Here is a 57005-nt window from a genome sequence, read left to right as displayed (position 1 = left end):
TATGAGCTGGCCAGCAAGCTTACGGCACGGCAAGTGCAAAAGGCTCTCTTTGCCAATAATATGCAAATTGCCAAGGCACCAGTAAATACCAAAAAGACGGAACAGGTTGCCCAGACGGAAAGTGTCATTCCAAAATTGCCTTTGAAAACGCCTTACCGCTTCGGTGCAGGTTACCAGATCGAGGGCAACGGCCAGGGTAAAACAGTACTGGGAGAGGTGATTATCAAAAAGAAATTCTCGATCGCGGCAGGCATTACCTGGTTGAAAGTAAAACCGGCTGAATTCTTCACCGAAACGGTGTTCAGAACCAAGGCCCGCGCTGATTTCAAGGAGACACACCCGGGACAGGTCCCGCTCATTTTTCAATTGTATAATATCAAAATTGACCAGAATGTGGTTCAGATACCACTTACACTGGCATTCCGCAATACGATCAAGGACGATTGGGCCTATTATGCAAGTGTCGGGACAAACTTCAAAGTGTCGTCCAAAGAGACAATTTCATACGATTGCCGCGGGCCCAAAAATGAATTTTTCAGTCAGAGCTTCACCAAAAAAGGAGACGTTTCCCCTATTACTTCGATGAATTTCGCCGTGGGAATCGAGAAATCGTGGCACCCGATCGTGGTGCAGGCCGAAGGTTACTGGGTCAACTATTTCAAACCGCTTTCACCACTCAGGCAGAGCGCGGGTCCCGGGGTGAAAGTGAAGCTATTGTACCAGATAGGCCGTCAAATGTAGCTTTTCCCTATGAAGTTTCGCGGGCAGGATATTGAAACTTGTCCGCGAAATTTTATTTTTGGCCTTTATTAACTCCCCTACTAGACGAGCTTTTGAAATTCGCAGCCATAGATATCGGTTCCAATGGTGCCCGTATGCAGATCTCATCCGTCTTGCATGACGAAGGCATTTCCCGTTTCAAGAAGGTCGAATATGTCCGGTTCCCGCTTCGCCTCGGACACGACGTTTTTACCCAGGGACGCATTACCCCGCAAAGCGAAGACCGCATGATGAAGCTCATGCTGGCTTACCAGTTGCTGATGGAACTCCACGAGGTCGATGACTTTATGGCCTGCTCCACATCCGCCATGCGCGAAGCAGCCAATGGGCAGGAAGTCCGTGACCACATCGAGACCCGCACCGGCATCCATATCCAGATCATCGACGGACAAAAAGAAGCCGAATTGGTGAACAATGTCGTGGTGCAATCGCTGGGAGACGGCCAATACATCCACATTGATGTAGGCGGCGGCAGTACCGAGTTGAACTTGTATCAGGATAGGCAGAAGATTAAGGCCAAATCGTTCAAGCTGGGTTCTGTTCGCCTTTTGGAAGGAAAAGAATCCAAAAATGCCTGGCTGAAAATCAAGGAATGGATCAACCAGAATGTCGATTACAGCCAGCCTATTCAAGCGGTGGGAACGGGAGGTAATATCAATAAGCTCTTCGATCTCTCTTCCAAACTCACCGAAAGCTCCACCAGCCTCGAAGAAATCCAGCGGATGCGGGATTACATCGATCAGTTCTCTCTCGCCGACCGCATTAATAAACTGCAACTGAACCCCGACCGCGCGGACGTAATCGTACCTGCGGGCGACATTTATACTTCCGCAATGCGCTGGGCAGGCGCAGACGTCATTCACGTACCCGACCTGGGCCTGAAAGACGGTATGCTTCAACTGCTCTACGAACGCGCATGCCGCAAAAAAAAGGCCTGATAACAGGCCTTTTTTTTGCATTTAAATATTTCACTTTCCGGCATTACCAGACCTGTTCCAGGTCCTTCGCCGAGTATTTGTGGTTTCTTTCCGTAAACACGCTATCCGTATCTTCTTTCTTCAAATGAAGCGGGTTTTTCTTGGTAAGCTTGGCAATGACCGCAACAGGGAACAAAACGACGAAGAATACCAGCGACAAAAGGATTTTACCGTTAATCGCACCCAGTACTTCCGCGATCTTGTACCAGCCTTTCACCACCAGATCACCAAAAACCGGGATAGCCAGACTGCATACGCCTATCACAGCGGCAGCGATCAGGAAATAGGGATATTGCGATTTAAAAATGAAGTATAGCACCACAAGCCCGGTGACGATCACCAGCTGCGCTTTAATTTTTTCTGATTCACTCATTTTAATAAAGTAGTATGTTATAGGCAGCAATGCGTTCTGCATTGCTGCCGGGCGAAGTTTCAGACAAGAACCGGATTGATCTGCGTTGTGCTGAAAGAAATCAGAACAAAGTGTAGATGAAAGGCGCAACAGCCGAACCACCACCAATCACGATCAATACGCCGATCAGAAGCAGAACGATGATCACAGGAGCGAGCCACCATTTCTTACGCTCCTTCATAAATGCAAATAAATCAGTTAAGAAATCCATCTTATAGAGTGTTTAAAAATTCAAATTTAGAACTTAATTACTTTTCTGCACACTTCTAACCCGTTAATTCTGAGTTATCGTTTGCCCATTGCCTGGTAAAGCCTGTCGGCTATCAGCTGGTTGAGGGTTGCGCTGCCGTGGCCGTCGTTCTTGCCCACAACACGCTCTTTTTCCGGAATTTTAACCACCCCGTCGTTGATCCCCACTACCGTCACATTATTGGCTTTCAGGTAGTCTTCCACCGGCTTGGTATACCCCGCACTTTTATCGACCTGAAACAGGAACGGAATGAAAACGGCGTACATCTGCGCTTTCGTACTGTCGCGGTAAGCGAGCATTCCGGAAAGGTCCCGCAAATGCGCATTTAGTACTGTGGTGTCGGTGTAGGCGGTTTGCACAAATTTCTCAAAAGTGCTGAAACCGGTGTGCGGTAGTTGCCAGTAAATGAAATTCGGCAAATAGAAGCGTTTTACAATCGTCGCCATCGGGCCTTTCAGGTCGGCATAAGGTTCTGCACCAGTCAGGGTGAGACCTTTTTCGCGACCTACCTTTTCGATATCATTCGGAAAATATTCCAGAATAATGATATCGGGTTTTACAGGAAAATCCTGCAACCGTTTCACCTCGTCACGCGTGTCCGCGCCCGACATTCCAAGGTTGTAAATCGTGTATTTATCCGGCCCAAGTTTAGCTTCGAGCATATTCGAAAAACGCTCATTCACATCTTTCAAACCATGCCCTGCCGCAAATGAATCACCGATGACGAGAACTTTCTTCTTGCCCGGCTCATTCTGGACTTCCTTATCGTGATAACCGAGCGCATTCACCGGGTGCCAGTATTTTTCCCACCAGATCTGCGATGCTTTCGAAAGCACGCCCTCATGGCTTTGCGGCACGTACATGAACACGATTTCAAGGAAAATCAACACGACGACCAGCGGCGTAATGATCGTTACGATATTGGCAACCAGCCCCTTGGCCTTGCTTTTTACTACGCCATAATAGAAAATGCGCAGGATCTCGATGATCAGTAAAAACCAGAATGCAAATTTGGCCAGACGTACGTGCCAGCTATCGCTCTGAGGGTAACCCGGATAATCGAATTTGATGTGAAACTTGTCCGGGTAGAACAGGAACATAAACAGCAATCCCAGAAAAAGGATGCGGATAATGCTGGTAACAATTTTAGATGCCATCAGTTTGGGTGCGCTATAAATAATGGATTAGTCAAGAACGAATTCTTCCTTCCAGTTATCTTTTTCCAGCCATTCGGGCTGCTGCTTTTTGTCAAAAATATAGTTCCCTACTACGAGATAATCCATTTCCGTGCGCATGAAGCAGCGATATGCATCATTCGGCGTGCACACGATCGGCTCCCCGCGTACGTTGAAACTCGTATTCACGATCACCGCGTAGCCCGTCAATGCCTTGAACGAGTCGATCAGGTCGTAGTAACGCGGATTGGTTTCCTTGTGTACCGTCTGGATACGTGCCGAGTAATCGATGTGGGTGATCGAAGGCAGGTCGGAGCGCTCGAAGTAGAGTTTTTCGCGCAAATCCAGCGAGCCGTAATTCGCCGGTACCGGCTTTCTGCGGCTTTCCGCCACCGGATGCACCAGGAGCATATAAGGTGAAATACCGTCGTAATCGAAATAATCCTGGCAATCCTCCGCCAGTACCGAAGGCGCAAACGGCCGGAACGATTCGCGGTACTTGATCTTCAAATTGAGTTTTTTCTGCATTTCGGCATTCCGGGGATCGCCCAAAATGCTTCGACCACCCAATGCACGCGGCCCGAACTCCATCCGACCCTGCACCCAGCCTACCACATTGCCTTCCGACAACAGCCTTGCAGCTTCTTGCGTGAGGTCTTTGAAGTTCTCGTAATGCGTATAAACAGCCTTGTACTTCTTCGCCGTGAGCGCCACGTCGAGGTCGGAGAATGTAGGCCCCAGGTAGGATCCGCGCATGGCGTCGGCCGTCCAGGTGATCTTCCTGTCCTGACCAAAATAAATATGGTATGCAGCTTGTGCCGCACCCAGCGCACCTCCCGCATCACCGGCAGCCGGCTGGATGAAGATGTCTTTAAAAATGTTCGCTTTTTGCAGCTTACCGTTGGATACGCAGTTCAATGCCACACCGCCGGCCATACACAGGTAATCGGCACCGGTGAGGCGTTTGGCTTCTTTGGCCATTCTCACCACTGCTTCTTCCGTGATATTCTGGATCGCGAGGCCGAGGTTACAATGCACCGCCTCGAGCGCATCCTCGGGCCTCCGGGTTTTGAATCCGAACAAGGCCTCCCACTTATGCTCATTCACCATTTTCAGGCCGGTAGCATAGTCGAAATACTCCTGGTTAAGCCAAACCGAACCGTCTTCTTTCAGGTCAATGAGGTCTTTCAGGATAATTTCTTCGTAACGCTTAATGTCCGGCGACGAAGGATCACCGTACGGCGCGAGGCCCATCAGCTTGTATTCTCCCGAGTTTACGCGGAAACCCAGGAAGTAGGTAAATGCGGAATAAAGCAACCCGAGCGAATGCGGGAAGCGCAGTTCTTTGAGAATGCTGATATCTTTTCCTTCGCCGAGACAAATCGACGCCGTCGCCCATTCTCCCACTCCATCGATCGTCAGGATCGCCGATTTTTCGTAAGGCGAAGGATAATATGCGCTGGCAGCGTGTGAGAGGTGGTGCTCGGGGAAGAGCATTTTCACCTTTTTCTTCTTTTTATCGTAGCCCAGCTTTTCCAGCTCTTCGTTGATGAGCCGTTTCAGGAACATCTTTTCCTTGATCCACACGGGCATCGCAGTCAGGAACGACCGTACGCCCTTGGGCGCAAATGCGTAGTAGGTTTCGAGGAGTCTTTCAAATTTGAGAAGTGGTTTGTCGTAAAAGACGATTGCATCGAGCTCGTTAATGGACAAACCGCCGTATTCAAGGCAAAACGCAACTGCATTGGAGGGAAAACCGGGGTCGTGCTTCTTGCGTGTAAAACGCTCTTCCTGTGCTGCGGCAACAATTTCGCCATTATCTATAAGAGCCGCGGCCGAATCATGATAGAAAGCCGAGATACCTAAAATTTTCATTAAAGCGTGATTAGAATAATGTGTACAGTTTTGTCTTACACCGTTCAAAAGGCGTGCAAGATAAGCATTTTGAACAAGGCTGCAACCGGGCACCGTCGGCTAATTACCCCTATAATGTTATTAAACGGTTCGGAATCAATCAAATAAATAGCGCGGATAATGAAATGTTAACAGATTACACGACGGCCCCGTATTTAAATGATTAATTATGAACCACTTCGAATGTGCTGCTGATTTGCCACACAATTCGGTGCCGTATGATAAATTATACAATTTTGGTAGGCTTATGGTGCTCATCGAGCGCCACAAAGGTAAATATCCCGGTCACCGCTTTCTCCCGGCTTACCTCGTACATCTTTTCCACAAAAATATCGACGCGAACCTTCATACTGGTATTTCCGACGGTCTCGACGCGCCCCACCAGCTCGATAATGGTCCCCGCGGGAATGGGGTGTGTGAAATCGATACGGTCGGACGATACCGTTACACATCGCAACCGTGAAAACCGTGTGGCAGCGATGAAAGCAACTTCATCCATCATCGACAGCGCCGTACCGCCGAAAAGAGTGTCGTAATGATTGGTGTTATTAGGGAAAACGGTTTTAAAAACGCGGGTTTCCGAGGCGGTGATTTTTTCTTCGAGTGTCAAAATGAAACGTTTTAATGGTACTGGCGTCGGTCGGGTATGGTCATTTATTGTCAGGTATTGTCATTCGTAGTCAGGTATTGTCATTTGTGGTCAAGTGTTGTCATGAATAGTCAGGTGTTGTCAGGTGTTGTCAAGAATGGTCAGGTATAGTCATTAATGGTCAGGCGTTGTCATTTCTGATTAATGCACAAGACAATATCTGACCATACATGACAACACATGACCACCCATGACCACACTTGACAACACATGACCACACTTGACAACACCTGACCACACTTGACAACGCCTGACAAACTACGCTACGAGTTTGCGACTTCGACCGATTCGCGCAGCAAGTTAGCCGCAGAAATCATGTTACGCAAAGCGGCTTCAGTTTCCGGCCACTTGCGGGTCTTCAATCCGCAGTCGGGGTTCACCCACAGATTCCGCGCCGGGATTACCTTCAACGCCTTTTCCAGTAAGAGGATCATTTCATCCACAGTCGGCACACGGGGCGAATGAATATCGTACACCCCGGGGCCGATTTCGTTCGGATAATTGAACTGCGCGAACGCGTCGAGCAACTCCATTTGCGAACGTGATGTCTCGATCGTAATCACATCGGCATCCATAGCGGCGATGGAATCGATGATGTCGTTAAACTCCGAATAGCACATATGCGTATGGATCTGCGTCTGGTCGGCCACGCCTGCGGCACTGAGGCGGAATGCGTCCACAGCCCATTTCAGGTAGCTTTGCCAGGCATGTTTACGCAACGGCAACCCTTCCCGGATCGCCGGCTCGTCGATTTGAATGACCTTGATACCCGCCTTTTCCAGATCCACCACCTCGTCCCTAATAGCGAGCGCGATCTGGAATGTGGTGTCTTTTCTCGGCTGGTCATCCCGCACGAACGACCATTGCAGGATCGTTACCGGGCCTGTGAGCATGCCTTTCACGAGTTTTTCGGAGTTAGCTTGCGCAAAAGCCGACCATTTTACCGTCATCGGCTCTTCACGTTCCACATCGCCGTAAATGATCGGCGGCTTCACACACCGGCTGCCGTAGCTCTGCACCCAGCCATTTTGGGTAAATACAAAACCCGAAAGCTGTTCGCCGAAATACTCGACCATATCATTTCGCTCGAATTCGCCATGCACCAGCACATCTATTCCCAGGTCCTCCTGCCAGCGCAATGAATCGACGATTTCCTCGCGAATGCGGGTTTCATACTCTTCCGGCGTCAATGCACCCTTTTTGAACTGCGCACGAAGCTGCCTTACTTCATCGGTCTGTGGGAAAGAGCCGATCGTTGTCGACGGGAATAATGGCAGTTTCAATTTTTCCAATTGAATGGCCTGCCTGATCGCGAATGCATTCTGTCGATCAAAATCCGGTTCGCGGACTTCCCTAACCCGCGACTTCACTGCCTGCTTGTGGATCAATGCCGATGTGCGCCGACTCTCAATGGCTTTCTGATTATCCAGAAATGCGTTGTCACCAGCATAATTGATCGTGGCAAGCCTTGCCAATGTGGTCACCTCATTCAGTTTTTGTTTTGCAAATGCCAGCCAATTTTTGATTTCCGGCGTCAGTACCGCTTCGTTCTTTTCAAGATCCAGATCATAGGGGCTATGCAGCAACGACGACGACGGTGCCACCAGCACCCGGTCCTCTCCCAACACAGTTACCGTGGTTTGAATCCATTCCAGCGACTTCCGATAGTCGTTCTTCCAGATATTCCGGCCATCGACAACGCCCAACGAAAGCTTTTTGGTCGAGGACACAAATGCTTCATCCGCCAGAATTTGGGATAACGTCTCCGCGCCGCGCGTCAAATCGATATGTAATCCGTCCACCGGCAATGCGGTAGCAATCGCGAGATTATCTTCCAGCGGCCCGAAGTAGGTCGTTACCAGGATCCGCAGCTTCGGAAGAGCCTCCCGGATCTGATTGTATGCGCTCAGAAATGCCAGTTTTTCCTTTTCATTCAAATCCAATACTAACCCCGGCTCATCGAGCTGCACCCATTCGGCACCTCTTGCCGAAAGCTCTTTTAATATGGATATATAAACAGGTAAAAGACTATCCAACAGATCGATGCGATCGAAACCGACCTCTTTTTCCTTACCCAAAAGCAAATACGTAACCGGCCCTAGCAGCACAGGCTTTGTGAGGATACCTTTTTGTAATGCATCTTCAAATTCCAGCAAAACCTTTTCGGAATACCGCTTGAACTTCTGGCCCTTCACAAACTCCGGAACCAGGTAATGGTAGTTGGTATCAAACCATTTCGTCATTTCCATCGCATTAATATCCAACCCGTTCTTCTGGTAACCGCGGGCCATGGCGAAATAGAGGTCGAGCTCCTTGTTGGATTTCCCGTCGACGAGCTGGTGGTATCGCTCAGGAATAGCCCCCACCATCAGCGATGTGTCGAGCACGTGGTCGTAGAGCGAAAAGTCGTTAGAGGGGATAAGACCAATGCCTGCATTTTGCTGCGTTTCCCAGTTCTGGTGGCGGATTTTGCGGGCGGTCTTCTGCAATGCGTCGCGGTCGATCGTACCGGCCCAGAATTGTTCGTTGGCCTTTTTGAGTTCGCGGAGGCTTCCCACGCGCGGGTAGCCGAGGTTGTGTGACAACATACTTTTTGTGTTTAAAGAGTTAATAAAAACCCTGTGAAAACACCCTCCCATCCCTGCAAACGCCAGTTGCGGACGTTGGCCGGTACTTCATCCCATCGCAGCAACACGTGGCTACCCTGCGAAACGAACAGATACAGTTCCCCCGAACCAGCCGGGAAGCCTGTGGTACTGCAATAAAATGTGGTAAATCAATGCTTGACTGCTCCCCACCCGTGAGGGAAAAGCCATTGAGGATGATGGCAAGTCTCCTGGCTCGTATCATTTTTACCGCCCTTCTCGCTGCGCCGGAGCGCCGCAATGGGACGCGAGGGTAAAAACAGGCCCTGAATGCTCAGAGCGGATACTTACAGTAGCACGACTGCCCGTGAATTGCACACGGTTCCTTTTTGTTTTGCTGTATTTTGGCTGAGGGTACCAAAGGCAAAAACCATCACCCCGATTGACGGGCGTTCACAAAGAACTGCGTCAAATTTAGGCGTATGGGGGATTCGGCTGTAAATGGGGTATTGAATTAAGTGAAGTAAGGAAGAATTAGGGTTTCGGCAGGATAAAATATCTGATTTGAGGTAAAATCAATACTATCAAAAGTGATTTCGTATCTGCTAAGAAATCACTCCCGCAGCATCCGCATCCAATATAAACTCCGCATTCAAATGATTCTGCAAAACCGTCGCCGGGAAGTCTTTTGAAACAGGAAACGCCAGCGCGCGCTGGATAACCGGGCCTTTTGCACGGCCGGAAGCGAGCAGGATCGCCGAGCGCGCTTCGAGAATATGCCGGATACCGACAGTAATGCCGCGCGTGAGTGTTGTCGGCTGGTTGAAATACTTTTGACCGACTTCCACGGTTACCGGATCGAGCTCGGAAATATGCGCGTAGGTGTCCCAGGAAGTACCAGGCTCGTTGAGGGCGAGATGGCCGTTCATGCCTACACCCAATATAATGAGATCGAGGCCGCCGAGGCTTTCCACTACTTTATTAACACGATCGCATTCCGCTTGCGGGTCGAATGCCTTGCCGTCGAAAAAGACGATTTGGTCTGGGCGGAGGCCAACGGGTTTCAGAAAATCGCGGTCGAGCAGGTCGCGGCAGCTGCCGTCATCGCCGGCGCCAAGGCCAATCCACTCGTCGAGGCCAATGAAAATGCATTTGGAGAAATCAACCCGGCCGTTCTGGTTAGCGGCTACCAATGCATCGAACATGCCTTTGGGGCTGCTGCCTGAGGGAAAGCATATCACTGCCGCGGGTTTATGGTTCATCAGGTCGATCACGCGCTCGGCAGCGGCGGAACTCATGAGCGCATAGTCGGGATAAATACTGATTTTGGGTGTCATGAAAAGCGGTGTTTAGGATCTCGGGCGGTCAATCTAAACATTCTTTTTTCAGACATGAACATTTATCCATAAAAAACTCCAGAAACTGCAAACCCGATCCTAACTTTACCGCACATTGTTCAATTACATTATCATTCTACTTCAAAAATGGAATATCGTATAGAAAAAGACACGATGGGCGAAGTGCAGGTCCCTGCCCATGTATACTGGGGCGCCCAGACGCAACGCTCGATCCAGAACTTTCCTATCGCACAGGATATCAATAAAATGCCGAAGGAGATCATTAAGGCCTTCGCATACCTAAAAAAAGCGGCCGCTATCACCAATTTCGAAGCGGGCATTCTGCCACAGGAAAAAAGCGACCTCATCGGCAAAGTTTGCGACGAAATCCTGACCGACCAGCTCGACGACCAGTTCCCATTGGTAGTATGGCAAACCGGCTCGGGAACGCAGTCGAACATGAACTGCAACGAGGTGATCGCCTACCGCGGGCACGTGCTGCAAGGTGGCGACCTGGCGGATAAAACCAAATTTTTGCATCCGAACGACGACGTGAACAAGTCGCAGTCATCGAACGACACCTACCCTACCGCAATGCACATTGCGGCTTACAAAATCCTGGTCGACGTAACGATCCCGGGCATTACCAAGCTGCGCGATACGCTGAAAGCGAAATCGGAAGCATTTAAAAATGTAGTTAAAATCGGCCGTACGCACTTCATGGACGCCACGCCGCTCACTTTGGGGCAGGAGTTTTCCGGCTATGCTTCCCAACTTGATCACGGTCTGAAAGCCATTCACAATACACTGGCGCACCTTTCAGAACTTGCATTGGGCGGTACTGCGGTCGGAACGGGCATTAACACCCCTCCGGGATATTCTGAGAATGTAGCACGTCACATCGCTGCATTGACAGGCCTGCCGTTCATTACAGCTGAAAACAAATTCGAGGCGCTTGCTGCACACGATGCAATCGTGGAAGCGCACGGCGCATTGAAAACCGTTGCGGTGAGCTTGATGAAGATCGGCAACGACATTCGCATGCTGTCGTCGGGCCCGCGCTCGGGTATCGGCGAGATCCACATTCCTGATAACGAACCGGGAAGCTCCATTATGCCGGGTAAAGTGAACCCGACCCAATGCGAAGCCATGACCATGGTAGCAGCTCAGGTGATGGGTAACGACGTAGCGATCGGCATCGGTGGTTCCAACGGCCATTTCGAGCTGAACGTTTTCAAACCTTTGATGGCTTACAACTTCCTGCATTCTGCCCGTTTGATCGGCGATGTGTGCGTTTCGTTCAACGACAATTGCGCGGTGGGTATCGAGCCTCTGCACGAGAATATCAAGAAGCACGTGAACAACTCGCTCATGCTGGTTACCGCTTTGAATACCAAAATCGGTTACTATAAAGCTGCCGAAATCGCGCAGACCGCTCACAAAAACGGCTCTACGCTCAAAGAAACGGCTGTTGCGCTGGGTTACCTGACGCCGGAAGAGTTTGACGCATGGGTGAAACCCGAAGACATGGTGGGTGAGATCAAATAATTGGTCACACTAGAAGTAATGTCTGCGAATGCCCTGCCGAAACGTGGGGCATTTGCATTTAGACCTTTCAAAATCATGAATATCAAAGAAGAACTGCTGGCCGATCCCTACCAGTCGAAGCGGAAAGCGACGGAAGTGGCCATGTACGCCTGTACTTCCGAGGATGCATTCAGGCATTTGATGCATTGCTTCGAGTCCGATGAATACCGCCTCGCGCAACGCGCCGCGTACAGCGTGAGCATCGCCACGCGCGAGCGCCCCGAACTGATCCGCCCGTACATCGGCGTGCTCGTGAGCCAACTGAAACGCACCGATATTCATGACGCCGTGATCCGCAACAGTGCGCGCATTTTGCAGGATATCAGCATCCCCGATGAATTTCACGGAGAATTGATGGACGCGGCGTTTGGTATTATCGCAAACCGCCAGCTGGCCATCGCCATCCGTACGTTTTGCCTGACCATCCTATTCAACCTGTCCAAAATTTACCCGGAGATTCAAAAAGAGCTTCGCGTGTTCCTGGAAGAATCGGTAGAATACGAGCCGGCGGCATTCCAGTCGAGGGCCAGGAAAATCCTGAAAAAGATTTGAAATGCCTTCCTTGTGGAGGATAAAGCCCTATTTCACCGTCTGATAAGCAGATATTACAGGTAAATCATTTTACCTTGCTTCTTTAAAACAAAAACAATAGATGATCATATACTGCCACGCCATACTCGACGGCTCGCTCAATGCCAAACTGAGCGAAGCACTTACCCCGCAGCATCAGATCCATTTCCGCACCGAATCGACCAGCAATGAGGAGCTTAAATCCTGGTTTGCCAGCGCGGATTACATTCTGGGTAACCCGCCGGTTGCCTGGTTCGAAACCATTCCTGCCAACCTGAAATTCTGGCAATTGGATTCCGCCGGGTTCGACCAATACTCGTCTGTGGCCATTCCCGACCACGTTAAAACGGCCAATATGGGCGACTGGTTTGCACGTCCCTGTGCCGAATCGATCGTGGGCGGTGTGCTGGCATTGTACCGCGGCATCGACAAACTGACGCTTTTGAAACAAAAAACGGAATGGATCGGCACGCCGCTCCGGGCCGAGTTGAAGATCTTGTATAAACAGACTGTGATCATACTTGGCGCCGGAACGATCGGACAGTCGACAAATGCGATACTGAAAGGGCTTGGCTGTACAACGCATTTAATGGCGCGCACTTCTCAAGAGGCCGATATCCGCAGCAAGGAGGATCTTTTCAATGCGTTGCCGCAGGCAGACGTGGTAATCAACACATTACCGGGAACCGCGCAGCATTTCGTGAACGCGGAGTTTATCGCGGCCATGAAAGGCGGGAGCGTTTACGCGAGCGTGGGACGCGGTAGTACTACGGATGAAAATGCATTGATCGACGCATTGAAGTCGGGCAAACTGGATGGTGCAGTGCTCGATGTTACGGAGACCGAACCGTTACCTGCTACCAGCCCGCTTTGGCAAATGGACAATGTGATCCTGACCCAGCATACCGGCGGCGGACACAAAAATGAGCACATGGGTAAAGTAGATTTATTTCTGAACAACATTTTTGCAATACAAAGCGGCGCTGCAATCGCCAATGAAGTGACCCTTGTAAAAGGATATTAAACCGACCGAAACTGAAATGCTACTGACAGAAACCGATATCGCAGAAGGTATCCAGGATAAATATTTTTTGAAATTTGGAACCGCCACGCGTGAAGTCGTGCGCGTGTTCCGCTCACCGGGCCGCATTAACCTCATCGGCGAGCATACCGACTACAACAATGGCTTCGTACTGCCCGCAAGTGTGGATAAGGCCGTGTATTTTGTGATCGCTCCCCGCGAAGATGATCAGGTAATTCTCTACGCCGCGGACCTCGACCAGACTTATTCGTTTTCGCTCGACGACCTTTCCAAGCCTGAGAAGTCATGGCCGCACTACCAGATCGGTATTGTGGAGCAAATCCAGAAAAAGGGTTTGAAGATCGGCGGTTTTCAGGCGGCATTTGGCGGCAACGTACCGGTAGGTGCCGGGCTCTCTTCATCGGCGGCATTGGAATGCTGCTTGTTGTTTGCGCTGAATGAAATTTACGGCTTGAACCTCGACCGTTTCAGCATTGTAAAGATGTCACAAAAGGCCGAAAACGAGTATGTAGGCGTGCAATGCGGCATTATGGACCAGTTTGCTTCGGCATTTGGCAAAGAAAAATCGGTGATCCGCCTCGACTGCCGCTCCCTCGAATACGAGTACTTCCCGTTCCCGATGGACGATTACCTGATCGTGCTATGCGACACGATGGTGAAACACTCGCTGGCCAGCTCCGAGTACAACACCCGTCGGCAGGAATGCGAAAAAGCGACCGCCATTTTGCAGCAATATGACCCGAAAGTCCTGAGCCTTCGCGACGCGACGCCTGCATTGGTAGAAGCACATAAAGCGGAGATGGGCGATGTGGTTTACCGCCGCGCCAAGTTCATGACCGAGGAAATCCAGCGCGTACAGGATGCCTGCGATCTGCTCGTGCAAGGCAACCTCCCCGATTTTGGCAAAAAAATGTACGCTACCCACTTCGGGCTGCAAAACGAATATGAAGTAAGCTGCCCGGAACTGGATTTCCTGGTAGCCCAGACATTGGACGACGACTCCGTGCTCGGCGCGCGCATGATGGGCGGCGGCTTTGGAGGTTGTACCATTAACCTGGTGAAAAAAGACGGTGTTGATGCTTTTGAAGCCAAAATGAAACAAGCCTATCTAGAAAACTACAAAATTGACCTGCCTTGCTACCGTGTGAAAATCACCGATGGCACGGAGGAAATTGCCCTCGGATAATCTGACCATTTACGCAAACTCTTAACCTTTGACCATGAGAAGAATCCCTTTTTTACTCACTGCGCTGGTTGGCCTGGCCATTTTCAGTTGCTCAAAAACCAAGAATGAAGAAAAAATGATCAGTACTATTTCCAAAGAGGCTTTTGGGCAGCTCCCCGATGGCCAGCAGGCCGACCTGTACACACTGACCAACGCCAACGGCATGACCGTCAACATCACCAACTACGGCGGGATCATCACCAAACTCACCGCACCGGACAAAAACGGTGAATGGGCGGATGTGGTACTAGGCTTCGACTCGCTCGCGCCTTATCTGAGCGGCCACCCGTTCTTCGGCGCGTTGGTAGGCCGTTATGGCAACCGTATCGCGAAGGGCAAATTCAAACTGAATGGACAGGAGTACTCACTGGCGATCAACAATGGCCCAAATGCGCTGCATGGCGGCACAAAAGGCTTCGATAAAGTGATCTGGAAAGCGACCGAAATCAAACAGGATTCAATCGTAGGCTTGCAACTCGAATACACCAGCAAGGATATGGAAGAAGGCTACCCTGGTAACCTGACCGTGAAAGTCGTTTATACACTCGACAACGAGAATGCATTGACGATCGATTACACCGCGTCGACCGATAAACCGACCGTGGTGAACCTGACCAACCATTCGTATTTCAACCTAACCGGCCTGAAACGCGATATTCTCGACCACGAAGTGACGATTGCATCGGACAGCATCGTGCCGGTAGATACCACGCTCATCCCGACAGGCAAGCTCCGCGCCGTGGAGGGAACGCCATTCGATTTCCGCAAGGCCACCAAAGTGGGTGCAGGTATTGATAAGGTAGAAGACGAGCAGATCAAAGCGGGCGGCGGTTATGACCACTGCTGGGTGCTGAAACGCAGCGGCGATGGTCTCGTACAGTTCGCCACTGTAAAAGATCCTGAAAGCGGCCGCGTAATGGAAGTTTTCACCACCGAACCCGGCGTGCAATTCTACACCGGTAATTTCCTCGATGGCAAGCTGACGGGCAAAGGCGCCACCTATTCGAAACGTTTCGGCCTCTGCCTCGAAACCGAGCATTATCCCGATTCTCCGAACCAGCCCCAGTTCCCGACCACGACGCTGAACCCGGGCGAGACTTACAAAACGACTACGAAGTATAAGTTTTCGGCGAAGTAAGTTTCCCAAATAACCGTTTGATATGACGAGCATTACCGGCTGATCATTGCTGGCAATGCCCGTCTTTTTTTGTGCTTCGTTTTGGCTAGTTTTAATATGTCAATTCTGATATATCACAAACAACAGCTTTATGAAAAAATCACCTACCCCATTGTTCCTATCATAAGTGAACAACTAAAAGCCCTTCTCGACCAAGCAGGTGATGACGACGTGATTGATATCGGTGAGTACACGCTTGTGAAAGTTGTTACGGCCGAATACCAAGATGAGTATAAAATTCTAATCAGCTTTTCTGACGAAACTCAACAAGCTGTCGACTTCGGCCCTTTTTTAAGTAAGCTCACCCATCCGGTATATAGCAAGTACAAAAAACTAGCCCTTTTCAAAAAATTCAAAATTGAAAGCGGCAACATCGTTTGGGGAAAAGACTGGGACCTCATTTTCCCGATCGACCAACTGTATGCCGGAAAGATTGACTGACTTTTACGGGTTTTGCCTAATTTTGCGGTATCACTTTTGATCAACCGGACGCCGATTCCGCATTTGCACATTCCCAATGCTTACTAAAACCGTAAAAATCAGCAATGTTACCAACCTCTCCGACGCGCGCTATTGTGCGGGAATGGGTGTTGAAATGCTTGGTTTTTCTATTGACGAAGATTCTCCCAATTATATTTCTCCCAAAAAATTCGAGGATATCTGCTCCTGGCTGGCCGGCGTGACGTTGGTAGCCGAAACAGCGAAAACCGATCCGGATGCGATTTTGAGCGCATTAAATGAATATCCGGTGCACGCGGTGCAGGTAAACGACCCCGGTTTGCTTAATTATCTTCGTACTGACCTTGGCTTGCCATTACTGCTGCGCGTGAGCGTCGATCTTTATGAAGCGGACGAAATCGTTCCCATTCTGAGCCGTTACGAAGGCGAAGTAACCCATTTCCTCCTGGAAAGCGACAATGAAGCGGAGCTGTCCGAATCGTGGATGCAGGTGCTGAGCACCGTCGAAGCCGATTATCCTGTGCTGGTAGGCTTCGGGCTCGACAACGAGTTTACGGTTAGCGCATTGACCGAACTGCTTCCAAACATCGGTATTGCATTGCGCGGCAGCGAGGAAATCCGTCCCGGCTATAAGGATTTTGGCTCGATGATGGACATTCTCGAAGCGCTTGAAGAGCAATAAGGCCGTTTTTCATCCATTTAAATCACATTCTCACTAAAAATATCCGCTTAACACGCCCTTTCGCCGATAATAATTTTCCGGTTTACAGTATCTTGCATTACCTACTACCTTTGATTACAAATAAATACTAAACTAATCATGGAAAAGAAATTGCATCGCATACCTGACCAGGCAGTTTTCGGAGGAGTTTGTGCGGGAATCGCTCAGTATCTGCAAATTGACGTCGTAATCGTCCGCGTGATCTTCGTCGTTATGGCGCTGCCGATATTGCCTCCCGGCTTTGGAATGACCGGACTGCTTTACATTATCCTGTGGGCAGTGCTGCCAACCGGGCCTGCCGGCGAAGTGTATACCACCCATACGGCATTCGGTTCTGATCCTGTGAGACCGGCCGACCCGCTGTCCGACAAAAAGAAGTCTGACCAGACGATGATGATCCTGGGCGGCGTGCTGATCTTTTTCGGTGGATTGATGCTGGTAGACGACCTGCCGTTCTGGTTCTCATTTAAAAAATACTTCTGGCCTATCGTGCTGATCGGTGTGGGGGCATTCCTGATCCTGCGTCAGCGCGACAAAGAGACCGAAAACAAATCGACCGTATACCCTACCACGCCTCCGCCCGCGGAACCGGTAGATCCGGGTCCCGATCCACAGCCTTACACGCCTTTTACGCCAAGCTCTTCGCCCGAAACGCATTTTCCCGAAGATCCGGAATTGAAAAAGCCCGACCATGGTGACGACGACGTCATCAAAGTCAACTAACCTTCCTGAATCGTACCATAAACCATAAAGCCATGAATTTCAAAAACATTTTCTGGGGTGTCATGCTCATTGTCATCGGGTCGCTGTTCCTGGTGGAAGAGCTCACCGCTTTCGACTTCGGCCGCTTCTTCTGGCCCATTATCCTGATCGTGACCGGCGGCTTGCTGCTGTTGCGCAACTTCCTGAATACCGACAGTACTAACCGATCAAACATATAAGATCATGAAAAACTCACGTGGCATTGTTTGGGGTGGCTTGCTGGTCATTCTCGGGGTGATCTGGCTGCTTCGAAGCATGAATTTGCTGAATATCGATTGGGACCTGATCCTACCCTATTGGCCGGTACTGCTGATTATCGCCGGTGCTATTCTCATGGCGGCAGGCCGGGAACGCGGTTCGGGCGGTATTGTAGCACTGCTCATTACCCTGGCCGTTTTAGGAGGTGTGGTCAACAAAACACACCAGGCATTCGACGACCACGGCAACAACTGGAACTTCGGCTGGGAAGATAATGACGACGATCACGAATACGGCTATCACCACGACGACGATAATGACGACAACGAGGATGAAAAAGACGGTGATTATCGCAGAGAGCATTGGAAAGAAGGCGACCGGCCTGTCAACGGCACGTACAATTATGAAATGGAAGATTTTATCCAAAAAGCCAATTTCAACCTCGAAGGTGGTGCAGGTTCCTTTTCACTGAATGGTAATACTGCTAAACTATTCGAAGCAGCCACCACCAGTACAGTTGTTGGTTTCCGGTCCAATACGTCCGTCAACAAGCTGAACAACTCCGCATCGGTTACGTTGAAAATGGAAGAAGGTAATGTGAAGATCAAAAACGGGGAAATGTCGAATCAGGCGAAGATTCATCTGAATGAAAAACCCGTCTGGAATATCGACCTGGGTATCGGTGCCGGAAAAGGTGATTTCGATTTCAGTAATTACAAGGTTGAAAAACTGAAAGTGAGCACCGGCGTAGCCGATATGGATATCCGCCTCGGTGACAAAATGCCTACTGCCAACGTCGATATCGAGGCGGGCGTGGCATCGGTAACGCTCGAAATCCCTGAATCTATCGGCTGCGAAATGCGCATGGACGGGGCTTTGAATGCTAAAAACATGGACGGATTGAGCAAAATCGGCGACGGCCTCTACCGCACCTCGAACTTCGACACCGCAACGAAGAAAGTCATTGTGCATTACGAAGGCGGGCTTACCAGCATCAATATCAAACGATACTAGCCCCATCTTCCGAATTCAGCAAAAAGAATATCTTTGCAGCCTTTGCAAGGATATTTTTTTATGCTCAAAACTGCCTTCTGCCTCCTTTTAACAGGCTTCGCCGCTTCTCAGACCTTCGCCCAGTCGTCGAAATCACTTCCGGCTATCGAGCAAAAAATGGTGGACCGGGGCCTTGTGGATGTTCAAAAAATTGATCCTGAAATCAGGGTTGAATTGAAATATTCGACCACCGACAACTTCATCGGGCGCGATGTGTACGGCGAGCTTACGCGTGCGTACCTGCAACCCGAAATGGCCAAACGACTTGCCAAAGCAAGCGCATTACTGAAAAAGGAGAAACCAGGTTATCACTTGCTCGTGTACGATGCAGCACGCCCCAATTCTGCCCAGTATGACCTTTGGAATGCACTGGATCATTTGAAAATCCCGGCCCGAAGCAAAACCCAATACGTGGCCGATCCTAAAATCGGGTCTAACCACAACTTCGGGTGTGCGATCGATCTTACGGTTGTCGACGAAAACGGTAAGCCGCTTGATATGGGCACTAAATTCGACTTTTTCGGGCCGCTGGCGTATCCGCGCTCAGAGCAGGAAATGCTGAAAAAAGGAAAGCTGACGGCCCGGCAAATCGAGAACCGCCAGCTTTTGCGAAAAGTGATGACCCAGGTGGGATTCAAGGTCAATACCACGGAATGGTGGCATTTCGACGGCATGTCGAAAGCACAGGCCCGGGCTAAATATGGAATGATCCCCTGAAAACGCTAATCAGCTCGGACACTACTCCCACCAGTTACTTCCTTTTCGACTTTCGGGTTACCTCGGTACCGCACATTACTCGCCCCCGAAGCTTTAACGTCGAGCAGGCGCGTCACCCAAACCTTCGCATTGCTGGCTCCGGAAACATCCAGGTCCGACTCCTCTGTTTCGAGGTCGAATGCATTGAGCTGTGACGCACCGGAAGCCTCTCCGTCGAGAAATTTCATCTTACCGACAGCATTCAGCCGTGAAGCCCCGTTAATGTCGAACTTCAATGTGGTACCACTGCCGTTGAAATCGCATTGCGACGCCCCGGAGAGGTCTATTTCAATGCTGGGCAGATTTTCAAACCGCGCTATTTCTGCATTCACCGCGCCCGAAAAGTCGACTTCGGCCAGATCAGGCATGGTAATGTTGATATCCATTCTTTGGCGCTTCCTCCATGAATTGTTGTAGCGGGCGGTCAGCTTACCGTCCTGCACGAATATATTCAGATCGTCGAGGTCGTTCCGCTCGCCGGTGGCAGACACTTTAAATGACGGCCCGGCTACGACGTGAACCCGCATGGCGTCACTCATTTCCAACTCGTCGAAATTCCGGAAATCATAAGTGCGTGTGGCTTCGCCCCGTGGCGGAATGTCTTCATCTTTATTGATATACACGCAGGACTGAAGAGCAGAAGCGATAACAAGGGTAACCGAAAGTGTAAGAAAAGTTTGTTTCATGGCTAAAAGACGTTGTTTACGCTAGGACAAGCGGCCCCCTGTTTCCCCCTATTCAAAAAAATAAAATTTCTTATAGGGGTATGCGACAGCTAAGTTGTCACATTCCAAAGGACATCCAAAATGACCGCTCTTCTATATCAGGAACCGCTAATCGAAAGAGATTATCTATTTTTGACCGAAAATCAAAAACAGATAACGGTGCACTCTTCCGACCCAGAAATAGTCAGCGCGATACGGCGGGGCGATGAACAGGCCTTTGAGCAGACCTTCCGGACCTATTATCCCAGGCTCTGCAACTACGCATGTACCATGCTCAAAGATGAAGAAGAGTCGGAAGAAGTCGTGCAGACGGTGTTTCTGACGATCTGGGAGAAACGGGAAGACCTCGAAATCACGCTTTCGCTGAAATCCTACTTATACCGGGCAGTGCATAATCATTGTCTCAATCGCTTCAAACACGCTAATGTACGCGAGGCGCACAAGGACTATACCCTATACGTTTCGAGCGGGTCGTATGATTCGGTGACGGAGGTAATCCACGCCAGCGAGCTGGAAGAACGTATCGAAAAAGCAGTAAGCACGCTGCCGGAGCAATGCCAGAAAGCATTCAGGCTAAGCCGTTTTGAGGAGTTGAAATATCAGGAAATAGCAGATCAGTTGGGAATATCCATTAAAACGGTGGAAAATCAGATAGGGAAAGCATTGAAAATTCTGCGTGCGGAACTGGCAGATTACCTGCCCGTTACGCTTTGGTTGTGTGGTAGTATTGTTGAACAGTTAATCAGATCGTAACCATGAACTCATCTCATGCAAACATATCCGAGGAACTGCTCGCACGTTACCTGGCCGACACCGCCTCGGAATCCGAAAGAAATGATGTGGAAGCGTGGCTCGCCGAATCGGAGGCCAATGCGCGGGAACTGGCGACCTACCGGCTGATCTGGGACCATACAGCTGCCATGAAAAAAAGCAGCGCCCAGGTGAATACGGATGCGGCCTGGAATAAAATGAAAGGGAAGATGGCTGCGAACAAGACTGTCACCCCGCTACCGGAAGCATCCACTCGGGAAGCAAAAACAATCGAGTTCCGGCCCGAGACGCGAAAGCGCAGGCTGCCGGTAACAGTCTGGGCTGCTGCTGTGATTGCCATTCTGGTAACAGCGTTCGGATGGTTTTTCCTTATCTCCGAAAAAACACCCGAATCGCTTCATGTTGCCACAACCGACAATACGAAGGAGCAACTCCTTCCCGATGGAACCAAGGTTTTTCTCAATTACAATTCCAGACTAACCTACCCTGAAAACTTCAAAGGTGACCTCCGGACGGTTTCATTGCAGGGTGAAGCATTTTTTGATGTGAAACCCGATGCTGCGCACCCTTTTGTGATTCAGGCGAATGGCACCGAGATCCGCGTTTTGGGAACGTCTTTTAATGTAAAAGCATATAGCGAGGCTCCTGTGCGGGTGGACGTCGCGACCGGGAAAGTGCGCGTCACCAAGGACTCACACCGTGTCGAACTCGTGAAAGGGCAAAGCGCCGAAGTACTGAAAGATTCGATCCGCAGCCTGCAAGCCAATATGAATATGATGGGCTACCGCACGCAGATCTACGAATTCAATGCGGCCGATCTGCAAGATGTCGTCGCGTCGATCCGCGACGGTTACCACGTGGACGTGCGGCTTTCCAATGAGAAGATCGCCCAATGCCGGCTCACCATCCGTTTCGAAAAAGAACCGGTAGACGCCACATTGTCCGTCATCGCCGAAACCCTCGACCTCAATCTCCGGAAAGAAGGCAAGGTTTACTGGCTCGACGGGAACGGTTGCCAATAGAAACTACAAGTTATCCTGCTTTGAATATACTTTACAGACTTGCTTTCTGGTGTGTTTGCATTTGCCTGCTTCCCGGCCACATTTCGGCCCAGGAATTGCTGGAAAAGCGCATTAATTTGAAAGTAACCAACCAACCGCTTGACGAGACGCTGCGAAAAATCGGCAATGCGGGTGGTTTCAGTTTCTCGTACAGCCCCGATATGATCGACGTTAAAAGCCGTGTATCGATACAGGCCGAAAATCGAAGCATCCGGGAAATATTGGTGGCGATTTTCAAAGACAAGGTCACATTCAAGGAGCGTCGACATTATATTATCCTACAAAAAAAGCCGGAAACCGAAAAGCCGGAAGAGCCCGAGAACTTCGACCTCAACGGCTACATTATCGACAATAAAACCGGCAAAAAACTGGCTAATGCAAGTATTTACGAATCGGTTACGCTCGCTTCGGCGGTGAGTAATCAATATGGTTATTACAAAATACGCCTTCCGGCAGCCCGCTCCTCACTCCGGCTGGAAATCAGGAAGGAGGATTACATTGGCAAATCCATCCCCATTCCCACACGCAAAGACACCTATTTACAAATTTCGCTTAACCCCGACACCCTGAAACCGATCCCTGGTAAGGTGGCCGTGCATACCCCCGTACAGGTAGACTCGTTGCATACCAAAGTGGCCGTACCTCAGTTCGAAGTGGCAAAAATGGATTTGCCACGGGATACGATATTTATTGATAGTTCGGCGAGCGGCAAAGCCATTACCTGGGCCAACTATGAGGCGCTTCGCAAAAAATACCGGCGCGCTCAAAACAAGTTTGTCGGTGCATTCGCATCCGCGAAGCAAGCCATTCACACCCGTAACATCGAGGACACGCTGCATGCGCCCTTCCAGGCGTCTGTTTTGCCGTTTCTGGGGACCAACCATGGGCTGAGCGGGAATATCGTCAATGACTATTCCATTAACCTCATCGCCGGTTATTCGCTGGGTGTGTCTAAATTCGAAATTGGTAGTTTGATCAACGTCGTGCGGGGGAATGTCACGGGGTTTCAGTTCGCGGGGGCAATTAACATCGTCGGCAACGACGTCGTCGGCTTTCAATATGCCAACGCACTGAACATGACTCTGGGCAATTTCACGGGCTTCCAGGGAACGCATTTGCTGAACTACATAGGCCGTAATTTTACCGGTTTTCAGGTGGCCGGGGTGGGTAACGTAATTGTCGGCGAACTGCATGGTTACCAGTTTTCCTCCGGTTATAACTATGCGCATATAGTCAAAAGCGGCCACCAGATCGGCGCCGTTAATTACTCCGACTCTACGGCAACCGTTCCATTCGGGCTTTTCAGCTGGGTCCATAGCAATGGTTACCGCCGCTACGAATTCTCCACCGATGAGTTCAACTACTTCAATACCGCATTCAAGACCGGGGTTAGCCGTTTCTACAACATTTTCAACCTCGGTTTCAGCGGTGGGGTGAAAGACAAACCAATCTTTTCCATTGGTTACGGCTTCGGGACGGCTCAAAACCTGGGTAAAGGTTGGAGCGCCAATGCCGATCTAACCGGAAGCATCGTGTTTCTCGAACATAACTCCTCCGAGGATGGTATCAGCCAGGGGCTGGTCAAATTTGCCTTAGGCATGGAGAAGAAGTTCGGCTCGCGGTTTGCACTTTTCGTCGGCCCGTCGATCAACACCTTCTTCTCCAAACACTCCGGCCTGATAAATGCGGAAGGAAAAAAAGGGCTTTCTCCCATTTGGCTAGGGGAAACCCCAAACGGGTCCAGCAAAGTCTACGGCTGGATCGGCTTCCAGGCCGGGATTCGGTTTTTGAATAAAATATAGTACTAAAACCCAATCCGCTTCCGACCGTTCTGCACCGCTGCTCCATTCACGTAAGCGCGCAACGCCGCCAGTTCTTTTTCAAATCCGCCCGACAGAATCGGGAAACGGCACCAGGAACGTGGATCGAGGTTGCGGTCGTCGAGATGAAAGGATGGCGCGTAGCGTTCCCGCTTCCACTGGTTGCGGCTCCATAGTTTGAAGAAACGCTCTGTCCAGCCGAGAAGCTGCTCGACGCTGTAAACTCCCTTGTAACGCACATAAAGGTTTTTGTACGATTCCAAGGGGGACTTTTTGTCCCTGATAGCCAAGCCTTCCAGATCATTCAAAAATTCATAGGGCATCAAATCGGCCTCATCCGTCTGCGTTTGTGCGAGTGGTCGCAGTTCAGCGGTGGGTTGCAGGCTATTTACTTTTTTCAAACCTTCGATCCTGATGTGCTTACCTTTCACTTCACATCCGACCGTTTCGAGCCAGCGGAGCCATTGACGCAGGTAATGCTTGTCGATCCCCGCGAGCGGACTAATGCTGCCGGAAGTATCACCATCCATGGTAGCATAGCCAACGGCCGCTTCCGAGCGATTCGATGTAGCGAGCAAGAGGTGGTTCGAGAGGTTGGTCAGCAGCCACACGCCCGGGGCACGGACCCTCGCCTGGATGTTTTGTAACGCGATATCATCCTGCTCCCAGGTCAACTTCCGGCCAATCTGGCTCTCGATCAGGCCTTTATAGGTCTCAACAAGCCCATTGATATTCACATTATAAAAGGTAGAGCCAATCGACTCAGCCAGCGATTGCGCAGATTCGAGCGTGTCGGAAGAGCTGTTCTCAGTTCCCTGGTAAATATTGTGGATCAAAACTTTGGCAAGATCTTCCTCTGTTTTAGCCGATTGAATATCCTTGATGTACGACAGCTTCTGCTTGAAGCGATCCATGCCGATGCTCTCGTCGGCGAGCCGGATCATCAGTCCGCACAACGCTGTACAGGCACAGGAATCCGCCCCGCCCGAAAGCGATATAGTAAAACCGTTGGAGCGGCTCTTTCTCAAATAATCAAACAATGCAAGGCATTCGGCCCGCGCGAATTCCTCCTCCTTTAATGCACCACCTTTTTCAAATGGCTCAATGTCCGGAAGCTGCGGCAACACCGGCTCGATGTCCGGGAAGTCGAAACGGGCGGGAATGCGCCATGTCCGTTCCTTAGCCGGGATAGCAATCTTGCTTTGTACCTGACTCAACCGGGTATACTCCGTATCGATCACGGCTGTCGTGATCACATAATCTTCATAGCTGAACCGCGGGCTGGAAGCGAGCAAGTCGCCATTCGAAGCGATCATCGCATCCCCATCGTACACAGCCCTTCCAGCCTCATTCCCCAGGAGGTTGGTATAAATATAACTGCATGAAAATGACCTGGAAGCGTCCACAACCAGCCTTTCGCGCACCATAAATTTGTTGAACGCAAAATGGCTCGCGCTGGGGTTCAGGATAATGTCGACGCCCCGCTCGTAGTGCCTGCGTGCGGGACGGTTGGCGACCCAGCCGTCCTCGCAAATCTCGAATGCGATCTTCACACCATGCGACCCGCCCATGATCGGGCCTGAGGCCACATCAAAAATCAGATCACCGATCGGGTAAAACATCTGATTGACCTCGATGCTCTCCACCACGCCGGGCTGCCACGGCCTGAACCACCGCGCCTCATAATGAATACCGTTGTTGGCCAGGTTTTGCTTGCAGTAAAAACCGGCAATCTGCTTGTTGGAAATCAGGCAGGCCGCATTGTACAAACTTCCGTTGTGCCGCAAGGGCAAACCCACCGCCACGATCATACCAGCCGTTTCTTCTGCAATTTCGAGCAGGCAATGCTGGGCTTGTTCCACCATGTCGGGAGCGAAAAAATAATCGTCGCAGCCGTAACCGGAAATACACAGTTCTGGCAGACAGAGCAGGCTTACATCCTGTTTCCGAGCTTCCCTGATCGCATCGACGATATTTCGGGTATTGGCCTCCCAGGCCATGGGTGTCTGGTTTACTACTCCGGAAGCAACTTTGATTAATGGCATGGACGGTGATATGTTTTTCGATTCGGTATGTCTTTGGGCTAAATCAAGACAGGAAACTTAATAAAAAAATGCCTTTTTCGAACCGCTAAGGTTTTTTCCTATTTTTGTCAACAACTAATTTAAAGAACAGATTCCTCTTGCAATTCCCCTCATTCATCGCCAAACGGATACGCCACAACGAAGCAGGATCATTTTCTGCCACAGTTTCGCGAATCGGCGTGGCCAGTATTGCCATCGGCGTTGCGGTTGGAATCATCGCATTTGCGGTGCTGCTCGGCTTCAAGCAAACCATCCAGCAAAAAATATTCCTTTTCAGCGCACATATTAATGTAAATGCCTTTTCGCAGGGGAATACTTACGAAGAAGCCCCGCTGCCGGTCAAAAATGCGGTGTCGGAAATACTGCCGACAATCCCCGAAATTGCGCGGTGGCAAGCCGTAGCACATAAATCGGGCATTCTGAAAACGCCGGATGAAATCAAAGGAGTAATTCTCAAAGGAGTGGGCAAGGATTATGATTGGAAAACTTTCAAACCCAACCTCAGAGAAGGTAAGCTGATCGATCGAACCGATTCCTCTTCAATTAAATACGGTTACTCTTCCCAAATCCTGATCAGCCGGAAAGTCGCTACGCAAATGCGACTGAAAACCGGCGACGATGTGATCATGTATTCGCTTCAAAACCCGCCCCGGCCCCGTAAGCTGGTGGTTGCCGGTATTTATGAAACCGAAATGGAGGAATTTGATAATAACCTGATAATCGGGGATATCGGCCTCGTACAGCGGCTGAATGGCTGGGGCGCAGATTCTGTCGGAACCTATGAAATTTATCTCAAAGACTTCCACAACCTCGATCTGGTAACACACAAGCTCCGTCGCGAGCTCCCGCCGGGCTTGTTCCTGCAAAAAGTCACCAGCCTGTTTCCGCAAATCTTCGACTGGCTCGTCCTGCTCGACCGCAATACCGCCGTTTTTCTGGTGCTCATTCTTTTTGTGGCCTGTTTTAATATGATCTCGATACTGCTGGTGATCATTATGGAAAGAACACCGCTGATCGGATTGCTTAAAACGCTCGGAAGCCCTAACCGGCAAATCCGGATGATCTTTTTTCAGGTCGGCCTCGATATGCTGCGCAAGGGGATCATAATCGGTAATGTGGCCGCGCTGCTGCTATGCTGGCTGCAATACCAGTTTAAACTCATCCCGCTCGACCCGGTCAACTATTACATGGACACCGTCCCTATTGTATTTGATTGGGGCATTTTCGCGATGGTCAACGTAGTCGCAGTCATGATCACAGCCGCGATTCTGCTCATTCCAACGCTCATCATCACACGCATTCAGCCGATCAAAGCGCTGCTGTTTAAGAAGTAGGTTTTCTGGACAAAAGTTTGGCAAGCAAACGCAAGTCTGCTGAGAAATCTGCAGCCGGCATAAACTGAATATCGCCGAATCTTTTAGCGAGTGGATTCAATATCACATTCCTTTCCGAAGGAACAATCGCCGATGGCATGGTGAACGCAATGATTTCAGGGTCGGTGAGAATCTGTTCACCAATCCATTGAGAATAGGAAATGTCGTTCATCCAATTCTTCTTCAACAGCCGGTCGTCAACATGAAAAACCAGACTATCATCATCAGGAATCGTGATTTGAAGCAATGCAAGCCGCTCCATGCATTCCCGGAATTCGGCATGGACGTATTTTTCAAGTAATGCCAGTGAAAGATTCTGGCTAGCGTAAATGCAGGGGTAACCTACCGGATTCCAGCGCCCGCCAAACAACTTGGCACCTGTACCCGACAAATCATCAATGTAAGCCCTCGCAGCAAGGCGGTACGCAATCATATGTACACGCCATGCTCCATGCGCCCGAGTTCATTGCAAATCAGCTTCACGCCCCAGAATGAACGGAGCGTGGAAAAATCCTGCGTTTCTCCAAGAACTTCCCGCGGAGTGCGAAGCCATTGCTCAAAAGCCTTCGCATCGCCGAATATTTCAAGGCCCAGATCCGCCATATTTTCAAGCTGGTATAGGTGCTCGGCATACAGCCCCTCAAAAGCCTTGTCTTCTTTCAAGTACCGGTGCAAGGTCCTGTCGCTTACATGCAATATCTCCGCCCATTCCAACTGGGTAAATGGCAGCTTGGCAGAAAGCGCCTGAAAGCGCTCGACAGGAAACATATCGACCGTTTTCCGGGCAACATACAATACTTCGGGCTCCTCTGCTATCCGCAATGGAGCAACTTCATCGTACTTTTGATACTGTATCGTTTTCATACGTCCGAAATTTGTCAGATTAAGTTACGACTTTTTTCGAATTTATGAACTTCCACCCGGTCTTCTGCAATCTTTTTACCAACGTGCGGCGTTCAACAAGCCTGCGGCTTTCAGCAGCGTCTCATCATGCTTGGCAAAACAAAACCTAAGCGTTTTGAAGTCCGTTTCACCGGCATAAAATGCGGACACAGGTATCGAGGCAACCCCGACTTCCCTGGTAAGCCTCTCCGCTAATGCAAGATCATTTTCATCCGATAAACTCGCATAAGATACGTTCTGAAAAAAGCTGCCTTCGGAGGGTTTGAGTACAAAACCAATGTCTTTGATCGCCTCATTAAACAAATCCCGCTTGCGTTCGTAAAATGCAGAGAGCGACAAATAATGCTCAGGTTCGTTCAAATATTCGGCCACCGCGAATTGAAGCGGCGTAACCACACTGAATACCAGGAATTGATGAATTTTCCGAAACTCGGCGGTAAGTTGCGCTGGCGCCAGACAATAGCCCAGTTTCCAGCCCGTGGTATGAAATGTCTTCCCGAAGGACCCGCAAACAAAGCTGCGCCCGGCCAGCGAAGGAATGGACGCCACCGAAGTATGCTCCCGTCCGTCAAAAACAATGTATTCATAAACCTCATCGCTAATCACGATCAAATCATGCTCTTCTGCGAGCGAGGCCAGCGCCTGTAAATCGGACGCCGCCCACACCTTGCCGGTCGGGTTATGCGGTGTGTTGATAATGATTGCGCGCGTTTTTTCGGTAATGCGGGCTTTGACAGCTTCCCAATCAATCGAATCGTATTGCGGATCGAGCGTTACGAAAACCGGGACGCCACCGCTGAGCTCAATGGCCGGCACGTAGCTGTCGTAGGCAGGTTCGAACACGATCACTTCATCGCCCGGATGCACTACGGTGCTGATTGCCACGAATAGTGCCTCGGTAGCACCGCTTGTGACGGTAATGTCTGTCACGGGATGATATTCATGACCGGATGCTTCGAAAGTCTTTCGGGCGATCGCCTCCCGCAGCGGAAATGCACCCGGCATGGGCGCGTACTGGTTTTTACCCGACCGCACATATTTGTCGACCAGCCGCTGCAAATCAGGCGAGCAATCGAACTCCGGGAAACCCTGCGCGAGGTTCAGCGCCTTGTGCTCTTCGGCCAGTGCCGACATTTTAGTAAAAATGGTAGTCCCGACGTTGGGAAGCTTCGACTGCAACCTGTTTTTCAATAACATATCCAAAAATCGTATTAAACAAATACCGTGTCAGCGGCAAAACCAAAGATAATGCATGGTTGCCTGGCTGACACGGTATGAATGCCAAATATGTAATTTCTATTGTCGTCCGTCGTAAACCGCTTTCAAAACAGTTTTAACGTCTGGCGTGTTGTCAAAGTTTTCATCTACAAATGCGTAACCCACCCGGCGGTCGCGGCCCAGGACAAAGAGCGAAGGCGTGAAAACTTCTTCCGAAATCCCCGCAATGCGGTCCCAGATCGGAGAGGTTTCAGAAAACACACCATAGGAACGCGCGACGTTGTAATTTTTATCGTGGTAAATCAGCGCGCCGGTGTCCAGCTTCCTGGCAATGCGCCCGATTTCCTTTTGAGACTCATTGGTCAGTATCAGCAGCTGCCCACCCAAAGCCTCCACCTGCGGCGCGAGCGCCTTGAGAACTTCCAGATGTTTGGGCGCGTAACTTCCCCAGCAGTTGCAATAGAAACTAAGAACAAGCGGCTTGAAACGCACCAGATCGAGGACCGACCGCAAGTCGCTGTCCGACGGAGCGCCCGTCAGCGATGTCACCGGAAACCCTTCCTCGTTCCGGAGATAAAACAGCGGTGCCAGTTCATCCTTTTTAGGCGGCTCAATCAGCTCTTCCGCAATCCGTTGTTTCAGTTGTAAGGTGGACACGTTGCCCAGTTCGTCTTCAATTTCGTAGTACATAATGCCAGGGGTCTTCTGATTTCGAAGCTCAAATTTAACATTATCCTATTTATCCTACAAATTTAATAGACTTATTTTACCACTAGTATAAAAAATCAATATCCACTTATTACATTGATTCAAGAGCTACTAAACGCCATGCGCCACCTTAACCTGACCCTTTCGACATTATTTTTCATTTTTATTCCTTCCCTGCTTTTCGGGCAAATTATCACCTGGAAGGAGATCCATCCGGGTGTTTGGAAGGGTACCGCGGGCAAACCGGATGCCTATGATCTGCTGAAAGCGGCGGAAACTACCGCCTCCCCCGCGCTTGCGAAACTGACCAAGCAGGAGTTTCCGCTCGACAAATCGGCCATTGCATTTCAATTAAATAATGGCAAATCATACCTCCGCCTTCCTTTGCAGCGGAACGAGCAGCTTTATGGTTTCGGGCTGAATTTCCAGACCATCCACCAGCGTGGCCGCATTATGCAGCTCCACGCCGATCATTACGGTAAATCGGATAATGGCCGCACACATGCACCGGTGCCTTTTTATGTATCGTCGCTGGGTTAGGGCGTCTTCATCAATTCCGCCAAGTATATCGACGTATACGCGGGCTCGGGCGTACGCAAGGACAGCAAGAATCCGCCAAAAGTGATGGACCGCAACACCGACAAGAATTGGGAAGCACACCCTTATTCCGACGCGGTCGAAATGCTGATTCCGGCCGAAGGCATTGAAATCTACGTTTTCGCCGGCCCCAAGCCCGTCAATGCGATCGAACGGTTCAATCTCCTGAGTGGCGGAGGGTGCTTGCCGCCGCGCTGGGGCCTGGGCTTCACGCAGCGCGTTCACCGGCTCTACACAGCCGACCAGGTGAAACAGGAGGCGAAAGCATTTGAGGAAAAGGGGTACCCGCTCGATTTTATCGGTCTTGAACCGGGATGGCAAACGAAGTCCTATCCCTGCACATTCGAATGGGACCGCTCCCGTTTCCCGGACCCGGCGGGTTTTGTAAAGGATATGGATCAAATGGGTGTCAAAATCAATCTCTGGACGAACCCGTACGTCTCGCCCGACGCCTCCATTTATAAGACAATAGCACCTTACACGGGTTCTCACACGGTATGGAACGGTATTGTGCCCGACCTTTCGATGCCGCAAGCCCGCAAAATTCTCTTTGACCAGTTTGAAAAAGAGCATCTTAAAATCGGCGTCAGCGGCTACAAGATCGACGAAGTGGATGGATTCGACTCCTACCTCTGGCCTGATGTGGCCACATTCCCGTCGGGCCACTCGTCCGAACAGATCCGCCAGACTTATGGGTTGCTCGTTCAGAAACACAGTTTTGAAATGTTCCGGCGCAACAATATGCGTACATACGGACTCGTGCGCGCATCCAACGCAGGCGGGGCGCCGTTTCCTTATGTGATTTATAATGACAATTACAGCCACGAAGACTTCATTACCGCGCTCATCAACAGCGGTTATGCGGGTGTGCTGTGGACGCCCGAGGTCCGCGCATCGAAAACGGCCGAAGAATGGCTCCGGCGTTTTCAGACGGTGTGTTTTTCACCGATGGCGATGATCAACGCATGGTCAAGCAGCATGCAGCCGTGGACATTCCCCGAAGTTGCGCCGCAAATCAAGGCTTTGGCCGAACTGCGGATGCGTATGATGCCCTATTGGTATTCCGAATTCGCGAAATACCATTACAACGGCACGCCGCCTTTCCGCGGAATGAACCTTGAAGAAGGTTTTGGCATCAACATGAAAAAGGAAAAAACGGCGACTAATCTCGAAGAAAATCCTTATGAAGAGGCTGTCACCCGCGAAGTGAAAGACCAATATATGGCCGGCAAGTACCTGCTCGTGGCGCCGCTTTTCACGGGGCAGATTACCCGAAAAGTAATTTTGCCCAAAGGCAAATGGTACGATTTCTACACCGGCAAACTGGCTGGCGACGGCGAGGTGATTACCGTTACGCCCGGACTGGATCAAATCCCGGTTTTTGTGAAAGATGGAGGCATTATTCCCATGATGCCCGCCCTGCTTCACGCGCCACGGGCGGGAGCCAAAACGGATATTGAAATCAGGCATTATGGTGAAAAGAATGCCAGCTATGACCTCTACGACGACGATGGCGAGACATTTGCCTACGAAAAAGGTGCGTTCTCCTGGCGTACCATTAAAGTCGAGCGGCAGGGCGGACAACTGAAAGGCACCATTTCTTCTACTGAAAAAGGCAAGCCGAATACAGTCGGTAATGTCACCTGGCGATTTATGACGGAATAACGCTCACGGCGTCGAGATCCAGATAACCCGAGTTATAATGTCCTTTCTCCAAAGGCTTCTTCGCTAGCGCATCCGCAAGAAATTCCGGATAGACGCGAATCGAATGTAAATCATTCACATCGTGCCAGTGAAATAACAATTCATCCTGCCCTTCCACGCCGAGAAAATCGTCCTGGGAGGGCAAGTTTTTAATCTGCATTTCAAAATAGAAACCTATTTCGTGGTATTTATCGCCGTTATACAGAAAGAAATTCTCGGAAACCCATAGCATTTCGCCGGCCTCGGCATCCATACCGGTTTCCTCCTGCATTTCGCGCTGCAAGGTGTCTTTTGAAAATTCGAACAACTCGCAGCGTCCGCCTGGAAGTGTCCAGAAATTATCGGAAGGAGTTTTATGCAGAAGCACCTTGCCATTCAGCACCGCCACCCCGGCGACCCTGTAATTGAACAATGCTCCATCAATGCGAAGGCTGATCATCCGTAATGCGTTTTTTTTCGCTAAACTACCGTTTTTCCGACAGACGACTCCCGGATCGTCAATACAGTTTTAAGTGAACGCGTTTCGAATTGATCGTTTTTTTGAGGATGCTCAATCAGCCTGATCAACAGCTCGACAGCCTGCTGCCCCATTTCCATCGCGGGTTGCATGACGGTCGTCAATGGCGGGTTAAGCAAATTGGCCACGCTGATATTGGTAAAGCCGACAATCGCTACCTCATCCGGCACACGAATGCCTTTTCTCTGAAATACCGACATACACCCGGTAGTAAGCCGGTCGCTGGCCGTAAATATGGCGTCCGGCGGCTCGGGCAAACTGAGCAGCTCTTCTATCGCGGCTTCATTTTCAGCCTCTATTTTACCGCCATAAAGGCAATATTTGACATACGATTCATCGAATGGAATGCCATAATCTTCCAATGCCTTTTTATAACCCGCAAGCCGCTCGGTGGTGATCGACAGGTAAATAGGGCTGGTAAGATGCGCAATTCGCCTGCGCCCTGAGAGGATCAAGTGCTCGGTAGCCTCGTAGCTTCCCGTAAAATTGTCGGCTACAACCTTATGCGTCTCGATATCATTCGGCACGCGATCGAGGAAAACGATCGGCAGCCCTTTTTCCATTAACTCCTGAAAATGTACGAGATTGGTCGTGAGGCTGGCCAGCGATACCAGAAGTCCATCCACACGTCTGGAAACCAAATAGTTTGTATTCGCTACTTCCCTCTCATAAGAATCATGACTTTGAAAAATCACCACATGATAACCCAGGTTATAAGCTATCGATTCGATACCATTGATAAGCTGTGAGAAAAAGTGGTTTGCAATTTCGGGGATAATGACGCCTATCGATTTGCTTTTGCTGTCCTTCAAGCTCAATGCAATGGGGTTGGGGCGGTAGTTCATCCGCTCGGCGTACTCCATCACCAGCTTTTTGGTTTCGGGGTTAATCTCGTAGCTATTTCTCAACGCACGAGAGACTGTCGAGGTCGACAGGTTCAGTGCCTTTGCAATATCCTTGATGGTGATGGTCTCCAATGGAAAAAATTGGTTTATTCCAACTTATTATTCGTTTCAAAACATCCTGCTAACCTCTTCCCTGATCTGCCGGACTGCCAATTTATCTTAAAATTTACAATCATCCGGCGCAACTGACAACGTTCCCGATAACGATTGCACAAAAAAAGACAATTCGTTATTTGATTTTTCTGATTATTCAGTCTAACATCGTTTGGTTCGGGTCTATTTATTACCGACGCTAAAATTATCGGATACCCCGAAAAAGACAAATCATAAATCCATTAATGAATACCGCTAATTTATTTGATCTGACCGGAAAAACTGCGCTGGTAACCGGCTGCAATCGCGGCATCGGAAGGGCCATGGCCGAAGCGCTCGCCGAAGCCGGAGCAGACATTATCGGCGTCGCTTCTTCGGAATTTAAGGAGGGAAATGAAACCGAACGCGCTATCCGGCAGACAGGCAGGCAGTTCTATCCCTATCAGGCCGATCTGGGCGACCGTGAAAAGCTTTATCAGTTTATTCATCAGGTCAAAAAAGAGCACCCGGTGATAGACATTCTTGTAAATAATGCAGGCATTATCCTTCGCGAACCAGCCGCCGGACATCCCGATGAATATTGGGACAAAGTACTGAATATCAACCTGGATGCGCCCTACATTCTCGCACGCGAGCTGGGGAAGGAAATGATCGCGCGCGGGTCAGGTAAAATCATTTTTACGGCATCGCTTCTCACATTTCAGGGCGGCATCAATGTCCCTGGCTATACAGCCTCCAAAAGCGCCATCGGCGGGTTGGTGAAAGCATTGGCCAACGAATGGGCCGGAAAAGGCGTGAATGTGAACGCCATCGCACCAGGCTACATCAATACCGACAATACCGAAGCATTACGCAACGATCCCGTGCGAAGCAAGTCGATCCTCGACCGTATCCCGGCAGGGCGCTGGGGACTACCGGAGGATTTCAAAGGCCCGACGCTATTCCTCGCTTCGGAAGCCGCAAGTTATGTGCATGGCACCATTCTGACCGTCGACGGCGGCTGGATGGGCCGCTAATCAAACCTATTCATACAAAGAACTTCAAAAGCAGCCGCATACATGCAAATCAGATTTGAAAGCAGCCGGAAAGAAGTAGCGCAAATGGATACCGATACCCTGCGCGACAATTTCCTTGTCAAAGATATTTTCCGGGATGGCGAGATCCATTTCGTGTACAGCCATTACGACCGCGTGATCATCGGCGGGGCCATTCCGCTGGCCACACCACTGGCAATCCCGGTGTTCGATACATTGAAAGCCTCCTATTTCCTCGAAAGACGCGAAATAGGCATCATCAATATCGGCGGCGATGGCGAAGTAATTGCCGATGGCGAGCGTTTCGAGATCAGTAAACTGGGTTGTGTGTATGTAGGAAAAGGGACCAAAGAAGTACTGCTTTCCAGCAAAAACCCTTCGGAACCAGCTGCTTACTACCTGCTTTCCTCACCCGCGCACCATACGCACCCTACGCGACTTTTTACCAAAGAAGACGCAACGCCGGCGACTGTCGGCAGCATGGAAACATCAAACCATCGCACCATTTATAAATACATTCACCTGGACGGTATTCAGAGCTGCCAGCTCGTGATGGGGCTTACGGTACTGCAAACGGGCAGCGTTTGGAATACCATGCCTTCCCACGTGCACGACCGGCGCATGGAAGCTTATTGCTATTTCGATGTACCTGAAAACCAGCGGGTACTGCATTTAATGGGCGAACCTTCGGAAACCCGGCATTTGTGGGTAGCCAACCGGCAGGCGGTGATCTCTCCGCCATGGTCGGTCCATTCTGGCTGCGGCACTTCCAACTACGCATTCATTTGGGGAATGGCCGGTGAAAACAAGGATTATACAGACATGGACCCGGTACTGATCGGCGATCTCAGATGATGGAAGCATTGAAAGCAAGAGAATTCGTGTCCGACAGCGAAATCGCCTGGGAAGACCTCGGAGGCGGGCTGAAACGCAAGATCATGGCCTACGACGATAACCTGATGATGGTCAAAGTCGCGTTCGAACAAGGCGGGATCGGCACGCTGCACAACCATTTCCACACCCAGATGAGCTACGTCGAAAGCGGCGAGTTCGAAATCACGATCGGTGAGCGGAAGCAGGTTTTGCGGCAGGGCGATGTGTACTACATTCCGCCGCACGTTGTGCATGGTGCATTGTGTCTTTCGGCTGGTATGCTGGTGGACATTTTCACGCCTATGCGCGAGGATTTTGTCCATATTTCAAAGCCATAACCCGTTTCAAATGGACATTTCTCTACCTCGTTTCCGTCAAATTCCCCTCTGGATCGCCTGTTTTACGACAATATCGTCGTTTGCACAGGAACTGCCGCTATCTCGTCAAATGGCCGACTCTTTCATGGCTAATCATAAAGATTCGATTCTTGTCGGCAAAAACACGGCAACCAAATGGGACTACGAACAGGGATTAATGCTGAAAGCCATCGAAAAAGTGTGGTACCGCACCGGCGAAGGCAAATATTTCGAATACATCCGGAAGGACATCGACCAGTACGTGCGCCCCGACGGCAGCATCCGCACCTACCGTGCCGACGAGTACAATATCGATAATATCCCGCCGGGTCGTGCATTGCTAACCTTATACCAGCAATCTCAGCCCGACAAAGAGAAATACAAAAAAGCCGCCGACCTGCTCTGGAAGCAACTCGAAGAGCAGCCCCGCACCAAAGAAGGAGGTTACTGGCACAAAAAGCGTTACCCCAACCAAATGTGGCTCGACGGCCTGTTTATGGGCGAGCCGTTTGCGGCGGAGTACAGCGCTGTTTTCCATCATCCCGAGCATTTCGACGACATTGTGAAGCAATTCGCATTGATTGAAAAATATGCCGTCGACGAAAAAACAGGACTCGTTTACCATGCCTACGACGAAAGCCGCGAGCAGAAATGGGCCGATAAAACCACCGGTCGCTCACCGAGCTTCTGGGCGCGGGCCATTGGCTGGTATGCCATCGCGCTCGTGGATGTGCTCGACTACCTGCCGGCACAGCACCCGGGCAGGACACAGCTTACTGGCTATTTGCAACGGTTAGCACCCGTGCTGGCCAAATACCAGGATCCCGCATCCGGCGCCTGGTACCAGGTAATCGACCAGGGCAAGCGTGCCGGCAACTACCTTGAAGCATCCGCCTCGTGCATGTTCGTATATGCGCTCGCGAAAGGCGCGCGACTGGGCTACATTCCTGAAAAATTCGCGGCAAATGCGAAGAAAGGTTACCAGGGAATCCTTCAAAATTTTGTCGAGAAGGAAGCGAACGGCACTTTAAGTTTAAATAAAACCGTGAGTGTAGGCGGCCTTGGCGGCACGCCTTACCGCGATGGCACTTACGAATACTACCTCAGTGAGCCCATCCGCAAAAACGATCTGAAAGGCATCGGCCCATTCATTTTTGCGAGTATTGAAATGGAGATTGCGGCGGAGAATGCAGCGGGAAAAGGCAAAACAGTTGGTTTGGATTACTATTTCAACCACGAAACACGGAAAGACCTTACCGGCCAACCAGAGCAATTTCACTATACCTGGGAAGACCGGATGCATTCGGGCTTCTGGCTTTGGGGGAATACATTCCGTGAGCTCGGTGCCCAAACCGTGTCGCTCCCCGCCTCGCCTGATGCCGCCGGCTTGAAAGGCATTGACGTTTACATCATCGTCGACCCGGATACCAAAAAGGAAACACCCGAGCCGCATTTTATCGACGAGAAATCCATTGCCGAAATTGAGAAATGGGTCAAATCAGGCGGCGTGCTGGTACTGATGGCCAACGACACCGCTAATTGCGAAATCCCGCATTTCAACAAACTCGCTGCGAAGTTCGGCATTCGGTTTACGAGCAAGAACCGAAATATGGTACAAGGGACACAGTTCGAGCAAGGCAGGCTGCTCATCCCCGCCGAGGCGAAAGCCGTTTTTCCTCACACAGAAAAAATTTACATCAAAGAGCTCTCACCACTTGCCCTTACACCGCCGGCCAACCCTTTGCTGACCGACCAGGGCGACGTCATTTTCGGAATTTCCAGGTATGGTAAGGGCACCGTGTTCGCTGTGGGCGACCCGTGGCTCTACAATGAATATGTTGACGGCAGAAGGATCGATACCAGCTTCGAGAATTTCGAGGCAGGTAAGGACCTCGCCGGTTGGTTGTTGAAACAGGTTATTAAAAAGTAAATCTCATTGCTATGGGCTATCTCTTCCGGGAAAATCTACGCCAGCTCAGGAGCCAGCCAGGCGTCGTCGTGGCCGATGATTCCGTGTTCCAGCTGCCGGAAAAAGTGCTGCAATTCGGCACCGGCGCATTCCTGCGTGGCCTGGCTGACTATTTTATCGACAAAGCTAACCGGCAGGGCGTCTTCAATGGCCGGATCGTGGTCGTGAAATCCACGGACCAGGGTGATACCAAGGCGTTCGATCGACAGGATAACCTATATACGATTTGCTCCCGCGGCATTCAGGATGGTGAAGCAAAGGAGGAAAATATCATTTCATCGGCCATCAGCCGGGTACTTTCCGCGAAAACGCAATGGTCGCTCGTACTGGATCTGGCCAAAAATCCTGCTGTCAGTATTGTTATTTCAAATACCACAGAAACCGGCATTCAGCTCGTACAGGACGATATTTACCAGTGGCCGCCAGTGTCGTTTCCCGGCAAACTGCTGGCTTTTTTGTATGCACGTTATGTGGCATTCGGCGGCAATCCTGATTTTGGCGTAGTGATTATCCCGACCGAACTGATCGCGGATAATGGCAAAAAACTCGAATCCATTATCCTTGAACTCGCCCACCGCAACGGTCTGGAAGGCGCTTTCATCGACTGGATCGAACAATGCAATTTCTTCTGCAACTCGCTCGTCGACCGCATTGTACCCGGCAAACCGGACGAAACGCGGTTGAAAGAACTCGAAGAAGAACTCGGTTACCGCGATGAACTGCTCATTACAACCGAGCATTATCATTTGTGGGCCATCGAAGGCGACGAGCGCATCCGTCAGAAAATCGGTTTCTACGGCATTGACGAAGGCCTGATTATCGAGCCGGATATTGAACAATACCGTGAACTGAAACTGCGGCTGCTGAACGGCCCTCACACGCTCGGGGGCGGGCTTGCACACTTGTGCGGCTTCAAAACTGTGGTCGAAGCGATGAACGACCCGTTCTTTTCGACATTTATTACACATTTAATGGAAAGCGAAATTGCGACCGCCATCCCGTACGATGTTCGTCCGGGTGTCGCGCTGGCATTCAGCCGGCAGGTTGCCGACCGCTTCCGCAACCCCCACATTTTACACAAATGGTTCAATATCAACCAGAATTATTCTGCCAAGATTCTTTCGCGGGTCATTCCAACCTACCTTAATTACGAGGCGAAGAATGGCTATTTACCCGAATACATGACTTTCGGGCTGGCGGTCTATATCTACTTCATGAAAGCCGTGAAGAAAGAGGGCGACAACTATTACGGCCGCCTCGACGGCACCCCTTACCTGATCCAGGACCCGAAAGCCCCGTTCTTTTATCAGAAATGGCAAATGGCATCGCTGCCCGACATGGTGCAGGCAATATTGAAAGAACAATCGATCTGGGGCCGTGATCTGAATAAAATCGAATCTGTACACAGCTCCATCCTCAAATATCTCCAATCCATTACGCAAAACGGTATCACTGAAACACTTAAAACGCTTCTAGAAAGAACGGAATATGCTCTCTCACAATCCTGAACAAGCGGAACTCCAGGTGGAGACCCCAAAGACCAGCTACCGCTGGCGTGTAGTAGCGCTCCTGTTCTGCGCAACGACCATTAACTACCTCGACCGCCAGGTGTTAGGTCTGCTCAAACCAACCCTGGAAGCCGATTTCGGATGGACGGAATCCGATTTCAGCCATATCGTCATGGCATTTCAAGCTGCCTATGCATTTTCGCTGATCGGTTTCGGGGCTATCATCGATAAAATCGGTACTAAAATCGGGTACGTAATCTCGGTGGTTGTCTGGAGCATCGCGGCCATGCTGCATGCGGTCGCCACGGGCACATTCAGTTTCGGATTCATGCGGGCCATTCTCGGGCTTGGCGAGGCGGGTAACTTTCCGGTGGCGATCAAGGCAACTGCTGAATGGTTTCCTAAAAAAGAGCGGGCATTGGCAACGGGCATTTTCAATTCCGGAGCCAATATCGGCGCGGTGGTCGCACCCATTATGGTGCCCTGGATTCTGGGCGCTTATGGCTGGCAGGAAGCATTTCTGATCACGGGTGCACTCGGTTTTGTGTGGTTGATATTCTGGTGGCGGTATTACGAACTTCCTGCGAAACAAACGCGCATCAACCAGGCCGAATACGACTACATACACAGCGACAACGAAGCTGATACGAGCAAAGAAGCACCGGTTAAGTGGCTTCAACTCTTCAAAATACGGCAAACGTGGGCATTTGTATTCGGTAAAATGCTCACCGATCCGATCTGGTGGTTCTTCCTTTACTGGCTGCCCTCCTATTTCGCCGAGGCATTCAAACTGAATCTTTCCAAACCAAGCCCGGAGCTGGTGATCGTGTATACTGCAACCACAGTGGGCAGTATCGGCGGCGGGTACTTGTCAGGGTATTTTATCAAAAAGGGCTGGCCTGTGTTCCGCGCCAGAAAGACTTCCATGCTCATTTTCGCATTCCTGGTAATGCCTATTATGGCCGCTCAATACACAACCAACATTTGGCAGGCGGTGGTATTGATAAGTCTGGCAGCAGCTGCGCACCAGGCGTGGAGTGCAAATATTTTTACAACGGCCTCGGATATGTTTCCTAAAAAGGCTGTAAGTTCGGTCGTCGGTATCGGTGGTATGGCCGGATCAGTAGGAGGCATCTTCTTTCCTCTTTTGGTAGGGATTATTCTCGACAACTACAAGGCTGCCGGGAACATCGGCGGAGGATACAACGTCATTTTCATCATATGCGGGTTCGCTTACCTGCTTGCGTGGGGAGTAATGCATGTATTTTCCCCGAAAATGGAGCGGGTTGATATTTAATACCGCCGACCATTGACCGCAGACCGCCGAAGTATTCTGGCCGAAATTTTATCCTAATTCCTTATTAATCGATGAAAAAAACACTCTTGCTCCTGGCATTCCTTTTAATAGGCAATGCATTTGTATTCGCTCAAAGCGCCGATGAAAAAGCCGTTGCCGCTACGGTTGAAAAGCTCAAAACCGCCATTATCAGCGCCAATGAGGCCGATTTGAAAAAACTAACCTCTCCTTCACTCTCATACGGCCACTCCAACGGCCTGCTGGAAGATCAGAAGGAGTTCATCCGCGCCCTCGTGAGTGAAGAATCCAAGTTCACCAAAATCGATCTCACCGACCAGACGATCTCCATTTCCGGCGATGTCGCATTGGTTCGTCACAAGTTGTTCGGCGACACAGCTAATAAGGGCAAAGACCCTGCGCAAGTGAAGCTCGGTGTGTTAATGGTATTCCAAAAAGTAAAAGGGAGCTGGGTACTGCTGGGCCGTCAGGCATTTAAGCTGGTTTAATCCAGATTCAAAACATAACGAAAACAGGTCTGCTAGTCATCCGGCAGGCCTGTTTTTGTTTTGGGCAAATCACGTTGCTCCATTTTGTGGCGGGCAATCTCCACGGCCTTATGCAGCTTCTCCTGCAAAATCTGCTGCGAAGGCAGCGCCGTGAGGTAATCGGCAACGCGGATGTTGCTATTACCCAGCTGCATTAATTCAATGTGCTCGCTGCTTTTACCAGAACATAGGATCAGCCCGATAGGATCATTCTCTCCCTGTATCTTCTCGTACTTCTCCAAAAACCGCAGGTAAAGCTCCATTTGCCCTTTAAAACCGGCTTCAAACTCTCCCATTTTCAGATCGACTACGACCAGGCATTTTAATCGCCGGTGATAGAAGAGTAAGTCGATGAAGTAATCCCGGTGATCAATGGTAATCCGCTTCTGCCGCGCCATGAATGCGAAATCGGTACCCATTTCAATGATGAACCGCTGCAACTCCACGATAATCGATGCTTCAAGGTCTTTCTCGGAATACGCATCCTTCAAACCCAGGAAATCGAGAAAATAAGGGTCCTTGAAAACAAGATCAGGGTTTAGTTTCTGTTCGCTTTTCAGGAGTTGGAGATCGTTGATGATCGCGTCCTCGGGCTTTTTGCTGATAGCAGTTCGTTCGTAGAGCATGGATTGGATGCGCTCTTGCAACTGGCGGGACGACCATCTTTCCAGCTTGCACATTTCGATATAGAACTCTCGCTTCAAAGCATTTTCGATATACATCAACGTTTTCAAATGTGTCCAACTAAATTGTCTCCGCAGTGCGGAGACAATCGATTCGTCTGAAAACACCGAAGCGAACTTCGAGCAATGAAGTAAATGCTTCATACTCCAACCCGGCCCGTAATCTACAACTAACTTGAAACCGAGTTCGCGCAAAACGCTTTTTCCATATTCAGCTCTACCGTCCTTCAAAATCTCCTGATTTATCTTTTTACCGACATGATAATGCAGTAAAGTTATCTCGGCATTCACAGCTAATGCAGCATTTCTTCTGCTTTCCTCAATCAGCTGTTTTACGGCACTCAGCAATTGCGAATTTTCAACCTCCTTCATATCAATGATGTTTAAGTCCACCATTTAGACGCTCACTTTCATTTTTGGTAACACCGTTCTACAAAAAACTTTTTTTTAAAAAAAATGCGTAACAAAAAAGTTACATATAAATTTGTGTAACTAAAAAGTTACGCTTTATGAAACGCGACATCAAACTGAAATGGTTTTACCCCTATCCTCCCGAGATGATCTGGGAATGCCTTACTAATCCCGAGATCCTCACCAAATGGAGCCCGATGAAGGACTTCAAACCCGAAATAGGTTTCGAATGCCAAACTCAGCAAAAGCCACGGCCCGCACAAAACTGGGATGGGATCATGTATCACAAGATCCTGGAAATAGAACCGTTGAAGAGGCTCTCTTACAGTTTTAAAGGCGGACCAAAGCCCGGCGTCACTACGCTGGACACTGTCGTGACCTGGATTCTGGAACCCAAAGATGGCGGCACCGAGCTGCGGCTGGAACACACCGGGTTTACAGGCCCGAAAAACATGCTAACGAGCTTCATTATGGAAATGGGCTGGAAGAAAATTGTCAACAAATCACTTAAAAAGGCTTTCGAAGCACATTTTTTATGAGCACGGAAACAGTGGACGCCTTCCAGGCCCTGGCAGACCGCGGACGGAGGGAGATATTAATGATGGTCGCCAAAGAAAAACGGTCGATCAATGCCATCGCGGAGAATTTCGACATCAGCCGTCCCGCGGTTTCCAAACACATCAAAATCCTCCAAAATGCGGGATTTATCAATATCGAGGAAAAAGGCCGCGAACGGTATTGCGTGCTGAATCAGGATGGTTTCAGCGAAGTACAGCAATGGATCAACCTGTTTGAAGAATACTGGACGGCGCAATTCAGAAGCCTGGAAAATTACCTGGCTACCAATGTGCCTCCTCCGAAAAAGTAAACGTCAATGCGCCGGCTTCTTTGGGGGCGGCGCGGAAGCGTGGTATTTTTTCTGAACAATGGCGGCGTACTTATCCATCAGTTCCAGCACTTTGTCGCGGGACTTCGATCTTACGACCAGCCCGACATGATGCGGCTCATTCATGCGCCATACCACTTCCGGGTCATTGAAAACCGACTGGTCAGGCCACTCCTGGCGCGCCAGTGAGATGATAATGCCGGAATATTCCTTCCGTACAGGGGGCAATTTGTAGTTTTCACCCTTGGCCTCTGCGGTTTCCATCCTGGCCCATTCTTTCCAGAGGTTAATACCCGACGCGGCATCGACCATCTCCGAAAGGTGCGCGCCGCCTACGCGGGACGATGTTTCGAGGAAATAATACTTACCGTCGTCATGGCAACGGATTACCTCGGTGTGTGAAGCGCTATGTTTCAATCCAAAAGCTTTCAGCAAATCCACCGCAATCGTCTGCAATGCATGCTCCTCGGAGGAATCTAGTGGCACTGTAACGGAACGGAATATGCCCCCGCCATGCGCCACGTCAAAGGGTGGCGCCAGGTATTTACTATTCCAGGAAAATATAACAATACCGTTGTAAGAGATCGAATCCACGTGATAGACATCCCCCGGCTTGTATTGTTCCACCAGGTAGGCATGGCGCTTATCTCCCAGTTCATGGATGGTGTTCCAGAGTTCCTCGGCGGTACTTAGCTTTTGAATACCCAAAGCCGACGCCTCCGAACGCGGTTTGATCATCCACGGGCCGGGATATTTCGCGATAAAACGGTTGATCTCATCATCATTAAAAAGTGCCGAGAAGCCGGGGACAAGAATGCCCGATTCCAATGCTTTTGTACGCATTGCCAGCTTGTCACGGAAATAGCGACCGGTAGTTTGGCCCATACCCGGAATCCGGAAATACTCGCGGATATGCGCCGCTTTCTCCACATCGAAATCATCGAGCGCCACCACGCGGTCGATCGGGCGCGTACGCATCACATACGCAAGGCCGGTGATGATCTCATTCATGTTATAAGTACCATCCTCGCCTTCCTCCACATAAAAAAACTCATCCACGGCATCCCTGACCCAAGGTTTATCTTCCAGTTTTTTCGCGGTGATCAAAAAAACCTTGTTACCAGCGTCTTTCAGCGCCTGCAAAAAATCGTTGCCCTTGAAATAGGTGGAAATGCAGAGAAAAGTCAGAGTTCGGGTCATAAAATGTGATTTGGTGGACGGTAGCGGCATCTGCGGACGAGCCATGCCGCAAAGCATATATTCTCAAATCTAGCAAAAAGAACCATTTTGGCAAGAAAAGCCCCGGTTAAATTTCCGTTATACCGGGGCTTGAAGCACTAACCCGCAAGTTTCGACAGGTACGCGATCAGTAACTTCACACCATAGGCCGTTCCGGCACGGCCGGGTGCAAACTCGGTATCTCCAAACGCCATCCCCGCAATGTCCAGATGCGCCCACGCGGGATGTTCCGCAGTGAATACTTCCAGGAACTTGGCGGCCACAATCGCACCGGCCAGCGGCTTGCCGTGGTAGTTTTTTAGATCCGCAATATCAGAGCTGATCTCCTCTTTATATTCATCCCAAACTGGCAGTCGCCACAGCCGTTCGCCGGTTTCGTCGGCTGCCTGAATGAGCTCCGCCGCGAGATGGTCGTTGGGCGTAAACAACCCTGCCGCTTCGTAGCCAAGCGTCTGGATAACACTTCCGGTAAGCGTTGCGAGGTCAATCAGCACATCCGGCTGATAATTTTTGACGGCATAATGCAGGCCATCGGCGAGGATTAGGCGGCCTTCTGCGTCGGTATCGATCACTTCTATCGTTTTGCCCGCATAGGAACCGATCACATCCCCGGGTTTCATGGCCGAGCCGTCGACTGAGTTTTCGGTGGAAGGAATCACACCGATGATGCGAACAGGCAATTTCAGTTGTGCCGCCAGTTCGATTGTCCCCAAAACCGCCGCAGCTCCGCCCATATCGCTTTTCATCAAATGCATATTGGCCGATGGCTTGATCGAAATGCCGCCCGTATCGAAGGTTACTCCCTTGCCCACCAGCGCCACCGTTTGGGTGTAATGCGCCGGCTTATATTCCGAAACAATCATCACCGGCGGTTCATCACTTCCCTGGTTCACAGCCAGCAATGCATGCATACCCTGTTCTTCCAGCGCCGCCTTCTCCAATATCTCCACCGCGTAGCCATGCTCCGCACCCGACTTCCTTGCCCATTCGGCCAGCGTTGCCGGCTTTTTATGGTTGGATGGCGCATTCATCAAATCCATAATGCGGATTTGTACAAGAGCCGTTTTCAATGCATTATCCACCGACTGCTCCGCATCCGAACCTTCATCAGCCAAAATCGACAATGTGCCTGATTTAAAAAACGCACTTACCACTTTCGGCTCTGTCTTGTAAAGTTGAAGATCATATCCTCCCAACACAATCCCGTTCACCGCATAACCGATCCAATCGGCCCCGCGCCCCCGTGCGTCGAGCGTGATATGCGCTGGCCAACGGTCTTTTCGCTTGAAAAAAAGCGAGCGGAAAATTTTGGTAACAGCGGGGAGTTTAGGTGTTTTTCCTAATCCTAACCACAGCTCTTTCGAAGAATACCACCACATTTCTCCCTTTTCTGCTTTAAACATTTCCTGGTTGGCGGGTTCGGTACTCTGTTCGAACGGGCGGACGATCAGCACGTCTTCGATAGGTTCCTGTATGATCTCTATTTGCATTGGACTCGAAATTCGGGTTAATAAAAAAGCAAAGACAATATATGCCTTTGCTTTCAGAAATGGGTTATGACGGGATTAATCCAATCCGCCGCGGCGTGTAGGCTTGCGCGGCTCAGGCCATGCTCCCGGCACGCCTTTGGCATCGAGCGGCAGTATACTCTTGTCGCGCGAGGTTTTGGTTGGATCTTCGCTCGCCTGGTAAGCCAGAATTGCCGCCAGTATCGCATTGCTGCGCACGTCGTCGAATACAATCTTGTCGTAAGTATCCCGGTTGGTATGCCATGTGTAGGTGCCGTACGACCAGTTCAGCGAGCTCAATGAGAACGCCGGCGCGCCCGCCGCTACGAAAGAGGCGAAATCGGAGCCGCCGGTTCCGGGAGCACCGGGAAACGAAGTCTGGATCGGTGTGCGGATCGGCTCCGGAACTTTGGAAAGCCAGCGGGTAAGGTATTCATAGGCATTCAAAAAGCCCTGACCAGATAGGTTCACGACCCTGCCCGTTCCATTGTCCTGGTTGAACACCGCCTGAATATTCTGCACGATCTCCGGGTGGTCCTCCACAAATGCCCGGGAGCCATTCAGCCCTTGCTCTTCGCTTCCCCAATGCCCGACCAGGATCGTGCGTTTGGGGTTGGGATATATTTTTTTCAGAATGCGCATGGCTTCCATCATCACGAGCGTCCCGGTGCCGTTATCGGTAGCGCCGCTACCGCCGTCCCAGGAGTCGAAATGCGCGGAGAGGATCACATATTCGTTCGGCTTTTCGGTGCCTTTGATCTCCCCTACCGTGTTGAATGTCTGGCTTATGCCGGTTTCCTTCGCATCGGCACGAACGCTGATTTTCGGCGTATGCCCCGATTCGGCGAGACGATACAGCAAACCGTAATCTTCGAGTGAAATATCCACCGTTGGAATGGCTTTCGTGTAAGCACCAAAGATTTTATTGGCCCCAAAACCCTTTGACCAATAAGACATTACCACGCCCGCCGCGCCTGCTTTTTCCAATGCAAGCGGCAATGCGCGGGAAGAGTAACCGGTCTTTTTCAACCGATTGGCCCAAGCCTCGGTCTGCACGTCGCGGTCTTTTTTCATCTTGTCAAACGACTCTTTCGTGGCAAACTCCTGCCAGTTATAGTCGGGGCGGCCAGTAGGCTGGTTCATGCTGATCAGCACAAACTTACCTTTGGCGGAAGGCAGCCATTTTTGAAATGCGACGGAATCGGCTACGTCGGGCAGGATCACCACATCGGCAGTTACCGTCTTACCATTCGTGCCGGGGCTCCATGCAAGCTGCATTCCCTCGAGCGACTTCACGCGGGGCGCCACCATATCGATGTGCGACACGCCGCGTTCCCAGCCGCGCCACTCGCCCCATTTTTCGTTTTTTGCGCTGATACCCCAATCTTTGTATTTAGCCACTGCCCAGTCGTGCGCCTGCTGCATTTGAGGCGATCCCACGAGCCTTGGACCGATCACATCCATTAGTTCATGGCCGAGCTTTTCCAGTTGCGAATTGTCAGTGGCCTCCTTTACGATGCTTTCCACCACAGGGTCCTTCCTGACAGGATCTTTACTTTGTGCAAAAACAAGGGTAGTTTGACTGGAGAGACAAAGCGTCAGGAGCAAATAGATTTTTTTCATGGAATTGGTGGTTTAAGAAATATCGTTGCCTAATGTAGGAAATCGCTATGACGCTTTCCGTACGCTCTTAAAAAATTCTAAATTGATATTTTAATTATATTATTCCAGCACCAGGCATGTGTGGCATACTGGTTCACAGGCAGATATGTTAAATAGGATTATCGCATTTGTATTTTTTGCCAATTACTTCGTCGGAGTTCTGGCGGTGGCATTATCCCTGGAAACTGCTTTTCAGCTGAATGTCCCGCTCAATTCGCCAGCCTATTACATGCTGCTTTTCTGTACAACGGTATTCTATTACACCATCGCCTACTCGGGGCCGGTGATCCCGAAAGTTTCCGCCAATCCCCGAACGGAATGGTACCGGCAGCATTATCGGTTTGTGCGGGGAAGCCAGGTGTTCCTGTTCAGTATTTGCGCGCTGCTCAGCGCCTGGTATCTGGTTGAAAACTTCCATGCGATCGTGCATTTGCCGATTTATTACTGGCTGATTTTATCCGTTGTGCCCCTTGCCGCGATCCTGTATTATGGTTTGCTTCCCAAATCCCTTATTTCATTTAACCTACGCCACACTGGCTGGCTGAAAGCATTCGTGATCGGCTTTGTATGGGCAGGATGCGTCAACCTCTTTCCGGTAACGGCCCTGCGGATCGAACGGGGCATAACCGTCGATGAGCCCCTGCTAATGCTTTGGCTTTTCACTAAAAACTGGATGTTCTGCACCGTCAACGCCATTATGTTCGATATGAAGGATTATGAGGACGACGCGAATATCGAATTGAAAACATTCGCCGTGAGAATAGGACTTCGGAAAACCATCTATGCCGTACTGATACCGCTTCTGCTCGTCGGCCTCGTTGCATTTCTGGCATTTGCCATTTACCGGCATTTCGGTATTCCGACCATCCTTTTCAATATGGTACCTTTCGTGTGCCTGCTGGTGGTCGCATTTTCGTTGCAAAGGCGGCAGAGCATTTTGTTCTATCTGATTGTGATCGATGGGCTGCTACTTGTGAAAGCTTTGTGCGGGATTGCGGGCAGCTTTTTTGCACATCAAAACCTGCATTAGCCATGCTGAACAACTATGACCGCATTGCCGCGAACTATGACAGACTCAGCAGGCTGGTATTCGGAAAATCGATCGTCCGCGCGCAGCAGGCGTTGCTGCCCTGTATCACCTCGCCTGCACGTGTGCTTATCGTAGGCGGGGGAACAGGCTGGATACTGGAAGAAATGGCAAAACTACACCCGGCAGGATTGGTTATCGATTACGTGGAAATTTCTTCCAAAATGCTGGATCTCGCGAGGAAAAGGAATTTTAGGGACAATCAGATTACGTTCATTCATGCCGATATCGAGGACTATGCCGCGCCTGCACAATATGACGTGATCATGACGCCATTTCTTTTCGATAATTTCAGTCATGAACGGGCCCTTGTAGTTTTCCGGAAGCTGGATAAAATGCTCAAAAATGGTGCGTTATGGCTCTTTACCGACTTTCATATCGACAAAAACCTCCATCGAATCTGGCAGAAAACCCTGCTGCGGTCTATGTATGTTTTCTTCAAAAATATCAGTCACGTGGAAGCGGATCAACTCCCTGACATGCCACTGCATTTTGACGACAATGGCTACTATCTGACCTTTGAAACCTTCCATTTCGGCGGTTTTATCCGCTCAGCTGCATATCGCAAATCAGGCAACAGCGGTTCGGCCCCGACCGAAAATAAACCGCTCATTGAAAATAATGATTGATAGCAGGATCAACGAATAAGCAGTAATCTGCACCGAGTTGATCGGTTCATGGAAATAGAACAATGCGATCGCGAAATTCATCAATGGGTTGATATACAACAAAATACCCATTGTGGAAGAGGTTACCCCCTGCAATGCATACAGGTTCATAAACAGCGGAATGATCGTAAAAACGACCGCAATCAGTGTGATGAGTATGTAAAATGAAGCCTCCGTAGGCAGCTCAGCGCTGTATTTTGGATAAAAAGGCAGCAATAGCAATGCCGAAAAAACGATCTGGATTGTGAGCACCAGAAACTTGTCGATACCCGCATTCTTGCGCTGGCTTACAAGATAGAATGCATACGAAGCCGCGACGATCAGACTATAAAGAATGTCCGCTATATTATTGAATGACAATAATATACAACTCAAAACACTGAGCATTACCGCCGTCCATTGCCATTTGCTGAGCTTCTCATCCAGTACGAAAAAGGCGATCACCGTCGTCATGATCGGGCAAACCAGGTAGGCGAACGAAGCGGCCTTCACGCTGATGTGGTTCATCACATAAATGAAGAAAAACCAGTTGGCGGTCAGCAATACCCCGCCGATCAATGTCAGGAATGCTACCTGCCGTTTCCGCTGCACGGGCATTGCCTTGAATGCCGCGATGCTCTCTTTCAGCACTTTTACCCGTACAAACAAGCTGATTACCGCCATCACCGCCGCGCACATGAACACGCGGTAAAAAAGGATGTCAAGCGACGGATATCCCTTCAACGGTTTAAGGGCGAGGCTGAAAAAGCCCCAGATCACAAATGAAACAAATGCGGTGAGGTAGTACTTCGAAAATTTCATCAGGCTGTCGATGTGGTGTGGACCGTGTTTTCGAAACAGCAAAAAATACTGTCAGGTTCGTGGCGGTTCGTCGGAAAGGGATATTTCTCATTGAAATTTAACCGCTTCGCTATGCAACCGTTGGTTGATCTATCGTGTCAACCAGACAGTTTCCATTCCAAAAAACCCAGGTTCATGAAAATACTTTCCATCCTTCCTTTCCTGTTCATCTGCCAGATCGGCCTCGCTCAACGCACCACTTTTTCCGTCGGCATCAACTCCGGTACTTCACGTTTTACCGGTGCCAGCGCCCAAAAAACGACTACTGTCAGTACCGGAGGGCTTTTCTGCAACTGCCTGCCAAGCGCCGCCGGCTATTTAGGCAGCGTACCCACTTACACTTATGGTGCAAACCTGACTGTTCAACACGAATTCAAAAATCACTTCCTGCTGGGACTGGAAGCCGGCTATGAAAACCTCCGCGCGCGTGTCAATATCGAGGAGTATCAGATCGACGACATGATTTTCAAAACCGAAAATGCTTACAGTATCACCCGCAACCATTTCATCAATATTTTCCCAAGTGCGGGATACAACTTTCCATTGGCCGAAAACCTGAACCTTTCGCTACGTGGCGGCGCCGATTTCGGGATTGGCCTCAGCAGTTCCAGCCGCCTGGTTGTAAAAGAGGTATTTGAAGACGACAAAACCACCGATCGCGACGGCCTCGCTCCCGGGCTCGATTTTCGTCCCCGGATCGAAGCGAAAATATCCGGCAAACGGCTCGGGCTGGCAGTCAGTTACGCGCACGGCGTTACCAACTGGCTCAACGATTGGGCAGGCGGCCCTACCGACCTTCATATGCGCGTTTGGCGTGTGGGCGTACAGTACCGAATATTCTAAAAAAGCAGTAAAAGAGGAACCATAGTCGGCCTATTTGGCTTGATTAGTAAGGCAATATTTAATCAAGTATGACATTTTCCGACATCCGGCTGGTGGCTACCGATATGGACGGTACGCTTTTGAACTCCAAACACGAAATCCACGAATCCTTTTTCCCTGTTTTCAGAAAACTTAAAGATCACGGGATCATTTTCGTCGCCGCCAGCGGTCGTCAGTATTTCAACCTCGCCAAAACCCTCGATGTGGTAAAGGACGAAGTCATTTTCGCTGCCGAAAATGGCAGTTATGTGGTTTTTAACGGTGAAGAAATCCATATCCAGGCGATCGATCCTGAGATTACCCATGAGTTGATATTGATTTCAAGAAAAATCAAAAACACCTACCCGATCATCTGCGGGAAGAAAAAGGCTTACGTTGAGAATGACGACGAGGAGTTCATCAACCACCTCAAACTCTATTTCGAAAGATACGAGGTAGTGCCCGACCTGCTGGAAATTACAGATGACCAGTTTTTGAAATTCACATTATGCGACCTTGCCGGTTCCGAAGTGAACAGCTACCCGCATTACAAAAAATATGAGGAGGCCCTGCAAGTGAAAGTTTCCGGGCCTATCTGGCTGGATATTTCGCACAAGAAGGCCAACAAAGGCCGTGCAATGGAAGTTTTGCAGGAAAAATTTAACGTAACAGCCGAGCAAACGATGGTATTCGGGGATTACCTCAACGATTTTGAGATGCTGCAAAAAGCGCATTACTCGTACGCGATGGCGAATGCGCATCCGGATATCAAAAAAATAGCCCGTTTCATCGCCAAAAGCAACGATGAAAACGGGGTTGTAGAAGTCCTTTCGGAAATCACGGAGTGAGGCAATGCCCTACTCCGTGTATTTTTTGAATATGGAAGTCGCTGTGTGTCCTCCGAAACCGAAGGTGTTGTTCAGCGCATAATTCACAGTCTGGTTCAGCGATTTACCCAACACGATATTCATGCCTTCCGGGATCGCCTCGTCGAGGTTCTCGGTATTGATGGTACCAGGGATAATATCGTTCTTCACTGCCAAAACACTGACGATACTTTCCAACGCCCCAGCCGCACCCAGCAAGTGGCCGGTCATGGATTTAGTCGCGCTGATCGCTACCGGGTGATCGCCGAACACGGTTTTCATACCTTGCAGCTCGCTCATATCGCCCAGGCCTGTTGAAGTCGCGTGCGCATTCACGTAATCGATCTTGTCGGGGGTAATACCGGCTTCGGCGAGGGCCTTTCTCATACCCAATGCTGCGCCCATGCCGTCCGGAGGTGTGCCGGTGAGGTGATAAGCATCCGCCGCCATTCCGCCGCCGACGATTTCCGCATATATTTTGGCACCTCTCGCTTTGGCATATTCCAGGTCTTCGAGGATCAATGCCGCAGCACCTTCGCCCATTACAAAGCCATCGCGGTCTTTATCGAACGGTCTCGAAGCCGTTGCGGGGTCGTCATTTCTTTTGGAAAGTGCCTGTGCCGCACTGAAACCACCCAATGCCGAGTAGATAATCGCCGCTTCTGAACCACCTGCAACCATCAATTTGGCTTTACCCATGCGAATGGTATCGAATGCGCTAATCAACGCGGTGTTCGAAGAAGCGCATGCGGAAACCGTACAGTAGTTAGGTCCGTGCAGCTTGTGGCGGATCGAGATCACACCCGCCGCAATATCCACGATCATTTTGGGGATGAAGAAAGGGCTGAAACGTGGAACCCCACCCGACGCGTGGAATTCCAGCAACTGGTCTTCGAACGTGCCCATACCCCCGTTTCCGGTTGCCCAGATCACGCCCATATCGTGGCGGTCTTCCAGATCGATATTCGCAAAGTCCAAACCTGCGTCCTTGATCGCCGTGTCCGACGCCGCAATCGCATACTGGGTATGCAAATCGTATTTTTTGATCTCTTTCTTCTCGATATAGTCTTCGGGATGAAAGTCCTTCACTTCGCAACCGAACTGTGTTTTGAATTTGGAAACATCCATTTTAGTGATGGTAGCAGCACCGCTTTTACCATCTACAATATTTTGCCAGAATTCCTCCACAGAATTCCCCAGCGGAGAAATAACCCCCAGGCCGGTAACTACTACTCTTTTCATACAGTTTGATTATTTGATCCAGGACATCAGGAACGTTTAGTCAACCTCCTGAGTCAGTGTATCTTTAAAGATGTCGTCGACCAGTTTCTGCACCTTCGGGCCAATCAGCAGGATTGCCGGGATGACGATCAGATACGACATGCTCCAAGATTTGAGCCAAATCACCAAAAAATTGGCAACAAATCCAATATTTACAGAGATCAAAGTAAAGGAAATTATCCCCGTCGTAACGATCCCCATGATCATGGCAAAAGCGATTTTCTGTCTCATACCGGCTGCGATTTTTGTGTATTGAAGGTTACTTTCTGTATGGTTTCCGTCAGGCTGTTTGCAGCTCCACGCCGGGGTTCATCGCCTGCAAAGCGGCAGTGGGATTGCTCAAAAAGAGATTGAAAACATCAGCAGTACGGCCTGTGAGGATCTCATAGGTATTGTTTTCAAAAGCTTCAACGAGTTCGTCGGCTACCTGTTTAGCAGGAATACCATTCGTAGCACCACCGATTTCAGCAGAAAACTCGGTGTCCACCAGCGGAGGCAGTATTTCGAATACTTTAACATTGGTGGATTTACCCAGCGCAATGCGCAGCGACTGCGTATAGGAATGCAATGCGGCCTTGCTCGCAGCATAGGTAGGAAGGAAATGGTTAGGAACGAGGCCCGCAATGCTCGAAACTGTCACGATAGCCGCCTCATCCGCCTTTTTGAGCAGTGGGAGCAACTTTTGATTCAGACGGATAATAGCCAGATAATTGGTAGTAATCTCCTCCTCAGCCAGTGTTGCAGCATCCTGATCACCATCCAAATGATAGTAAGCAGCCTTACCTGCATTGTTGATGACCACATTCAAATCAGGGAATTCATTTTCTAGGCGTGTCACAAGCTCATCGGTCGCTTGCTTATCGACCACATCGTATACGATCGGCGTTACATTGGTCAGCTGCGCCGCTGCTTTTTGCAGACGTTCCTCATTGCGACCGGTGATGATTACATGATTACCTTTTGCGGCAAATGCTTTCGCGAATTCGAGACCGATACCGGCACTTCCGCCAGTGATAAGGATTGTATTTCCAGTAGTTTTCATTGCTTTTTTAAATTTAAATATACCAATCGGTATATTATTTGACAAAATTAAAACCGGTACTTACCGGCGTTGTCTGTGAGTTGAAATTGACATGACAAAAATATACTGATCGGTATATTTTTGCAAGAAAAATCAAAAAAACTTTTAGTGATGCCACAAAAAACGGCCTGGGGATTCCCCAGGCCGCTATTCTATTTCCCATATCCAACAATTTCCTACTTCGCACTCACCCGCCAGATGACGTTTCCGGAATCGTCGTTCACGAGCAATGAACCATCGTTCATCACAGTTACACCCACTGGTCGACCATATACCTTCTTCTCGTTTTCTACAAAGCCCGTCAGGAAATCCTGCGGCTTTCCCGACGGCTTACCGTTCTTAAATGGCACAAAAACCACTTTATAGCCTGAAAGCGTCGAGCGATTCCAGGAGCCGTGCTGTCCTACGAATGCGCCATTGTGATATTTTGCAGGAAACATGGTTTTGTCATAAAACACCAGCCCCAGTGATGCCGTATGCGAGCCGACGGGTACATCGGGCACAATCGTCTTCGCTATCAGGTCAGGGCGTTCTCCTTTCCTGCGCGGATCTTCATTTTGCCCAAAATAGGCATAGGGCCATCCATAAAATCCGCCTTCTTTCACACTGGTAATGTAATCCGGCACGAGCTCATCGCCCAACTTATCCCGCTCGTTCACAGCCGTCCAAAGCACATTCGAGCCTGGGGCCCAATCCATTCCTACGGGATTGCGCAGCCCGCTCGCGTATATGCGCTCACCCGAGCCGTCGGGATTTACTTCCAGGATATTCGCTCTCCGTTTTTCTTCGTCGATGCCGTGGTCGGCCACATTGCTTGCCGAGCCGACGGAAATATAAATTTTGCTGCCGTTTGCATTTGCCAGCAGGTTTCGTGTCCAGTGATTATTATAACCTCCCGCCGGCAACTCCACTATTTTCTCCCCTTTCGAAGTGATTTTGGTCTCACCGTCTTTATAAGGATAGCGATATAGGCCGTCGGTGTTAGCGACGTAGAAAAAGCCGTTTAGCACCAGCATACCGAGCGGTTTGTTGAGTTTTTCAAGAAAAATCTCCCGCATTTCGGGCGTACCGTCCTTATTCACATCGCGCAGGAGCGTGATCCTGTCAGCACTTTTCCGCGTAGCTGATTCCGCTACGAAAATGTCGCCATTGGGAGCAATATAAGTCCAACGCGGACTATTGAGCTTGTCGGCGAATTTTGTTACCACAAAACCTTCGGGCGCCACGGGCATTTTGCCGTCAGGCCAGCCAGCCTCTTCCGGCCGGTTTTCCACAGATTCTGTCGCAAACGGCGCAGGCAATCTGAGGCTGTCGGTCACTGTAACCACAGAATCGGCGCCGCTTTGCATTGCTTCGTCTTTTTCCTTCTTTTCATTGTTGCAGCTAACCGCCGATATTACAGCGAGTATTGCAATTATCGTTAAGCACTGGTTCTTCATGTTTGGTGATATTAATGTAAAAAAGCTGATCAGGAGTATCACACTCCCGATCAGCTTTTACAATAATAATGCCAGTATCCGACGGCTAAACCAGGCCTCTTTCCTTCAAAACAGCCTGTTCGTCACCGGTAATATAAGCAAACACTTTCAGCGTCCCGTTCCGATGCTGCAACAGATAAATCACGCTGAATTCGATTGAATCCGGCTTGCCGTCCTTTTCATAAAACGATTCCCAATACACTTCCACCATGTGATGCAACTCATTAAGCTCGGTAATGTCCAGCTGCCGGATTTGCATTTGAGTAATACCGATGGTGCGGTAAAAGTTGTAGCCTTCGGGCACCCGATCACGAAATTCCTGATCATTTTTCCCACCAATGACGCCGTTCGGGCTGGCCTCGACAAAAAAGTCGGCAAATGCAGTAGCCGTTTCCTCCGCTACCTGATTACCGGCAAGCCCTTCCGCAAACCGTTTTTCATATGCTTCAAAAAACTGTTCGATCTGATCATTTACATCTGCCATTGTTGTGGATTTGTTGGTTCAGATCACATTAAGGAAAGAATTATGCCATTTCAAAGGTCTCAGAACGAGATAGGCACCAGCACTGTGGTCTTCTCCCAGCCCATATACATTTTAGCTTCCCTGTCGGACGCTCCTTTTTCGAAAACAATTGAGAAATTCTCAATCGGCGTTTCTACTTTGTTCACATAAGCCACGATTCGCAGCACATCGTTAGCTTCCTTGTATTTATAAGCGCCCCAATAATCCACATCACTGCTCAGAATGATCGTCCATTCCTTTT

58 protein-coding genes and 1 riboswitch (2 of these 59 running past the window's edge) are annotated in these 57005 nt (G+C 50.0%); of the genes, 32 read left to right on the top strand and 26 right to left on the bottom strand.

Annotation, left to right across the window (positions count from 1 at the left end):
• Nucleotides 1-741: the 3' portion of a hypothetical protein gene (locus CLV60_RS19870; RefSeq protein WP_229211055.1), read on the top strand. It extends 657 nt beyond the left edge of the window; 741 of the gene's 1398 nt are visible here — the last part of the coding sequence; its start codon lies off the left edge, out of view; the stop codon is at nucleotides 739-741.
• Between the two features lie 92 nt (nucleotides 742-833).
• Nucleotides 834-1718, top strand: coding sequence for a Ppx/GppA phosphatase family protein (locus CLV60_RS19865; RefSeq protein ID WP_106597199.1), 885 nt, complete (start codon nucleotides 834-836; stop codon nucleotides 1716-1718).
• A gap of 43 nt (nucleotides 1719-1761) precedes the next feature.
• On the opposite strand, the gene CLV60_RS19860 is transcribed toward CLV60_RS19865, so the two are convergent.
• The 7 genes from CLV60_RS19860 to CLV60_RS19835 form a co-directional block, all read right to left on the bottom strand.
• A complete protein-coding gene (locus CLV60_RS19860) occupies nucleotides 1762-2130 on the bottom strand; it encodes an SxtJ family membrane protein (protein WP_106597198.1) in 369 nt (122 codons plus the stop codon).
• A gap of 100 nt (nucleotides 2131-2230) precedes the next feature.
• A complete protein-coding gene (locus CLV60_RS34285) occupies nucleotides 2231-2380 on the bottom strand; it encodes a DUF5989 family protein (protein ID WP_015812275.1) in 150 nt (49 codons plus the stop codon).
• Between the two features lie 74 nt (nucleotides 2381-2454).
• Nucleotides 2455-3576, bottom strand: a complete 1122-nt coding sequence (locus tag CLV60_RS19855; protein ID WP_106597106.1) for an SGNH/GDSL hydrolase family protein — start codon at nucleotides 3574-3576, stop codon at nucleotides 2455-2457.
• A gap of 27 nt (nucleotides 3577-3603) precedes the next feature.
• Nucleotides 3604-5469, bottom strand: coding sequence for a carbamoyltransferase family protein (locus CLV60_RS19850; protein WP_106597105.1), 1866 nt, complete (start codon nucleotides 5467-5469; stop codon nucleotides 3604-3606).
• Nucleotides 5470-5734: 265 nt separating this feature from the next.
• Nucleotides 5735-6118: an acyl-CoA thioesterase gene (locus CLV60_RS19845; RefSeq protein ID WP_106597104.1), complete on the bottom strand. Its 384-nt coding sequence runs from the start codon at nucleotides 6116-6118 to the stop codon at nucleotides 5735-5737.
• 302 nt (nucleotides 6119-6420) lie between these two features.
• On the bottom strand, nucleotides 6421-8745 hold the full coding sequence (metE, locus tag CLV60_RS19840) for a 5-methyltetrahydropteroyltriglutamate--homocysteine S-methyltransferase (RefSeq protein ID WP_106597103.1): 2325 nt from the start codon (nucleotides 8743-8745) through the stop codon (nucleotides 6421-6423).
• Nucleotides 8746-8966: 221 nt separating this feature from the next.
• Nucleotides 8967-9188, bottom strand: a riboswitch (cobalamin riboswitch).
• A 159-nt stretch (nucleotides 9189-9347) separates the two neighbouring features.
• Nucleotides 9348-10079 carry a glucosamine-6-phosphate deaminase gene (locus CLV60_RS19835; RefSeq protein ID WP_106597102.1) on the bottom strand — a complete coding sequence of 244 codons (732 nt, stop codon included), beginning with the start codon at nucleotides 10077-10079 and terminating at the stop codon, nucleotides 9348-9350.
• A 147-nt stretch (nucleotides 10080-10226) separates the two neighbouring features.
• Between CLV60_RS19835 and fumC the strand changes: the two genes are divergently transcribed.
• The 11 genes from fumC to CLV60_RS19780 all read left to right on the top strand — a co-directional run bounded on the left by fumC (nucleotide 10227) and on the right by CLV60_RS19780 (nucleotide 19590).
• Nucleotides 10227-11627: a class II fumarate hydratase gene (fumC, locus tag CLV60_RS19830; RefSeq protein ID WP_106597101.1), complete on the top strand. Its 1401-nt coding sequence runs from the start codon at nucleotides 10227-10229 to the stop codon at nucleotides 11625-11627.
• A 75-nt stretch (nucleotides 11628-11702) separates the two neighbouring features.
• On the top strand, nucleotides 11703-12218 hold the full coding sequence (locus CLV60_RS19825; RefSeq protein ID WP_106597197.1) for a HEAT-like fold family protein: 516 nt from the start codon (nucleotides 11703-11705) through the stop codon (nucleotides 12216-12218).
• Between the two features lie 100 nt (nucleotides 12219-12318).
• A complete protein-coding gene (locus tag CLV60_RS19820; RefSeq protein ID WP_106597100.1) occupies nucleotides 12319-13260 on the top strand; it encodes a D-2-hydroxyacid dehydrogenase in 942 nt (313 codons plus the stop codon).
• Nucleotides 13261-13276: 16 nt separating this feature from the next.
• Entirely contained in the window at nucleotides 13277-14464 is a 1188-nt protein-coding gene (locus CLV60_RS19815; RefSeq protein WP_106597099.1) for a galactokinase, read from the top strand.
• Nucleotides 14465-14498: 34 nt separating this feature from the next.
• Nucleotides 14499-15641, top strand: a complete 1143-nt coding sequence (locus CLV60_RS19810; protein WP_106597098.1) for an aldose epimerase family protein — start codon at nucleotides 14499-14501, stop codon at nucleotides 15639-15641.
• 96 nt (nucleotides 15642-15737) lie between these two features.
• A complete protein-coding gene (locus CLV60_RS19805) occupies nucleotides 15738-16121 on the top strand; it encodes a DUF2442 domain-containing protein (RefSeq protein ID WP_106597097.1) in 384 nt (127 codons plus the stop codon).
• Nucleotides 16122-16197: 76 nt separating this feature from the next.
• Nucleotides 16198-16821: a hypothetical protein gene (locus CLV60_RS19800; RefSeq protein WP_106597096.1), complete on the top strand. Its 624-nt coding sequence runs from the start codon at nucleotides 16198-16200 to the stop codon at nucleotides 16819-16821.
• Between the two features lie 138 nt (nucleotides 16822-16959).
• Nucleotides 16960-17583 (top strand): PspC domain-containing protein, encoded by a 624-nt coding sequence (locus tag CLV60_RS19795; protein ID WP_106597095.1) that lies wholly within the window; start codon nucleotides 16960-16962, stop codon nucleotides 17581-17583.
• Nucleotides 17584-17615: 32 nt separating this feature from the next.
• A complete protein-coding gene (locus tag CLV60_RS19790) occupies nucleotides 17616-17801 on the top strand; it encodes a LiaI-LiaF-like domain-containing protein (protein WP_106597094.1) in 186 nt (61 codons plus the stop codon).
• A gap of 4 nt (nucleotides 17802-17805) precedes the next feature.
• The gene (locus CLV60_RS19785; protein WP_106597093.1) at nucleotides 17806-18834 is read left to right on the top strand and encodes a toast rack family protein; all 1029 of its coding nucleotides are present in this window, start codon (nucleotides 17806-17808) and stop codon (nucleotides 18832-18834) included.
• Nucleotides 18835-18894: 60 nt separating this feature from the next.
• Nucleotides 18895-19590, top strand: a complete 696-nt coding sequence (locus tag CLV60_RS19780; protein WP_106597196.1) for a M15 family metallopeptidase — start codon at nucleotides 18895-18897, stop codon at nucleotides 19588-19590.
• A gap of 5 nt (nucleotides 19591-19595) precedes the next feature.
• Here the strand turns inward: CLV60_RS19780 and CLV60_RS19775 are convergent, their stop codons facing one another.
• Nucleotides 19596-20315 carry a head GIN domain-containing protein gene (locus CLV60_RS19775; protein WP_106597092.1) on the bottom strand — a complete coding sequence of 240 codons (720 nt, stop codon included), beginning with the start codon at nucleotides 20313-20315 and terminating at the stop codon, nucleotides 19596-19598.
• A gap of 171 nt (nucleotides 20316-20486) precedes the next feature.
• On the opposite strand from CLV60_RS19775, the gene CLV60_RS19770 reads away from it, so the two are divergent.
• Genes CLV60_RS19770 through CLV60_RS19760 form a run of 3 tightly spaced genes read left to right on the top strand, consistent with a single transcriptional unit; the run spans nucleotide 20487 to nucleotide 23988 of the window.
• Entirely contained in the window at nucleotides 20487-21107 is a 621-nt protein-coding gene (locus tag CLV60_RS19770) for an RNA polymerase sigma-70 factor (protein ID WP_106597195.1), read from the top strand.
• A gap of 2 nt (nucleotides 21108-21109) precedes the next feature.
• The gene (locus tag CLV60_RS19765) at nucleotides 21110-22147 is read left to right on the top strand and encodes a FecR domain-containing protein (RefSeq protein ID WP_106597091.1); all 1038 of its coding nucleotides are present in this window, start codon (nucleotides 21110-21112) and stop codon (nucleotides 22145-22147) included.
• 20 nt (nucleotides 22148-22167) lie between these two features.
• Complete coding sequence (locus CLV60_RS19760) at nucleotides 22168-23988, top strand: peptidase associated/transthyretin-like domain-containing protein (protein WP_106597090.1); 1821 nt, start codon at nucleotides 22168-22170, stop codon at nucleotides 23986-23988.
• 2 nt (nucleotides 23989-23990) lie between these two features.
• Here CLV60_RS19760 and nadE read toward each other — a convergent pair whose 3' ends face one another.
• On the bottom strand, nucleotides 23991-26051 hold the full coding sequence (nadE, locus tag CLV60_RS19755) for an NAD(+) synthase (protein ID WP_106597089.1): 2061 nt from the start codon (nucleotides 26049-26051) through the stop codon (nucleotides 23991-23993).
• A gap of 137 nt (nucleotides 26052-26188) precedes the next feature.
• Between nadE and CLV60_RS19750 the strand changes: the two genes are divergently transcribed.
• Entirely contained in the window at nucleotides 26189-27424 is a 1236-nt protein-coding gene (locus tag CLV60_RS19750) for an ABC transporter permease (protein ID WP_106597088.1), read from the top strand.
• Here CLV60_RS19750 and CLV60_RS19745 read toward each other — a convergent pair.
• The 4 genes from CLV60_RS19745 to CLV60_RS19730 form a co-directional block, all read right to left on the bottom strand.
• Complete coding sequence (locus CLV60_RS19745; RefSeq protein WP_106597087.1) at nucleotides 27414-27896, bottom strand: RES family NAD+ phosphorylase; 483 nt, start codon at nucleotides 27894-27896, stop codon at nucleotides 27414-27416. The genes CLV60_RS19750 and CLV60_RS19745 overlap by 11 nt on opposite strands.
• Nucleotides 27893-28327: an Xre family toxin-antitoxin system antitoxin gene (locus tag CLV60_RS19740; RefSeq protein WP_106597086.1), complete on the bottom strand. Its 435-nt coding sequence runs from the start codon at nucleotides 28325-28327 to the stop codon at nucleotides 27893-27895. Before CLV60_RS19740 ends, CLV60_RS19745 begins: the two co-directional genes overlap by 4 nt.
• 75 nt (nucleotides 28328-28402) lie before the next feature.
• Nucleotides 28403-29563, bottom strand: a complete 1161-nt coding sequence (locus CLV60_RS19735; protein WP_106597085.1) for a methionine aminotransferase — start codon at nucleotides 29561-29563, stop codon at nucleotides 28403-28405.
• 99 nt (nucleotides 29564-29662) lie between these two features.
• The gene (locus CLV60_RS19730; RefSeq protein WP_106597084.1) at nucleotides 29663-30274 is read right to left on the bottom strand and encodes a peroxiredoxin family protein; all 612 of its coding nucleotides are present in this window, start codon (nucleotides 30272-30274) and stop codon (nucleotides 29663-29665) included.
• 138 nt (nucleotides 30275-30412) lie between these two features.
• Between CLV60_RS19730 and CLV60_RS34740 the strand changes: the two genes are divergently transcribed.
• Nucleotides 30413-30832 (top strand): hypothetical protein, encoded by a 420-nt coding sequence (locus CLV60_RS34740; RefSeq protein ID WP_229211054.1) that lies wholly within the window; start codon nucleotides 30413-30415, stop codon nucleotides 30830-30832.
• 84 nt (nucleotides 30833-30916) lie between these two features.
• Complete coding sequence (locus CLV60_RS19725; RefSeq protein ID WP_229211053.1) at nucleotides 30917-32554, top strand: glycoside hydrolase family 31 protein; 1638 nt, start codon at nucleotides 30917-30919, stop codon at nucleotides 32552-32554.
• Here the strand turns inward: CLV60_RS19725 and CLV60_RS19720 are convergent.
• Entirely contained in the window at nucleotides 32541-33032 is a 492-nt protein-coding gene (locus tag CLV60_RS19720; RefSeq protein ID WP_106597083.1) for an NUDIX hydrolase, read from the bottom strand. The two genes, CLV60_RS19725 and CLV60_RS19720, sit on opposite strands and share 14 nt — an antisense overlap.
• Before the next feature lie 20 nt (nucleotides 33033-33052).
• Nucleotides 33053-34087, bottom strand: coding sequence for a LacI family DNA-binding transcriptional regulator (locus tag CLV60_RS19715; RefSeq protein ID WP_106597082.1), 1035 nt, complete (start codon nucleotides 34085-34087; stop codon nucleotides 33053-33055).
• Between the two features lie 266 nt (nucleotides 34088-34353).
• On the opposite strand from CLV60_RS19715, the gene CLV60_RS19710 reads away from it, so the two are divergent.
• The 7 genes from CLV60_RS19710 to CLV60_RS19680 all read left to right on the top strand — a co-directional run bounded on the left by CLV60_RS19710 (nucleotide 34354) and on the right by CLV60_RS19680 (nucleotide 41651).
• Nucleotides 34354-35124: an SDR family oxidoreductase gene (locus CLV60_RS19710; protein ID WP_106597081.1), complete on the top strand. Its 771-nt coding sequence runs from the start codon at nucleotides 34354-34356 to the stop codon at nucleotides 35122-35124.
• A gap of 42 nt (nucleotides 35125-35166) precedes the next feature.
• Complete coding sequence (gene kduI, locus CLV60_RS19705; protein WP_106597080.1) at nucleotides 35167-35997, top strand: 5-dehydro-4-deoxy-D-glucuronate isomerase; 831 nt, start codon at nucleotides 35167-35169, stop codon at nucleotides 35995-35997.
• The gene (locus CLV60_RS19700; protein WP_170118828.1) at nucleotides 35997-36353 is read left to right on the top strand and encodes a cupin domain-containing protein; all 357 of its coding nucleotides are present in this window, start codon (nucleotides 35997-35999) and stop codon (nucleotides 36351-36353) included. Before kduI ends, CLV60_RS19700 begins: the two co-directional genes overlap by 1 nt.
• A 10-nt stretch (nucleotides 36354-36363) precedes the next feature.
• Entirely contained in the window at nucleotides 36364-38301 is a 1938-nt protein-coding gene (locus CLV60_RS19695; RefSeq protein ID WP_374755653.1) for a glycoside hydrolase family 88/105 protein, read from the top strand.
• A gap of 11 nt (nucleotides 38302-38312) precedes the next feature.
• The gene (locus tag CLV60_RS19690; protein ID WP_106597077.1) at nucleotides 38313-39848 is read left to right on the top strand and encodes a tagaturonate reductase; all 1536 of its coding nucleotides are present in this window, start codon (nucleotides 38313-38315) and stop codon (nucleotides 39846-39848) included.
• Between the two features lie 16 nt (nucleotides 39849-39864).
• Nucleotides 39865-41145, top strand: a complete 1281-nt coding sequence (locus CLV60_RS19685; RefSeq protein ID WP_374755652.1) for an MFS transporter — start codon at nucleotides 39865-39867, stop codon at nucleotides 41143-41145.
• A 71-nt stretch (nucleotides 41146-41216) separates the two neighbouring features.
• Nucleotides 41217-41651 (top strand): nuclear transport factor 2 family protein, encoded by a 435-nt coding sequence (locus CLV60_RS19680; RefSeq protein WP_106597075.1) that lies wholly within the window; start codon nucleotides 41217-41219, stop codon nucleotides 41649-41651.
• A gap of 32 nt (nucleotides 41652-41683) precedes the next feature.
• On the opposite strand, the gene CLV60_RS19675 is transcribed toward CLV60_RS19680, so the two are convergent.
• Nucleotides 41684-42745, bottom strand: a complete 1062-nt coding sequence (locus CLV60_RS19675) for a PDDEXK nuclease domain-containing protein (RefSeq protein ID WP_211302259.1) — start codon at nucleotides 42743-42745, stop codon at nucleotides 41684-41686.
• A gap of 137 nt (nucleotides 42746-42882) precedes the next feature.
• Here CLV60_RS19675 and CLV60_RS19670 point away from each other — a divergent pair, with 137 nt between their 5' ends.
• On the top strand, nucleotides 42883-43323 hold the full coding sequence (locus CLV60_RS19670) for an SRPBCC family protein (protein WP_106597074.1): 441 nt from the start codon (nucleotides 42883-42885) through the stop codon (nucleotides 43321-43323).
• Nucleotides 43320-43652: an ArsR/SmtB family transcription factor gene (locus CLV60_RS19665; protein ID WP_106597073.1), complete on the top strand. Its 333-nt coding sequence runs from the start codon at nucleotides 43320-43322 to the stop codon at nucleotides 43650-43652. Before CLV60_RS19670 ends, CLV60_RS19665 begins: the two co-directional genes overlap by 4 nt.
• Nucleotides 43653-43655: 3 nt before the next feature.
• On the opposite strand, the gene CLV60_RS19660 is transcribed toward CLV60_RS19665, so the two are convergent.
• The 3 genes from CLV60_RS19660 to CLV60_RS19650 all read right to left on the bottom strand — a co-directional run bounded on the left by CLV60_RS19660 (nucleotide 43656) and on the right by CLV60_RS19650 (nucleotide 48040).
• Complete coding sequence (locus CLV60_RS19660) at nucleotides 43656-44870, bottom strand: ATP-grasp domain-containing protein (RefSeq protein ID WP_106597072.1); 1215 nt, start codon at nucleotides 44868-44870, stop codon at nucleotides 43656-43658.
• A gap of 137 nt (nucleotides 44871-45007) precedes the next feature.
• Nucleotides 45008-46399: a leucyl aminopeptidase family protein gene (locus CLV60_RS19655; protein ID WP_106597071.1), complete on the bottom strand. Its 1392-nt coding sequence runs from the start codon at nucleotides 46397-46399 to the stop codon at nucleotides 45008-45010.
• Nucleotides 46400-46474: 75 nt separating this feature from the next.
• Nucleotides 46475-48040, bottom strand: coding sequence for a M20/M25/M40 family metallo-hydrolase (locus tag CLV60_RS19650; protein ID WP_106597070.1), 1566 nt, complete (start codon nucleotides 48038-48040; stop codon nucleotides 46475-46477).
• A gap of 145 nt (nucleotides 48041-48185) precedes the next feature.
• On the opposite strand from CLV60_RS19650, the gene CLV60_RS19645 reads away from it, so the two are divergent.
• Nucleotides 48186-49109 carry a UbiA family prenyltransferase gene (locus CLV60_RS19645; RefSeq protein ID WP_106597069.1) on the top strand — a complete coding sequence of 308 codons (924 nt, stop codon included), beginning with the start codon at nucleotides 48186-48188 and terminating at the stop codon, nucleotides 49107-49109.
• Nucleotides 49110-49111: 2 nt separating this feature from the next.
• Nucleotides 49112-49795 (top strand): class I SAM-dependent methyltransferase, encoded by a 684-nt coding sequence (locus CLV60_RS19640; protein WP_106597068.1) that lies wholly within the window; start codon nucleotides 49112-49114, stop codon nucleotides 49793-49795.
• Here the strand turns inward: CLV60_RS19640 and CLV60_RS19635 are convergent.
• A complete protein-coding gene (locus CLV60_RS19635) occupies nucleotides 49736-50635 on the bottom strand; it encodes an EamA family transporter (RefSeq protein ID WP_106597067.1) in 900 nt (299 codons plus the stop codon). The genes CLV60_RS19640 and CLV60_RS19635 overlap by 60 nt on opposite strands.
• 174 nt (nucleotides 50636-50809) lie before the next feature.
• On the opposite strand from CLV60_RS19635, the gene CLV60_RS19630 reads away from it, so the two are divergent.
• Entirely contained in the window at nucleotides 50810-51517 is a 708-nt protein-coding gene (locus CLV60_RS19630) for an outer membrane beta-barrel protein (RefSeq protein ID WP_170118825.1), read from the top strand.
• A gap of 68 nt (nucleotides 51518-51585) precedes the next feature.
• Nucleotides 51586-52383 (top strand): HAD family hydrolase, encoded by a 798-nt coding sequence (locus CLV60_RS19625; protein ID WP_106597065.1) that lies wholly within the window; start codon nucleotides 51586-51588, stop codon nucleotides 52381-52383.
• A gap of 9 nt (nucleotides 52384-52392) precedes the next feature.
• Here CLV60_RS19625 and fabF read toward each other — a convergent pair whose 3' ends face one another.
• From fabF to CLV60_RS19595, 6 genes are all read right to left on the bottom strand, one after another.
• Complete coding sequence (gene fabF / locus CLV60_RS19620) at nucleotides 52393-53643, bottom strand: beta-ketoacyl-ACP synthase II (protein ID WP_106597064.1); 1251 nt, start codon at nucleotides 53641-53643, stop codon at nucleotides 52393-52395.
• Nucleotides 53644-53679: 36 nt separating this feature from the next.
• Complete coding sequence (locus CLV60_RS19615) at nucleotides 53680-53913, bottom strand: DUF2798 domain-containing protein (protein ID WP_106597063.1); 234 nt, start codon at nucleotides 53911-53913, stop codon at nucleotides 53680-53682.
• Nucleotides 53914-53962: 49 nt separating this feature from the next.
• Nucleotides 53963-54724, bottom strand: coding sequence for an SDR family oxidoreductase (locus CLV60_RS19610; protein WP_106597062.1), 762 nt, complete (start codon nucleotides 54722-54724; stop codon nucleotides 53963-53965).
• A 215-nt stretch (nucleotides 54725-54939) separates the two neighbouring features.
• Complete coding sequence (locus CLV60_RS19605; RefSeq protein ID WP_106597061.1) at nucleotides 54940-56202, bottom strand: PQQ-dependent sugar dehydrogenase; 1263 nt, start codon at nucleotides 56200-56202, stop codon at nucleotides 54940-54942.
• Nucleotides 56203-56287: 85 nt separating this feature from the next.
• Nucleotides 56288-56725, bottom strand: a complete 438-nt coding sequence (locus CLV60_RS19600; RefSeq protein WP_106597060.1) for a DUF6841 family protein — start codon at nucleotides 56723-56725, stop codon at nucleotides 56288-56290.
• Between the two features lie 59 nt (nucleotides 56726-56784).
• On the bottom strand, nucleotides 56785-57005 hold the final stretch of the coding sequence (locus CLV60_RS19595) for a DUF2911 domain-containing protein (RefSeq protein ID WP_106597059.1). 337 nt of this gene lie beyond the right edge of the window; the window shows 221 of its 558 coding nt (coding positions 338-558); its start codon lies off the right edge, out of view; it ends in the stop codon at nucleotides 56785-56787.

Origin of the sequence: Dyadobacter jiangsuensis, assembly GCF_003014695.1 — a bacterium.
Classification (GTDB): domain Bacteria; phylum Bacteroidota; class Bacteroidia; order Cytophagales; family Spirosomataceae; genus Dyadobacter; species Dyadobacter jiangsuensis.
The sequence above is the reverse complement of the archived record's forward strand: the minus strand, read 5'-3'. Positions and strand labels throughout refer to the sequence as shown.

What these genes read in the sequence shown, in the direction of transcription:
- CLV60_RS19680 (WP_106597075.1), top strand. Translation starts at nt 41,217, where the DNA reads ATGAAAAAAACACTCTTGCTCCTGGCATTCCTTTTAATAGGCAATGCA.
- CLV60_RS19790 (WP_106597094.1), top strand. Translation starts at nt 17,616, where the DNA reads ATGAATTTCAAAAACATTTTCTGGGGTGTCATGCTCATTGTCATCGGG.
- CLV60_RS19655 (WP_106597071.1), bottom strand. Translation starts at nt 46,399, where the DNA reads ATGCAAATAGAGATCATACAGGAACCTATCGAAGACGTGCTGATCGTC.
- CLV60_RS19660 (WP_106597072.1), bottom strand. Translation starts at nt 44,870, where the DNA reads ATGACCCGAACTCTGACTTTTCTCTGCATTTCCACCTATTTCAAGGGC.
- CLV60_RS19835 (WP_106597102.1), bottom strand. Translation starts at nt 10,079, where the DNA reads ATGACACCCAAAATCAGTATTTATCCCGACTATGCGCTCATGAGTTCC.
- CLV60_RS19820 (WP_106597100.1), top strand. Translation starts at nt 12,319, where the DNA reads ATGATCATATACTGCCACGCCATACTCGACGGCTCGCTCAATGCCAAA.
- CLV60_RS19675 (WP_211302259.1), bottom strand. Translation starts at nt 42,745, where the DNA reads ATGAAGGAGGTTGAAAATTCGCAATTGCTGAGTGCCGTAAAACAGCTG.
- CLV60_RS19745 (WP_106597087.1), bottom strand. Translation starts at nt 27,896, where the DNA reads ATGATTGCGTACCGCCTTGCTGCGAGGGCTTACATTGATGATTTGTCG.
- CLV60_RS19690 (WP_106597077.1), top strand. Translation starts at nt 38,313, where the DNA reads ATGGGCTATCTCTTCCGGGAAAATCTACGCCAGCTCAGGAGCCAGCCA.
- CLV60_RS19605 (WP_106597061.1), bottom strand. Translation starts at nt 56,202, where the DNA reads ATGAAGAACCAGTGCTTAACGATAATTGCAATACTCGCTGTAATATCG.
- CLV60_RS19720 (WP_106597083.1), bottom strand. Translation starts at nt 33,032, where the DNA reads ATGATCAGCCTTCGCATTGATGGAGCATTGTTCAATTACAGGGTCGCC.
- CLV60_RS19785 (WP_106597093.1), top strand. Translation starts at nt 17,806, where the DNA reads ATGAAAAACTCACGTGGCATTGTTTGGGGTGGCTTGCTGGTCATTCTC.
- nadE (WP_106597089.1), bottom strand. Translation starts at nt 26,051, where the DNA reads ATGCCATTAATCAAAGTTGCTTCCGGAGTAGTAAACCAGACACCCATG.
- fabF (WP_106597064.1), bottom strand. Translation starts at nt 53,643, where the DNA reads ATGAAAAGAGTAGTAGTTACCGGCCTGGGGGTTATTTCTCCGCTGGGG.
- CLV60_RS19670 (WP_106597074.1), top strand. Translation starts at nt 42,883, where the DNA reads ATGAAACGCGACATCAAACTGAAATGGTTTTACCCCTATCCTCCCGAG.
- kduI (WP_106597080.1), top strand. Translation starts at nt 35,167, where the DNA reads ATGCAAATCAGATTTGAAAGCAGCCGGAAAGAAGTAGCGCAAATGGAT.
- CLV60_RS19650 (WP_106597070.1), bottom strand. Translation starts at nt 48,040, where the DNA reads ATGAAAAAAATCTATTTGCTCCTGACGCTTTGTCTCTCCAGTCAAACT.
- CLV60_RS19740 (WP_106597086.1), bottom strand. Translation starts at nt 28,327, where the DNA reads ATGAAAACGATACAGTATCAAAAGTACGATGAAGTTGCTCCATTGCGG.
- CLV60_RS19645 (WP_106597069.1), top strand. Translation starts at nt 48,186, where the DNA reads ATGTTAAATAGGATTATCGCATTTGTATTTTTTGCCAATTACTTCGTC.
- CLV60_RS19725 (WP_229211053.1), top strand. Translation starts at nt 30,917, where the DNA reads ATGGACCGCAACACCGACAAGAATTGGGAAGCACACCCTTATTCCGAC.
- CLV60_RS19615 (WP_106597063.1), bottom strand. Translation starts at nt 53,913, where the DNA reads ATGAGACAGAAAATCGCTTTTGCCATGATCATGGGGATCGTTACGACG.
- CLV60_RS19860 (WP_106597198.1), bottom strand. Translation starts at nt 2,130, where the DNA reads ATGAGTGAATCAGAAAAAATTAAAGCGCAGCTGGTGATCGTCACCGGG.
- CLV60_RS19735 (WP_106597085.1), bottom strand. Translation starts at nt 29,563, where the DNA reads ATGTTATTGAAAAACAGGTTGCAGTCGAAGCTTCCCAACGTCGGGACT.
- CLV60_RS19815 (WP_106597099.1), top strand. Translation starts at nt 13,277, where the DNA reads ATGCTACTGACAGAAACCGATATCGCAGAAGGTATCCAGGATAAATAT.
- CLV60_RS34285 (WP_015812275.1), bottom strand. Translation starts at nt 2,380, where the DNA reads ATGGATTTCTTAACTGATTTATTTGCATTTATGAAGGAGCGTAAGAAA.
- CLV60_RS19775 (WP_106597092.1), bottom strand. Translation starts at nt 20,315, where the DNA reads ATGAAACAAACTTTTCTTACACTTTCGGTTACCCTTGTTATCGCTTCT.
- CLV60_RS34740 (WP_229211054.1), top strand. Translation starts at nt 30,413, where the DNA reads ATGCGCCACCTTAACCTGACCCTTTCGACATTATTTTTCATTTTTATT.
- CLV60_RS19625 (WP_106597065.1), top strand. Translation starts at nt 51,586, where the DNA reads ATGACATTTTCCGACATCCGGCTGGTGGCTACCGATATGGACGGTACG.
- CLV60_RS19665 (WP_106597073.1), top strand. Translation starts at nt 43,320, where the DNA reads ATGAGCACGGAAACAGTGGACGCCTTCCAGGCCCTGGCAGACCGCGGA.
- CLV60_RS19855 (WP_106597106.1), bottom strand. Translation starts at nt 3,576, where the DNA reads ATGGCATCTAAAATTGTTACCAGCATTATCCGCATCCTTTTTCTGGGA.
- CLV60_RS19795 (WP_106597095.1), top strand. Translation starts at nt 16,960, where the DNA reads ATGGAAAAGAAATTGCATCGCATACCTGACCAGGCAGTTTTCGGAGGA.
- CLV60_RS19800 (WP_106597096.1), top strand. Translation starts at nt 16,198, where the DNA reads ATGCTTACTAAAACCGTAAAAATCAGCAATGTTACCAACCTCTCCGAC.
- CLV60_RS19825 (WP_106597197.1), top strand. Translation starts at nt 11,703, where the DNA reads ATGAATATCAAAGAAGAACTGCTGGCCGATCCCTACCAGTCGAAGCGG.
- CLV60_RS19600 (WP_106597060.1), bottom strand. Translation starts at nt 56,725, where the DNA reads ATGGCAGATGTAAATGATCAGATCGAACAGTTTTTTGAAGCATATGAA.
- CLV60_RS19730 (WP_106597084.1), bottom strand. Translation starts at nt 30,274, where the DNA reads ATGTACTACGAAATTGAAGACGAACTGGGCAACGTGTCCACCTTACAA.
- CLV60_RS19765 (WP_106597091.1), top strand. Translation starts at nt 21,110, where the DNA reads ATGAACTCATCTCATGCAAACATATCCGAGGAACTGCTCGCACGTTAC.
- CLV60_RS19695 (WP_374755653.1), top strand. Translation starts at nt 36,364, where the DNA reads ATGGACATTTCTCTACCTCGTTTCCGTCAAATTCCCCTCTGGATCGCC.
- CLV60_RS19700 (WP_170118828.1), top strand. Translation starts at nt 35,997, where the DNA reads ATGGAAGCATTGAAAGCAAGAGAATTCGTGTCCGACAGCGAAATCGCC.
- CLV60_RS19635 (WP_106597067.1), bottom strand. Translation starts at nt 50,635, where the DNA reads ATGAAATTTTCGAAGTACTACCTCACCGCATTTGTTTCATTTGTGATC.
- CLV60_RS19850 (WP_106597105.1), bottom strand. Translation starts at nt 5,469, where the DNA reads ATGAAAATTTTAGGTATCTCGGCTTTCTATCATGATTCGGCCGCGGCT.
- CLV60_RS19810 (WP_106597098.1), top strand. Translation starts at nt 14,499, where the DNA reads ATGAGAAGAATCCCTTTTTTACTCACTGCGCTGGTTGGCCTGGCCATT.
- fumC (WP_106597101.1), top strand. Translation starts at nt 10,227, where the DNA reads ATGGAATATCGTATAGAAAAAGACACGATGGGCGAAGTGCAGGTCCCT.
- metE (WP_106597103.1), bottom strand. Translation starts at nt 8,745, where the DNA reads ATGTTGTCACACAACCTCGGCTACCCGCGCGTGGGAAGCCTCCGCGAA.
- CLV60_RS19640 (WP_106597068.1), top strand. Translation starts at nt 49,112, where the DNA reads ATGCTGAACAACTATGACCGCATTGCCGCGAACTATGACAGACTCAGC.
- CLV60_RS19780 (WP_106597196.1), top strand. Translation starts at nt 18,895, where the DNA reads ATGCTCAAAACTGCCTTCTGCCTCCTTTTAACAGGCTTCGCCGCTTCT.
- CLV60_RS19805 (WP_106597097.1), top strand. Translation starts at nt 15,738, where the DNA reads ATGTCAATTCTGATATATCACAAACAACAGCTTTATGAAAAAATCACC.
- CLV60_RS19610 (WP_106597062.1), bottom strand. Translation starts at nt 54,724, where the DNA reads ATGAAAACTACTGGAAATACAATCCTTATCACTGGCGGAAGTGCCGGT.
- CLV60_RS19630 (WP_170118825.1), top strand. Translation starts at nt 50,810, where the DNA reads ATGAAAATACTTTCCATCCTTCCTTTCCTGTTCATCTGCCAGATCGGC.
- CLV60_RS19710 (WP_106597081.1), top strand. Translation starts at nt 34,354, where the DNA reads ATGAATACCGCTAATTTATTTGATCTGACCGGAAAAACTGCGCTGGTA.